General features: G+C 59.9%; 35 protein-coding genes. 14 read left to right on the top strand and 21 right to left on the bottom strand.

Going from position 1 to position 46870, the window contains the following annotated elements; all coding sequences use genetic code 11:
* Positions 1-227: 227 nt before the first annotated feature.
* Both Q1W15_RS09890 and cra read right to left on the bottom strand, forming a co-directional pair.
* Complete coding sequence (locus Q1W15_RS09890; RefSeq protein WP_300727122.1) at positions 228-1010, bottom strand: TatD family hydrolase; 783 nt, start codon at positions 1008-1010, stop codon at positions 228-230.
* Between the two features lie 2 nt (positions 1011-1012).
* The gene (cra, locus tag Q1W15_RS09885; RefSeq protein WP_300727112.1) at positions 1013-2008 is read right to left on the bottom strand and encodes a catabolite repressor/activator; all 996 of its coding nucleotides are present in this window, start codon (positions 2006-2008) and stop codon (positions 1013-1015) included.
* A gap of 341 nt (positions 2009-2349) precedes the next feature.
* Between cra and ptsP the strand changes: the two genes are divergently transcribed.
* Genes ptsP through Q1W15_RS09870 form a run of 3 tightly spaced genes read left to right on the top strand, consistent with a single transcriptional unit; the run spans position 2350 to position 7900 of the window.
* Complete coding sequence (ptsP, locus tag Q1W15_RS09880) at positions 2350-5211, top strand: phosphoenolpyruvate--protein phosphotransferase (protein WP_300727103.1); 2862 nt, start codon at positions 2350-2352, stop codon at positions 5209-5211.
* Positions 5211-6152 carry a 1-phosphofructokinase gene (gene pfkB, locus Q1W15_RS09875; protein WP_300727094.1) on the top strand — a complete coding sequence of 314 codons (942 nt, stop codon included), beginning with the start codon at positions 5211-5213 and terminating at the stop codon, positions 6150-6152. Before ptsP ends, pfkB begins: the two co-directional genes overlap by 1 nt.
* Before the next feature lie 11 nt (positions 6153-6163).
* Complete coding sequence (locus tag Q1W15_RS09870; protein ID WP_300727087.1) at positions 6164-7900, top strand: PTS fructose-like transporter subunit IIB; 1737 nt, start codon at positions 6164-6166, stop codon at positions 7898-7900.
* 53 nt (positions 7901-7953) lie between these two features.
* On the opposite strand, the gene Q1W15_RS09865 is transcribed toward Q1W15_RS09870, so the two are convergent.
* Positions 7954-10488 carry a sulfite reductase flavoprotein subunit alpha gene (locus Q1W15_RS09865; RefSeq protein WP_300727082.1) on the bottom strand — a complete coding sequence of 845 codons (2535 nt, stop codon included), beginning with the start codon at positions 10486-10488 and terminating at the stop codon, positions 7954-7956.
* Positions 10489-10601: 113 nt separating this feature from the next.
* Entirely contained in the window at positions 10602-12899 is a 2298-nt protein-coding gene (locus tag Q1W15_RS09860; RefSeq protein ID WP_300727078.1) for a TonB-dependent siderophore receptor, read from the bottom strand.
* 217 nt (positions 12900-13116) lie between these two features.
* Between Q1W15_RS09860 and Q1W15_RS09855 the strand changes: the two genes are divergently transcribed.
* Both Q1W15_RS09855 and Q1W15_RS09850 read left to right on the top strand, forming a co-directional pair.
* Positions 13117-13797: a Fe2+-dependent dioxygenase gene (locus tag Q1W15_RS09855; protein ID WP_300727075.1), complete on the top strand. Its 681-nt coding sequence runs from the start codon at positions 13117-13119 to the stop codon at positions 13795-13797.
* A 3-nt stretch (positions 13798-13800) separates the two neighbouring features.
* Positions 13801-14559, top strand: a complete 759-nt coding sequence (locus Q1W15_RS09850; protein ID WP_300727072.1) for a tetratricopeptide repeat protein — start codon at positions 13801-13803, stop codon at positions 14557-14559.
* Positions 14560-14592: 33 nt separating this feature from the next.
* Here Q1W15_RS09850 and Q1W15_RS09845 read toward each other — a convergent pair whose 3' ends face one another.
* Positions 14593-15756 carry a type III PLP-dependent enzyme gene (locus Q1W15_RS09845; RefSeq protein WP_300727069.1) on the bottom strand — a complete coding sequence of 388 codons (1164 nt, stop codon included), beginning with the start codon at positions 15754-15756 and terminating at the stop codon, positions 14593-14595.
* A gap of 397 nt (positions 15757-16153) precedes the next feature.
* On the bottom strand, positions 16154-18388 hold the full coding sequence (locus tag Q1W15_RS09840) for a TonB-dependent siderophore receptor (RefSeq protein WP_300727130.1): 2235 nt from the start codon (positions 18386-18388) through the stop codon (positions 16154-16156).
* 232 nt (positions 18389-18620) lie between these two features.
* On the opposite strand from Q1W15_RS09840, the gene Q1W15_RS09835 reads away from it, so the two are divergent.
* Complete coding sequence (locus Q1W15_RS09835; protein WP_300727066.1) at positions 18621-19331, top strand: response regulator; 711 nt, start codon at positions 18621-18623, stop codon at positions 19329-19331.
* A 19-nt stretch (positions 19332-19350) separates the two neighbouring features.
* The gene (locus Q1W15_RS09830) at positions 19351-20766 is read left to right on the top strand and encodes an ATP-binding protein (RefSeq protein WP_300727128.1); all 1416 of its coding nucleotides are present in this window, start codon (positions 19351-19353) and stop codon (positions 20764-20766) included.
* A gap of 16 nt (positions 20767-20782) precedes the next feature.
* Here Q1W15_RS09830 and Q1W15_RS09825 read toward each other — a convergent pair whose 3' ends face one another.
* From Q1W15_RS09825 to Q1W15_RS09810, 4 genes are all read right to left on the bottom strand, one after another.
* Complete coding sequence (locus tag Q1W15_RS09825) at positions 20783-21940, bottom strand: betaine/proline/choline family ABC transporter ATP-binding protein (protein ID WP_300727064.1); 1158 nt, start codon at positions 21938-21940, stop codon at positions 20783-20785.
* A 222-nt stretch (positions 21941-22162) separates the two neighbouring features.
* On the bottom strand, positions 22163-22855 hold the full coding sequence (locus tag Q1W15_RS09820) for an ABC transporter permease (RefSeq protein WP_300727061.1): 693 nt from the start codon (positions 22853-22855) through the stop codon (positions 22163-22165).
* 13 nt (positions 22856-22868) lie between these two features.
* Entirely contained in the window at positions 22869-23762 is an 894-nt protein-coding gene (locus Q1W15_RS09815) for a glycine betaine ABC transporter substrate-binding protein (RefSeq protein WP_300727058.1), read from the bottom strand.
* A gap of 25 nt (positions 23763-23787) precedes the next feature.
* Positions 23788-24465 (bottom strand): ABC transporter permease, encoded by a 678-nt coding sequence (locus Q1W15_RS09810; RefSeq protein WP_300727055.1) that lies wholly within the window; start codon positions 24463-24465, stop codon positions 23788-23790.
* Between the two features lie 377 nt (positions 24466-24842).
* Here Q1W15_RS09810 and Q1W15_RS09805 point away from each other — a divergent pair, with 377 nt between their 5' ends.
* Positions 24843-26426 (top strand): peptide chain release factor 3, encoded by a 1584-nt coding sequence (locus Q1W15_RS09805; protein WP_300727052.1) that lies wholly within the window; start codon positions 24843-24845, stop codon positions 26424-26426.
* A gap of 469 nt (positions 26427-26895) precedes the next feature.
* Here the strand turns inward: Q1W15_RS09805 and Q1W15_RS09800 are convergent, their stop codons facing one another.
* From Q1W15_RS09800 to Q1W15_RS09760, 9 genes are all read right to left on the bottom strand, one after another.
* Positions 26896-27870 (bottom strand): peptide ABC transporter ATP-binding protein, encoded by a 975-nt coding sequence (locus Q1W15_RS09800; RefSeq protein ID WP_300727049.1) that lies wholly within the window; start codon positions 27868-27870, stop codon positions 26896-26898.
* Complete coding sequence (locus Q1W15_RS09795; protein WP_300727046.1) at positions 27870-28838, bottom strand: ABC transporter ATP-binding protein; 969 nt, start codon at positions 28836-28838, stop codon at positions 27870-27872. Before Q1W15_RS09795 ends, Q1W15_RS09800 begins: the two co-directional genes overlap by 1 nt.
* A 10-nt stretch (positions 28839-28848) precedes the next feature.
* The gene (locus Q1W15_RS09790; RefSeq protein ID WP_300727043.1) at positions 28849-29760 is read right to left on the bottom strand and encodes an ABC transporter permease subunit; all 912 of its coding nucleotides are present in this window, start codon (positions 29758-29760) and stop codon (positions 28849-28851) included.
* A 10-nt stretch (positions 29761-29770) separates the two neighbouring features.
* On the bottom strand, positions 29771-30781 hold the full coding sequence (locus Q1W15_RS09785; RefSeq protein ID WP_300727040.1) for an ABC transporter permease subunit: 1011 nt from the start codon (positions 30779-30781) through the stop codon (positions 29771-29773).
* 74 nt (positions 30782-30855) lie between these two features.
* A complete protein-coding gene (locus Q1W15_RS09780; RefSeq protein WP_300727037.1) occupies positions 30856-32451 on the bottom strand; it encodes an ABC transporter substrate-binding protein in 1596 nt (531 codons plus the stop codon).
* 89 nt (positions 32452-32540) lie between these two features.
* Entirely contained in the window at positions 32541-33908 is a 1368-nt protein-coding gene (locus Q1W15_RS09775; protein WP_300727034.1) for an OprD family outer membrane porin, read from the bottom strand.
* Between the two features lie 136 nt (positions 33909-34044).
* The gene (locus tag Q1W15_RS09770) at positions 34045-35643 is read right to left on the bottom strand and encodes an ABC transporter substrate-binding protein (protein WP_300727031.1); all 1599 of its coding nucleotides are present in this window, start codon (positions 35641-35643) and stop codon (positions 34045-34047) included.
* A 287-nt stretch (positions 35644-35930) separates the two neighbouring features.
* Positions 35931-37556 (bottom strand): ABC transporter substrate-binding protein, encoded by a 1626-nt coding sequence (locus Q1W15_RS09765; protein WP_300727029.1) that lies wholly within the window; start codon positions 37554-37556, stop codon positions 35931-35933.
* Positions 37557-37969: 413 nt separating this feature from the next.
* A complete protein-coding gene (locus Q1W15_RS09760) occupies positions 37970-38686 on the bottom strand; it encodes an SIMPL domain-containing protein (protein ID WP_300727025.1) in 717 nt (238 codons plus the stop codon).
* Between the two features lie 294 nt (positions 38687-38980).
* Between Q1W15_RS09760 and Q1W15_RS09755 the strand changes: the two genes are divergently transcribed.
* The 6 genes from Q1W15_RS09755 to Q1W15_RS09730 all read left to right on the top strand — a co-directional run bounded on the left by Q1W15_RS09755 (position 38981) and on the right by Q1W15_RS09730 (position 44335).
* The gene (locus tag Q1W15_RS09755; protein WP_300727022.1) at positions 38981-40243 is read left to right on the top strand and encodes an ATP-binding protein; all 1263 of its coding nucleotides are present in this window, start codon (positions 38981-38983) and stop codon (positions 40241-40243) included.
* Complete coding sequence (locus Q1W15_RS09750) at positions 40236-40802, top strand: response regulator transcription factor (protein WP_300727019.1); 567 nt, start codon at positions 40236-40238, stop codon at positions 40800-40802. The genes Q1W15_RS09755 and Q1W15_RS09750 overlap by 8 nt, the downstream gene beginning before the upstream one ends.
* A gap of 140 nt (positions 40803-40942) precedes the next feature.
* Positions 40943-42688, top strand: a complete 1746-nt coding sequence (locus Q1W15_RS09745; RefSeq protein ID WP_300727017.1) for an ABC transporter ATP-binding protein/permease — start codon at positions 40943-40945, stop codon at positions 42686-42688.
* A 30-nt stretch (positions 42689-42718) separates the two neighbouring features.
* Positions 42719-43213, top strand: coding sequence for a hypothetical protein (locus tag Q1W15_RS09740; protein ID WP_300727014.1), 495 nt, complete (start codon positions 42719-42721; stop codon positions 43211-43213).
* Positions 43214-43264: 51 nt separating this feature from the next.
* Positions 43265-43552: a PA4642 family protein gene (locus Q1W15_RS09735; RefSeq protein WP_300727011.1), complete on the top strand. Its 288-nt coding sequence runs from the start codon at positions 43265-43267 to the stop codon at positions 43550-43552.
* Between the two features lie 339 nt (positions 43553-43891).
* Positions 43892-44335, top strand: a complete 444-nt coding sequence (locus Q1W15_RS09730; RefSeq protein ID WP_300727008.1) for a hypothetical protein — start codon at positions 43892-43894, stop codon at positions 44333-44335.
* Positions 44336-44417: 82 nt separating this feature from the next.
* Here Q1W15_RS09730 and mqo read toward each other — a convergent pair whose 3' ends face one another.
* Complete coding sequence (gene mqo, locus Q1W15_RS09725; protein ID WP_300727005.1) at positions 44418-45917, bottom strand: malate dehydrogenase (quinone); 1500 nt, start codon at positions 45915-45917, stop codon at positions 44418-44420.
* A 696-nt stretch (positions 45918-46613) separates the two neighbouring features.
* Entirely contained in the window at positions 46614-46847 is a 234-nt protein-coding gene (locus Q1W15_RS09720; RefSeq protein ID WP_086795870.1) for a hypothetical protein, read from the bottom strand.
* Positions 46848-46870 lie beyond the last annotated feature (23 nt).

The raw sequence follows: 46870 nt of genomic DNA, 5'->3' as shown, positions 1-46870 counted from the left end.
CCCTACCACTCGGTGCCTCGCTGTGGCTCGGCATGCCCTCACCACAGGCCTTGCTCCGTGGGCACGCCGCGATCGGCCATCCTTGGCCGTGTCGCGGCTAACCCGGCGTCCTGCCGGGTTACCCACTGCGCAAAACCTGCGATCGGCCAGCATGGTTTAAGGGGGCCCTTGGATCAAAAGCCAGATCAAAAGCATGCCTTGTAGGAGCGAGCTTGCTCGCGATCTTTTCAGGCAGACCAGCCAAACACGTCGCAGGTATTGGCGGTTGTGATCTCGGCCAATTGCTCCGGGCTGCAGCTCAGCACTTGGGCCAGCGCCCGGCAAATATCCGGCAGGTGTTCCGGGCTGTTGCGCTGGTGGGGGTACATGACGGGGGCCATGTCCGGCGAGTCGGTCTCCAGCACGATGGCGTCCAGCGGCAGGTCGGCAATCACTTTGCGCAACCGCAACGCTTGCGGCCAGGTCGCGGCACCCCCCAACCCCAGTTTGAACCCCAGCTTGATGTATTCACGCGCTTCTTCGCGGCTGCCCGCAAAGGCGTGGATGATCCCGCCGCGTCTTACACGCACTCTTTTTAAGGTGGCAATGACCTGAGCATGGCTGCGTCGCACATGCAGCAAGGCCGGCAACTGAGCGTCGGCGGCGAGTTGCAGTTGGGCTTCGAACAGGTGTTGTTGCGCCTGGCGGTCCAGTTCGGGCAAGAAGTAGTCGAGGCCGATTTCGCCTACGGCGCACAGTTGCGGGTGGCCCGCGAGGCGGTCAAGCCAGCCCTTGAGTTCTGTCAGGTGTTCAGCGCGATGTTGTGCAAGGAACACCGGGTGCAGGCCAAAGGCGGCGTACAGGTGAGGGTCGCTTTGCACCAGCGCCCACAGCTGCGGCCAATGCGGCTGGTCAACCCCCGGCAGCACCATCCGCGTCACGCCCCGTGCCCGGCTGCGTGCCAGTACTTGCGCGCGGTCGGGGTCGAAGTCCGGGAAGTCGAGGTGCGTATGGCTGTCGATCAGTAACATGCTCAGGCCTGGTGGATACGCTGCTTGAAGGTGCGGGCAATCGCCTGGACACCGGGCACGTAACGCTGCTCTTCAATGGCGGCCAACGCCATCTCCAGGGCTTTTTGGGCGATCAATGGGTGTTGCTGGCCCATCGCATTGACCGGCAGCGGCAAAAAGTCGAGTAACTGCGTATCGCCAAAGGTGGCCAGGCGCAGTGGCGGCTTTTGCTCCGGGTGATCGAGCAAGGCATCGAACATGCCTTGCAGCAGCACGTAAGAGGTGGTGACCAGGGCTTCGGGGAAGTGCCCCAGGCGCGCCAGCAGGTCATCAATGAGCTTGCGACCACAGTCGCGGCTAAAGGCGGCACCGTGTTCGATCAGAATGTCACCTTCAAACCCGTGCAGGGCCTGTTCGAAGCCGGCCGCCCGGGCCTGGCTGATGCTCAATTCAGGGCGTGCGCCGATCAAGGCGATTTGCCGCGGCATTGGCTGCAACAGGCTGCGGGTCAATTGCAGGCTGGCTTCGCAGTCATCGCTGATCACGGAGCAGAAGCGCTCGGGGTCCATCATCCGGTCAATGGCGATGATGGGCATGCCGAGGTCTTGCAACTGGCGATAGCTGTCATCGTCGGGGGGCAGGCAACTGGCCACAAACAACGCATCGCAGCGGCGGGCGCGAAACAGTTTCAGCAGTTGGCGTTCACTGTCCGGTGCGTCATCGGAGCTGGCGATCAGCAATTGATAGCCGCGTGCCCGTGCACCTTGCTCCAACTGTTTGGCCAAGCGCGCATAGCTGGGGTTTTCGAGGTCAGGAAGGATAAACCCCAAGGTGCGCGTGTGCCGGCTACGCAGCCCGGCAGCTTGCGGGTTGGGGGTGAACCCGTGTGCCTCGACGACCGCGCGAACACGTTCGACCGTACTGCTGCTGATGCGCTGCTGCTCAGCCTTGCCATTAATGACATAGCTAGCGGTGGTGACTGAAACGCCTGCCAGATGAGCGATATCACTGAGCTTCACGCCGATAATTCCTTATTTTTTGTAGTACATGTCGACATTTTGGCCAATCCTAACCGATAAAGGCAGCCGATCATCGTCTGCCTTGCTTGCACTGTATTTTTTTGCAACATCTGCCGGATGACGTCGATCAAAGCGACAGGTTGGGCTTCAAGCGGGAGCGATTATGCAGTAACGTGCCATGCTTTCTGGATTAAACGATTCAGCACGCCCTATTTAAAGACATTCCCTCTGATCGCAATCTGCTTTTCACCCACCTGCTGCCACGCTTTGGGGGGAGCGATCTAAGCTGACTTAATACAAAACAATACCGGGTGCCACCAAGCACCGGAAAAGGAGAACGCATGCTCGAGCTCACCATAGAGCAGATATCCATGGGCCAAACGGCTGTGGATAAGTCTGCGGCATTGCAATTACTCGCTGATCAACTAGTCGCCGATGGTTTGGTGGCCGAAGGTTATCTGAACGGCTTGCAAGCGCGTGAGGCTCAGGGTTCAACCTTTTTGGGTCAAGGTATTGCGATCCCGCATGGCACCCCGCAAACCCGGGACCTGGTGTTTACCACGGGTGTGCGTTTGTTGCAGTTTCCCGACGGGGTGGATTGGGGCAATGGTCAGATCGTGTACCTGGCGATCGGTATTGCCGCCAAGTCGGATGAGCACCTGCGGTTGTTGCAGTTGTTGACCCGTGCGCTGGGCGAAACCGACCTGGGCGAAGCCCTGCGGCGGGCCAGTACCGCCGAAGCTCTGCTCAAATTGTTGCAAGGCGCACCGCAAGAGCTGGCGCTGGATGCGCAGATGATTGGCCTTGGCGTGTCAGCCGATGATTTTGAAGAACTGGTATGGCGGGGGGCGCGTTTGTTGCGCCAGGCCGATTGCGTCAGCAATGGTTTTGCGGCCGTGCTGCAACAAGTGGAGGCGTTGCCGCTGGGTGATGGCCTGTGGTGGCTGCACAGCGAGCAAACGGTCAAGCGCCCGGGGCTGGCTTTTGTCACGCCGGACAAACCGATTCGCTACCTGGGCCAGCCGCTTAGCGGCCTGTTTTGCCTGGCCAGCCTGGGTGAAGCGCATCAGGCCTTGCTTGAGCGCCTGTGTGCCTTATTGATTGAGGGTCGTGGCCATGAACTGGGGCGGGCGACCAGCCGCCGGGCCGTGCTCGAAGTACTGGGCGGCGAACTGCCAGCGGATTGGCCGAGCGCTCGCATTACCTTGGCCAACGCCCACGGTTTGCATGCGCGCCCCGCGAAAATACTGGCGCAATTGGCGAAAAGCTTTGAGGGTGAAATTCGCGTCAGTATTGTCGGCGGGCATGAGTCCGCCGTGTCCGCCAAGAGCCTGAGCAAGTTGCTGAGCCTGGGGGCGCGCCGTGGGCAGGTCTTGGAGTTCGTGGCTGAACCGGGTATTGCCGCCGACGCGCTGCCCGCGATTCTGGCCGCCATTGAAGCGGGCTTGGGCGAAGAGGTCGAGCCGCTGCCGACGGTCAGTGAGCCCGCTAGCACAGTCGCGGATGTCGAGGCCGTGCTCACCGCCCCGGCGGCGGGGAGTGTGATCGCGGCCATTGCGGCGTCGCCTGGCATTGCCATCGGCCCGGCGCATATTCAAGTGCTGCAAAAACTGGACTACCCGTTGCGCGGCGAGTCTTCGGGGCTGGAGCGCCAACGCCTGCAAAAGGCGCTGGCCGACGTGCGTGAGGACATCGAAGGCCTGATTCAGCGCAGCCCGTCCAAGGCCATTCGCGACATTTTCATCACCCACCAGGAAATGCTCGACGACCCTGAGTTGACCGATGAGGTTGATACCCGCCTCAAGCAGGGCGAAAGCGCCGAAGCCGCCTGGATGGCGGTGATCGAGGCGGCGGCGCGGCAGCAGGAATCGTTGCAGGATGCGTTGCTGGCCGAGCGTGCGGCCGATTTGCGCGACATTGGCCGCCGGGTGCTGGCGCAATTGTGCGGGGTCGAGACCCCGGCCGAGCCGGACCAACCGTATGTGCTGGTGATGGACGAAGTCGGTCCCTCGGATGTGGCGCGTCTGGACCCGGCCCGCGTGGCAGGTATTTTGACTGCGCGTGGCGGTGCCACGGCCCACAGCGCTATCGTCGCCCGTGCCCTGGGCATTCCGGCGTTGGTGGGCGCAGGCGAGTCAGTGTTGCTACTGGCCTCAGGCACTCAACTCTTGATCGATGCACAGCGCGGTCGTCTGCATGTTTCGCCAAATGCCGAGGCCTTGCAGCGCGCCACCCAGGAGCGTGACAGCCGTGAAGCGCGGCTGCAGGCAGCCTCGGCCCGGCGCCATGAGCCGGCGGTGACGCGTGATGGCCATGCCGTTGAAGTGTTCGCCAACATTGGCGAGAGCAAAGGCGTTGCCAGCGCGGTGGAGCAGGGGGCCGAAGGCATCGGCTTGCTGCGCACAGAGCTGATTTTCATGGCCCACTCGCAGGTGCCGGACGAAGCCACCCAAGAGGCCGAGTACCGCCGTGTACTGGAGGGCCTGAACGGACGGCCGCTGGTGGTGCGTACCCTGGACGTGGGGGGCGACAAACCGCTGCCGTATTGGCCCATCGAGAAAGAAGAAAACCCGTTCCTGGGCGTGCGCGGAATTCGCCTGACATTGCAACGCCCGCAGATCATGGAAAGCCAGTTGCGTGCGTTGTTGCGTGCGGCCGATGACCGCCCGCTACGCATCATGTTTCCGATGGTCGGGAGCGTGGCCGAATGGCGTGCGGCCCGTGACATGACTGAGCGCCTGCGTCTGGAGATTCCGGTGGCCGACTTGCAACTGGGGATCATGATTGAAGTGCCGTCGGCAGCGCTGCTGGCCCCGGTGCTGGCCAAGGAAGTCGATTTTTTCAGCGTGGGCACCAACGACCTGACCCAATACACCTTGGCCATTGACCGTGGCCATCCCACGTTGTCGGCCCAGGCCGATGGCTTGCACCCGGCGGTGTTGCAACTGATCGACATCACCGTGCGGGCTGCCCACGCCCATGGCAAGTGGGTGGGCGTTTGCGGTGAGCTGGCGGCGGACCCGCTGGCGGTGCCGGTGCTGGTCGGGCTGGGTGTGGATGAGCTGAGCGTTTCGGCGCGCAGCATTCCCGAGGTCAAGGCACGGGTTCGCGAGTTGAGCCTGGAACGCCTTAAAACCCTGGCCGCCGACGCCTTGAGCGTGGGCAGCCCGGATGAAGTTCGTGCCCTGGTGGAAGCGCTCTAATGGCCAAAATTCTGACCCTCACCCTGAACCCGGCGCTGGACTTGACCGTGCGTGTGGCGCACCTCAATCCGGGCGAGGTTCACCGCAGCCAGACCCTGCTGACCCATGCGGCCGGTAAAGGCGTCAATGTTGCCCAAGTATTGGCTGATTTAGGTCATAGCCTGACCGTCAGCGGTTTTCTGGGCGAAGACAACGCGCAGGCGTTCGACGCCCTGTTTGAGCGTCGGGGGTTTGCCGACGCGTTTATTCGCGTGCCTGGCGAAACCCGCAGCAATATCAAACTGGCCGAAGACAACGGTCGGGTCACCGACTTGAATGGTCCGGGCCCTGTGGTCAGCGAGCAGGCCCAGCAGGCGCTGCTGGACATGCTCGACCGGATTGCCGGCCAGCATGAGGCGGTCATCGTGGCCGGGAGCCTGCCCCAAGGCGTCAGCCCGCACTGGTTGCGCGCGTTGGTGCTGCGGTTGAAGGCGCTGGGCCTCAAGGTCGTTCTGGACACCAGCGGTGAAGCCCTGAAGCAGGGCCTGAGCGCGGGGCCGTGGCTGATCAAGCCCAACACCGATGAGTTGCGCGAGGTGCTCGGCCGCGATGTCAGCCACCCAAGCGACCAAATCGCTGCGGCGGCGCAGTTGCACGCGCAAGGGGTTGAGCATGTGGTGATTTCCCAAGGCGCTGACGGCGTGAACTGGTTTAGCGGGGCGTTTGCCCTGCACGCGCAGCCGCCCAAGGTCAGTGTGGCCAGCACCGTGGGCGCGGGTGACTCGCTGCTGGCGGGCATGGTGCATGGCGTGCTCAGTGGCCATGGCCCGGAGCACACCTTGCGCACGGCGACCGCCATCGCGGCAATGGCGGTTACCCAGATTGGATTTGGCATCAGCGATACCGCGCACCTGACGACGCTTGAAAGCGGCGTCAACGTCCGCGCTCTGACAGAAGAATAAGAGGGATACACATGAAATTAGCCATTGTGACGGGCTGCCCTAACGGCATGGTGACCAGTGTGCTGTGCGCCCGCTTGCTCGATGCCGCCGCGCAGCGTCAGGGCTGGAGCACCAGCGTTGAAGTGCACGACCCCAAGCACCCCGAGCGCCAACTGTCGAGGGCGACACTGGATGAGGCTGAATGGGTGCTGGTGGTCAGCAGCACGCCCTTGGACATGCAACGCTTTATGGGCAAGCGGGTGTTTCAAAGCACCCCGGCCCAGGCCTTGCAGGATGTTGAAGCGGTGCTGCTGCGCGGGGTCAAGGAAGCTGAGGTCTACACGGCACCTGCACCGGCGGCTGACGCACAAAAGCCTGCGCACGCGCCTAAAATCGTCGCCATCACCGCGTGCCCTACCGGCGTGGCTCACACCTTTATGGCGGCTGAGGCGTTGCAACAGGCGGCCAAGCGTTTGGGTTATGACGTTCAGATCGAAACCCAAGGTTCTGTGGGGGCTCGCAACCCGCTCAGTGCCGAGGCTATCGCTGAGGCGGACGTGGTGTTGCTGGCGGCTGATATTGAAGTGCCGACGGAGCGCTTTGCGGGCAAAAAGATTTACCGTTGCGGCACCGGAGTTGCCCTAAAGCAAGCCGAAGCCACGCTCAACAAAGCGCTGAGCGAAGGCCGTCAGGAAGCCGCCGCTGCGAACGGCAGTGCCCCGGCCAAGCAGGAAAAAACCGGCGTTTACAAACACCTGCTGACGGGGGTGTCGTTCATGCTGCCGATGGTGGTGGCGGGCGGTTTGCTGATCGCGCTGTCGTTTGTCTTCGGCATCGAAGCCTATAAAGAGCCGGGCACACTGGCGGCGGCCTTGATGCAAATTGGCGGCGATGCAGCGTTCAAATTGATGGTGCCGCTGTTGGCCGGTTATATCGCCTATTCGATTGCCGACCGTCCGGGCCTGGCCCCGGGGATGATCGGGGGGTTGTTGGCGAGCACGCTGGGCGCAGGGTTTATCGGCGGGATCATTGCCGGTTTTATCGCCGGTTACTGCGCCAAGGCCATCAACCGCTACGCGCGCTTGCCGCAGAGCCTTGAGGCGCTGAAGCCGATTCTGATCATCCCGTTATTCGCCAGCTTGTTTACCGGCCTGGTGATGATCTACGTGGTCGGCAAGCCGGTGGCGGGCCTGCTCGAAGGCCTCACTCACTTCCTCGACAGCATGGGCACCACCAACGCCATTTTGTTGGGAGTGTTGCTGGGCGCCATGATGTGCGTGGATTTGGGTGGGCCGATCAACAAAGCCGCGTATGCGTTCTCGGTGGGGCTGTTGGCGTCGCAGAGTTATGCGCCGATGGCGGCGACCATGGCGGCGGGCATGGTGCCGCCGATTGGCCTGGGTATCGCGACCTTTATCGCGCGTCGCAAATTTGCTCAGACCGAGCGCGAAGCGGGTAAAGCGGCGCTGGTGCTGGGGCTGTGCTTTATCTCGGAAGGGGCGATCCCGTTTGCGGCCAAAGACCCGCTGCGGGTGATTCCGGCGAGCATCCTGGGCGGCGCATTGACGGGCGCGTTGTCGATGTACTTCGGCTGCAAGCTGATGGCCCCGCACGGTGGCCTGTTCGTGATGTTGATCCCGAATGCCATCAACCATGCGCTGCTGTATTTGCTGGCAATTGTGGCGGGTAGCCTGTTGACGGCGGTGGTGTATGCGGTGGTCAAACGGCCTGAGCCGGTGGACATGGCGCTGGAAACCGCCAAGGCATAACCCAACCCCTCAAGCCCGGCCCTCTCCCTGAGGGCTGGGTTGAGGGTTAGCCCTTAATACACATCCCGCCGATAACGCCCTTGCTCAATGAGCGAGGCCACGGCTTCGGCCCCCAGCAGGTCGTTGAGCGCTTGGTCCACACCTGCGGCCATGCCTTTTAAACTGCCGCAGATATAAATAGCCGCGCCGTCATCCAGCCAGCGTTTCACCTCGACAGCGGCCTCGCGCAAGCGGTCTTGCACATAGATTTTGTGCGCCTGGTCCCGCGAGAAGGCCAGGTCCAGCCGTTGTAGATCACCGCTGGCCAGCCACCCCTGCAATTCGTCGCGGCAATGGAAGTCGTGCTCGGCATTGCGCTCGCCAAAGAACAACCAGTTGCGGCACTCGCCTGTGGCGATACGGGCCTTGAGCAAGCTGCGCAGCCCTGCCAGCCCCGTGCCGTTGCCGAGCATGATCAAGGGGCGCGGTTCGGCCGGCAGATGGAAGCCGCTGTTGCGGCGCAGGCGCAGGCTGATGGCGGAACCGATGGCCGCATGCTCCGTCAACCAGCCCGAGCCCAGCCCCAGGCTGCCATCGGCATGGCGTTCCTGGCGCACGATCAGCTCCAGCAGGCCGTCTTCAGGGATAGAGGCGATGGAGTACTCACGCATATTCAGCGGGATCAAGGCATCGACCAACGCTTGAGCGTGCAGGCCAACCAAGTGTTCGCGGCTGTGCGGAAACTGGCGGCTGGCCAGCGCTTGTGCGAGGGTTTCTTGCAGACCGTCGAGTTGTACGCGGGTTTCGGGCTGCAAACCCAGGCCGTCAAGCAAATGCCCAACCGCAGCGGCCGATTGACGAGGCATCACCTCCACCAGGTCGCCTGCCTGCCAGGTCGCGTGAGCATCAGGCGCTCGCAACCCCAGCCGGTAAACCTCGGAGCCGCAGCTGTTGGGGTTGAGCAACACGCGCTGCTTCAGGGTCCAGTTGGCATAACTCGGCGCTTGCCAGTTGGCCGTTGGGGCTCCGCCGGTCAGGTGGCTGAGGTGCTGTTGCCACTGATGCAGGGCCTGGGCGTCAGCGCTGTCGACCTGCACCGGCGCGAATAACGACTGCGCGCCGCGCTCGCTCAGCCACTGTTGAACCCGGGTAGCGAAGCCGCAGAAGTGCGGGTATTGGCGGTCACCCAGCGCCAGCACCGAATACTTGAGCCCGCTGAGGCTCAACGGCTGGCCGAGAATCTTGCGTTCAAACCCGCGTGCGCTGTCGGGGGCTTCGCCATCGCCAAAGGTGCTGACCACAAACAGGGCATTGTCGGCTTTTTGCAAGTCGTCTGTGCTGACCGAGGCCAGCGGTTGGACCCGTACCGGCAAGCCGGCCGCCTGCAATTGCCCGGCGGTTTGCCAGGCCAGTTGCTCGGCAAAACCACTCTGGCTGGCAAAACCAATCAGCCAGGAAGAGCCACTGCGGTCGACGCTGGCAAGGCCTTGGCGCGCCTGTTTGATCTGGCGCTTTTTACGCCGGCGATCCAGGTACAGCAGCCAGCCCGTAATAAAGAACAGCGGCATGGTCAGGCTGGCGAGCATGACCAGAATGCGCCCTGGCAAGCCCCAATAGCTGCCGGTGTGCAGCGCGTAAATACTGGTCAGCAACTGCGCCTTGTAGGTCTTGTCGTCATAGCGCTCGACTTTCTTTACCGCGCCGGTCACCGGGTCGAGCACGATCTGGTTAAACGCGCGTTCGTGGGGCGAGGTTTTCAACAGGTAAAAAACGTTGGCAGGTTGGCCCGCGACGGGCGGCATGCGTACGTTGTACAGGCTCAGGTCAGGCCCGGCCGTTTTCTGGATGCTGGCCCAGATGGCCTCGTAATCAGCGACCGGTGCTGCTCCTGCCGGGCCTGGCTGGCCGCGACCGCCTTTGCGTTGCTCACCGCTGGGTGCATCCGAAAACAGTTTTTGCAGGCCTTTGTTGTACCACTCGTAAGACCATGACAGCCCGGTGAGCGCGGCCAACAGGTAAAAAATCAGGCACCAGGTACCGGCCACGGCGTGCAGGTCCCAGTTAAAGCTGCGACCTTTTTTGGCCCAGTCCAGGGTTAACCAGGCGCGCCAGTTCAGCGCCTTGCGCGGCCAGCGCAAATACAGGCCCGAGAGGCAGAAGAACACCAGCATCAGTGTGCAGGCCCCGGTGATTTGGCGGCCGCTCTGGCCCATGGCCAGAAAACGGTGCAATTGCAGCATCAGGTCAAAGAAGCCTTGCCCGCTGGCATCGCCTTGGTACGTGCCGGTGTACGGGTCAACCAAGCGCAATTGGCCACGGCGTTCACCGGGAGGCGGGGTAAAGAAAACCCGCGCCGCGCTGTCGCTGTCGACACCGACCCACAGCATGGCAACCTGTTTGCCCTCGGTGGCCTCGACCTTGCGCACCAACTCGGCCGGGGGCAACACACCGCCGTCGAGTTTCTCGACCTTGAGCACTGACGGGTTGAGCAGGTTCATCAGCTCGTCCTGAAAGGACACCGTCGCGCCAGTAATCCCCATGAGGGCCAGGATCAACCCTGCGGTTATCCCGAAAAACCAGTGCAGTTGAAACAGGGTTTTCTTAAACACGACGACCGCCTGGCTCGCTCAATTAAACACTTCACGGCGCAGTATGCCGTGTTTGATTACACACAAAAGCCCCGACCATGGGAGGGCCGGGGCTGGGGGCCACGCGCTGCGACTTAGAAGTGGAAGCTGGTGGTCAACAAGGCGGTACGGCCCGCTGCCTGGCTGGCGAAGTGCGAAGCGTAGGCTTTGTCGTAGTAGGTCTTGTCGGTCAGGTTTTGCACGTTCAGTTGCAGGTCGATGTTCTTGGTCAGCTTGTAGTTGGCCATGGCATCGAAGCGCGTGTAGGACGGCACGTAAACGGTGTTGGCGGTATCGCCGTACACTTCGTCAACGTAGAAGGCACCGCCACCGATGGTCAGCTTCGGCATGACTTCATAGGTTGTCCACAGGCTGAAGCTGTTTTTCGGCGTGTTTGGCATTTCGTTGCCTTTGTCCGATACGGCCCCCGTGTTCACCGCACCGGTACGGGTAGCTTTCAGGCCCGGGTCAACCAGCTCGCTTTTCAGGTAGCTGTAGCCGGCAAACACTTGCCATTTGTCCGTGATCTTGCCGCTTGCTGACAGCTCGATACCGTCAACACGGGACTTGCCGGCGTTCTCGTAAGTGAACGAATCGGTCAGAACACGGGTGTTCTTCTTCTCGGTACGGAACACGGCAGCGGTCAAGGACAGGCGGTCATGGAAGACGTCCCACTTGGTGCCCAACTCATAGTTGACGGTTTCTTCAGGTTTCAGGTCGCTGGTGATGTTGCTGCCGGGTGTGACCAGCGAGTTGCCTTCGGCACCTTCGCCTACCACGCCGCCCGGCGGGCTCGCGGAGGTGGCGTAAGACACATACACGCTGCCGTTATCCAGCGGCTTCCAGACCAGGCCTGTTTGCCAGTTGAAGAAGTTGCTGTTGTTCTCGGCTTTGGTACGCCCGGTCGTCGCGTTGGTGTTGGCGGTTGTATCGAATTGGTCGTAACGCAGGCCAGCATTGAGCAACCACTGCGGGTCCAGCTCAATGGTGTCAAACACGTAAGCCGCTTTGGTCACGCCAACGGTGTTGGTGCCGTTGTAGTTGCGGGTTTTGGTGCCGGTCCAGTCGTCATTCGGGTTCGGGTTGGACAGGGAGGTGCACTGGCCACCGCTGTTGCCAATTTTATCCACGGTGCAGTTGGGGTTGGCGTTGGGCGAAATAGTGTAACCACTGACACGGGTTTCTTCGCGGGTGAACTCAATACCGGTGGAGTAGGTGTTCTTGAAGCCCGCCAGGTCGAAACTGCCAAACAGATCGGTCTGGTTGGTGGTGGTTTCGGTTGTTGAAACGCGGGTGTTGGCCCGACGCCAGACGGTGCCGTATTTATTGACGTTGAACTTGCTGTCGTCCGGCTGAGTCAGGACGTAGTCCTGGCCCGTGTTGCCGTGGCGGAAGGTGTTCTTCACGGTCATCGAATCGTTCAGGTCGTGTTCGAACGAAATCGTGCTGATGTCCACACGGGTTTTGCGGAAGTCGCGGTCTTTCAGGCCGTAGAAGTTTTTGCTGTTGCCGCCGTCATCCGGTTTGTCATGCACGTGAGCGGTGGCTGTTGGGGAGCTATAGCCGTAAGGAATGCCCGAGTCCGGCAGGTCGTTGCTTTCCAGGTGGTAGTAGCTCACGTTCAGGCGAGTATCCGTGCCCAGCCCGAAGGTCAGCGACGGTGCCACGCCCCAGCGGTCGTAGTTAATCGACTCGCGGCCGGCCACGTTCTGTTCGTGGCTCATCAGGTTCAAACGGAACGCTGCGGTCTCCAGAAACTGACGGTTGACGTCCAGGGTGTAGCGGCGAGTCTGGTCGGAACCGTAGGTGAAGCCGCCGTTGAGGAAGTCGGCTTGCTTGGGCGTCTTGCTCACCAGGTTCAAGCTGCCACCCGCCGAACCACGGCCACCAAAGGAAGAGTTCGGCCCTTTGCTGACTTCAATGGATTCGATATCGAAAATTTCTCGGGTCTGGCCGCCTGCGTCGCGCACGCCATCGAGGTAAGTGTCGCCTTGAGCGTCAAAGCCGCGAATGAACGGACGGTCGCCCTGCGGGTTGCCGCCTTCGCCAGCGCCAAAGGTCACGCCTGGAACGGTACGCAGCGCGTCTTGCAATGAAAGGGCTGCGGTGTCTTGCAGCACTTGTTGAGGGATGACGGTGACGGAACGCGGGGTGTCGACCAGCGGTGCGGTGTATTTCTGCGAGCTGGCTTTTTCGACCTGGTATGACTGTTGGTTCTGCTCACCGGTCACCGTTGTCGCGCCCAGCGAAATACTCTTGCCTTGGGCTTTGCTGTCAGTGTTTTCAGCGGCCTGGGCCATATGGGCGGCGGAGGTGGCTGTGATCGCAACACCAATGGCTGAAGCCAGTAAACGCGGTGAGCTGACAGGTATTTTTAGTGGCTGGCGCGACATGAATTGATCCCTTCCCCGAGAATTTGAGCCGCGAAATATAGTGCAAACAATTATGGCTATCAATTGAGAGGCATTACTATTAGCGCTAAATTTACATTCTTTACACTCTGCCTTTACGGTTTTTTCACAGGTGTTCGTCTCTCGTTCGCAGAACGGTTTTACACAATCAATAAGAATCAATACCATTGCCATCCCCTTGCTATCAGGTACTGCCCCCATGCTCTTGCATATTCCCGGCTTGTTTTCCCGTGAAGAGGTGCAGCGCATCCGCGAAGCGCTTGAGCAAACCGAATGGGCAGACGGCAAAATCACGGCGGGGTTTCAGTCGGCCAAGGCCAAACACAACCTGCAATTGCCCGAAGGTCATCCGCTGGCCAAGGAAATTGGCGCAGCCATGATCGACCGGCTGTGGCAAACCCCGTCGTTCATGTCCGCCGCATTGCCGCACAAAGTCTTCCCGCCGCTGGTGAATTGCTACACCGCAGGGGGCAGTTTCGACTTTCATATCGACAACGCAGTGCGCCAGCCCAAAGGCAGTGCCGAACGGGTGCGCACGGATTTGTCGGCCACGCTGTTTTTCAGCGACCCCGAGGACTATGACGGCGGTGAGCTGGTGATTCAGGACACCTACGGCGTGCAGCAGGTCAAACTCCCGGCGGGCGACATGGTGTTGTACCCCGGCACCAGCTTGCACAAGGTCAATGCGGTCACGCGCGGCACACGGTTTGCGTCGTTCTTCTGGACCCAAAGCCTGGTGCGCGAAGACAGCCAGCGCACCTTATTGTTTGAAATGGACAACGCCATTCAGCAACTGACCCGTGACGTGCCGGATCACCCTTCGCTGATTCAGCTCACGGGCACTTATCACAACCTGTTACGTCGCTGGGTCGAGGTGTAGGCCATGAGTTTCCAGCTACGCCGTGAAGAACGGCTCGACGGTGCGCAATTGACGGCGATGTTGAGCGAAAACCCGGCGAAGGCCGCGCAAGCCATTTTGCTGGCGGCGTCACAAGGCATGGTCGATGCCCAAGCCCTGTTGGGCCAGATTCTGCTCGACGGCAAGGGCATTGAGCGCGACCCGGTACTGGCCAAGCGCTGGTTTCAGATTGCGGCAAATGCCGGTCACTTGATGGCCCGCAATATGCTGGGCCGTTGCTGGGAACAGGGATGGGGCGGGGCGGCGGATGCGACCCTGGCCAGCCTGGAATACCGCCAAGCGGCCGAAGCGGGGCTGGACTGGGCGATGTACAACTATGCCAACCTGTTGGCAACTGGCCGAGGCGTGACCGAGAACCCGAACACCGCGCTGTTGTTATACCGCCAGGCGGCCGAACTGGGGCATGCCAAGTCGATGAACTTGTTGGGGCGTTACCTGGAAGAGGGCCGTCATTGCCCACAGGACCTGAAGGCGGCCTACGCCTGGTACGAGCGTTCGGCTGAGGGTGGCGATTTTCGGGGGCAATTCAGCCATGCGGCGATACTGGCCGGAAACGGCCGTGTCGATGAAGCCCTGGTATGGCTGGAGCGTGCGCTGGAAGGCGGTAATCTGAATTTTTTGCGGGTCGCTCACGTGGCGCTGGAGCAATCCAGTGTGCCCGAGATCCGGCAGATGAGTGCGGCGTATCGGCGCCGAATGGAAGCCTTATCGGCACCTGAGTGACAACCGGCGACCGGTTGCCACTCGCGAGGGTGCTTACAGGTAGAACGATTTCAGCGGCGGGAAGCCGTTGAACTCAACAGCGCTGTAGCTGGTGGTGTAAGCACCGGTGGACAACCAGTACAGACGGTCACCGATGGCCAGGTTCAGTGGCAGGCCGTACTTGTAGTTTTCATACATGATGTCGGCGCTGTCGCAGGTCGGGCCGGCGATGACCACTTCTTCCATTTCGCCTTTCTTTTCTGTCCAGATCGGGAACTTGATGGCTTCGTCCATGGTTTCGATCAGGCCCGAGAACTTGCCCACGTCCGTGTACACCCAACGCTCCACCGCGGTACGCGACTTGCGGGCGACCAGAACCACTTCACTGACCAGCACCCCGGCGTTGGCAATCAACGAACGGCCCGGTTCCAGAATGATTTCTGGCAGGTCGTCACCGAAGTCTTCCTTAAGGAAGCGGATGATTTCTTGCGCGTAGGTTTCCAGGCTGTTGGTGCGGGTGATGTAGTTGGCCGGGAAGCCACCGCCCATGTTGATCAACTTGAGCACGATGCCGTCTTCTTCTTTCAGGCGCTCGAAGATCACTTTGACCTTGGCAATCGCCGCGTCCCACACGCTGATGTCGCGCTGCTGGGAACCCACGTGGAACGAAATGCCGTAAGGCACCAGGCCCAGGTCACGGGCCAGGATCAGCAGGTCCATGGCCATGTCGGTCTGGCAGCCGAACTTGCGCGACAACGGCCAGTCAGCGGTGGTCGAGCCTTCGGTCAGGATGCGCACGTACACTTTTGAGCCCGGGGCGGCCTTGGCGATGTTGCGCAGGTCGGCTTCGGAGTCGGTAGAGAACAGGCGCACGCCTTTCTCGTAGAAGTAACGGATGTCCTTGGACTTCTTGATGGTGTTGCCGTAGCTGATGCGGTCAGGGCCAACGCCTTGAGCCATCACTTTGTCCAGCTCGTAGATCGACGCGATGTCGAAGTTCGACCCTTTGTCGCGCAACAGGTCGATGATTTCGACGGCCGGGTTGGCTTTGACGGCGTAGTACACCTTGGCGAATTCGAAACCGGCGCGCAGGTCGTCGTAGGCCTGGCTGATCATGGCGGTGTCGATCACCACGAACGGGGTTTCCTGGGTGTCCGCGAACGCCTTGATTTTTTGAAAGGTTTCGCGCGCGTAATAGTCTTCGACCTTAATCGACATGCGTAGGGAACTCCTGATGGCAAACGTCATGAATAAATGGGTGCAGCTGAACATCCTCCGTATCCCCACTTTGGTTCGCCTACTTCCCAAGGCATGTCCGCCGAAAGCTTGCTCTCTCGTCGTCAGTACTTGAGCCGGATGGATCGTTTCCAGCATGGATGTTCGGCGCGAACTTTAGGGCGTGAGTGCGTTGAGATCAACAAAAAATGTCGCGTTTTTGCACGAGTTCGTCGGCGCGGCCGGCCCCGCTATTTAAGTAACCGACCTTGATGACAGGGTGATGTTCCCGTCATGGCGTTTTTGGCCGTTTGCAAATGGACGAAGCCCGCCATAAGGCGGGCTTCGGTAGTTGCACATTGACGCATGGCTTACCTTGGGGAAGGGATTGGCTCAGGCCTCAAAATGCAGTACTCAGGGTCAACGACAGGCTACGCGGATCACCGTAAATGGCCCCGGCATAGAAGCCGTAGCGGGTGTAGTAAGTCTTGTCGAATAGGTTGTTGGCATTCAGGGTGACGGTGGTGTCCTCGGTAAGGTCGTATTTGGCCATGGCATTCCACACGGCATAGCCTGCCCAGGTTACGTCGGTCGGGCCGCGGCTCACGCCGTTGGTGGGAATGCCCGCCGGGGTCGAGGTGGCGCGAATGCTGGTTTGCGCGGTGACACCAGTGCCAATCGTCAGGCGATCAAGAGGGCCGGACAGGCGATAGGTGGTCGAGGCCTTGAACAGGTGCGACGGGTCACTCTGGCCGTCGGCGTTCAGGCGCATGAAGTGCAAGTAGGTGTAGCCACCATAGACATTCCAGTTGGGGGTCAGTGCGCCGGACACTTCCAGGTCGATCCCTTCGGTTTCTACGCCAGTGCCTGCCTTATAGGCCTGGGCACCGGTAGGCGTCAGGTTGTCGCCATCCGTGACGGCCTTGTTTTCCTGACGGGTCTGAAAGTAAGCGATTTGCGCATTGGCCCGGCCTTCAAACCATTCACCTTTAATCCCGGTCTCATAGCTCTGACCGCGAATGGGTTCGACCTTGTTGCCGCTGGCGCTTTCCTGGCTCTGCGGGCTGAAGATGTCGGTGTAGCTGGCGTACAGCGAGTAGGTGTCATTGAGGTCATACACCGCGCCCAAGTAAGGCGTGACGATGCCGTTTTGTTGTTGACTGCCGCGCACACCGGTGTTCGACACCGTTGTGCTGCTGTAGTCGCTGACACGGGCGCCCAGGATGACCGACAACGGGTCGGTAATGCTCAGGCGGGTAGCGGCATACAGGCCTTTGAGGCGAGTGACGGTTTTGCTGTGCAGGCCGGTTTTGTAAGCGTCCATGCGGTAGTCACCATCGACCCCGTCTTGCCAGTTGGTAATCGGGAGCCCGTTGTTGGCCCGGTACTGGCAACCCAGCGAGCTGACGGTAGGGCGATGGGTGCCGAACATGTCGCAGGTGTACTGAGGCGACCAGGCGACGGTGCGGCTGTCGTTGTAGCCGAACATGGCCTGATGGGTGCGGCCGAACAGGCTGAACGGCCCGGTCACGTCGACTTGCGCCGATTGCTGAGTAGTGTCGGTCGAACTGTGCAAACCGTTGAGCACGGCACCGGTGCCATCCTGGTTCCAGTAGCCGCCGAATGCGCCCTTGCCCAGCGAGTTGACCTTGGCCAGACCGCGGTGATTCAGCGCGTCGGTGGTGCTTTGCGCCGCTTTCACGTTAAGGGTCCAGTCGTTATCGAAACGATGCTCCAGCGAGCCGAAAGCGGTGTGGGTGGTGTATTCGCCGAAACTCCAGCTCGGCACCACGTTGGTGCTGCGCGGCAGGCTGGTGGTGCTGCCGTCGCCGTACCAGATCGGGATGTTGGCCCCCCAGCCGCCACCCACGATTTTGTAGTACTCGTATTGATAGCCCGCACCGAGAGTGGTGGCGTCCGTCAGGTCGAACTCCAGGTTGGCCATCGCGGCCCGCGAGCGGTCAGACTGTTGATCGCGGAAGGAGTTGGCGTCTTCTTGGGTCATGACCAGGCGCGAGCGTAGGCGGCCATCTTCCGACAGCGGCAGATTCAGATCAGCGCCCAAGCGCCGCTTGTCCCAACTGCCATAGGTGACATAAGCACTGCCGCCAAACTCATAACCCGGGCGTTTGCGGATCAGGTTGACGGTAGCGGATGGATCGCCGGTGCCGCCCAACAGGCCGTTGGCACCGCGCACGATGTCGATGCGCTCATACAGGTCCATGTTCAGCGAACTGCCGCCGCCGCTGAAGTCCGAACCGCCTTGAAACTGCAGGCCGTCCATTTTCCAGTTGGTAATCGGATAGCCGCGCGCCCGGTACTCGGTGCGCCCGCCGACTTCCGACTTGCTCATGGTGACGCCGGGTGCGCTGTCCAGCGCTTGCTCGATGTTGGTGATCTGGCGGTCAGCCATTTGTGCCTGGGTGATGGTGGTGACCGATTGCGGCGTTTGGCGCGGGGTCAGCTTCATGCCTGTAGAACTGGTGGTGCTCTTGACGGTGTACCCCAGCTGGCCGGTGCTCTCATCGGCTGACGGCAGGGTGCCCTCTACATTCAAGGTGTCCAGTTCAAGCGCAGCGGCCGCCGCCTGCTGGCTGGCCATGCCCACCATGGCGCTAAGGCTGATGGCCACCATGAGTGCGGCCTGGCGGCGAGGGGCTCTTGGGTGGCCCAGAGGGTTCAACAGCAAACGTCGCGGTGATAAATCCGTCATCATGCCCTGCGTAGTCATTGGTAATAGTTCGTATTTGCAGATAATGTTTGGTAGCATTTTAGGTATCGCGCCGTTGCGCACTATTGTCGGTTTGTGTGGATCTGTAATGGAATGTAAGGAACGGCATGCGACACCCGCCCCAAAGCCTTTGCCAGTGACCAAAACGCTCTTGGTGGTGGATGACGACGATGAAATTCGCGAGCTGTTGTGCGATTACCTGAGCGAGAACGGGGACCACGTGCTGGCGGCTGCCGATGGCCTGGAGATGTGGGCGCTGCTGGAGCGTCACCCTGTCGACCTGGTGGTGCTGGACGTCATGCTGCCGGGTGAGGACGGCCTGAGCCTGTGCCGCCAGCTCCAGTCGCGGCCCGGCTTGAGCGTCATCATGTTGTCTGCCAAAGGGTCTGCCTTCGATCGCATCATCGGGCTTGAGGTGGGTGCCGACGATTACCTGACCAAGCCCTTCGAGCCGCGTGAACTGGTGGCCCGGATCAAGGCGGTGCTGCGTCGCCAGCAACGCCTCGAAGCCGTCGCACTGCCAGCCGCGGCCCCGCAGCAAGGGTTCTCGGGTTACCGGCTCGACTACACCAAGCGCCTGCTTCACACCCCCCAGGGGCAGGCGCTGACATTGCCGCGTTCCGACTTCAGGGTATTGCGTGACCTGCTGGAAGCGCGCGAGTGTGTGTTATCCCGCGATCAATTAACGCTCAGTGCCATGGGCCGCGAGTACGCGCCGGACGACCGTTCAATCGACATGTGCATCAGCCGTTTGCGCCAGCACTTTAAAGACGGCCCGGTTCAGATCGTGACGGTGCGCAACGAAGGCTACTTGCTGAGTGTGTCCAGCCCGGATGCTACGGTTTAACCCCGTGCGCGACAGGTTCGTGCGGGGCGTGAAGCGCCTGTGGCCCAAAACCCTGTTTGGCCAACTGACGCTGATTCTGGTCAGCGGTACATTGGCCATTCAGCTGTCATCGAGCAGCATCTGGTTCGATGTGCGCTATGCCCAAGTGCTGGAAGCCCCGGTGCGGCTGATGGCCAGTCGCACCGCGCAATTGATTGGTCAAGACCGTTGCACGCCGGGGCAGGCCATGGTGGCTCCCACCAACTACACGGTCACTTGCCTGGCCGTCAAACCGGACAACCACCCCGCCAACCGCCGCGCCGCACGCCGCACGACCTTGCTGTTGAATCAGGCGCTGGCGTATGAACTGGGGCAGAACGCCTTGGTCGATGTGTTAAAGGTTGAGTTGACCGACGCCCAGGGTCAACCGCTGGTCTGGCGCAGCCTGTTTGGCCTGCAAACGGCCACGGCTCACGTGGATTTCGTGGTACCTCTGGCAGATGGCCATTGGCTGAGCATCGAAGGGCACGAGTTGCAGGGCTGGAGCGGAGAGTCGGCTTGGGCGGTGATTGCCGATTATATTTTGCGGGTGTATGTGGTGCGGATTGTGGGCGTGTTCGGGATTTGCTGGTTGGCGGTACGGCTGTGCTTGCGCCCTTTGAAACGCCTGAGTGATGCCGCGCACGCGTTGGGCGATAACCTTGACCAGGCACCACTGGCCATTGAAGGCCCGCTGGAAGTGCGCCAGGCCGCGCGCACCTTTAATGCCATGCAGCAACAGATTGTCGCAATGCTCAACGACCAGAGTTTTTTCCTGGCGGCCGTGTCCCATGACCTGCGTACTCCGTTGACCCGCATGCGCCTGCGCATTGAGCGCCTGAGCGATGAGACCCAGCGTGAGCGCCTGAAACAGAACATTTACCAAATGGACAAGATGATTGCTCAGGTACTCGACTACCTGCAGAGCGCCCAGCAGCACACCTGCCAATTGGTCGACATCGACAGCCTGTTACGCACCCTGTGTGCCGAACTGGCGACGGCCGACGAGCGCCTTCCCATTAGCGGCCGCGGTGGTGTGATCTATGCCAACGGCGTGCTGCTGCACCGTTGCCTGCAAAACTTGCTGGAAAATGCGCTGCGCTATGCCCGGCAGATACAGATTGACGTTGAACGCACCGACTTGGGTGTACGCCTGTGTATCAGTGATCGCGGGCCCGGTATCGCGCCGCCCATTCTGCAATCGGTCACCGCCCCGTTCGTGCGCGCTGACACGTCGCGCAACGATCAGTCCGGCGGCTATGGGTTGGGGCTGAGTATCGCCAAGCGCATTGCTGTCAGCCACAAAGGCTGCCTGGAACTGACCCCCCGGGAAGGGGGCGGTTTGACCGCCTGTGTGTTTATTCCCCACAGCAGCGCCGAGGATATGCAGGCGCGCACCCGTCAGGCACCGGCCTGAAGGGTGCGCTGCGGTGTCAGGCGATGGCGATATCCGCTGGCGACACAATGCTGGTTTTAGCCCCGCGTGAGCGCCCCGAACTCAGATAGGCCGCAATCGACTCTTGGGTGACTTCGCCCAGGAACACGCGTTCGGCGTCCATCACTGGCAACCAGGAACGGTTGAACTCGTACATGCGCGACAGCAGGATGCGCAGGTTTTCGTCATAGGCTGCCGTGGCGTTGAATTCGCGCAGGAATTGGCCACACGTGCCCGTCTGGCGGTGCAGGTCACGACGGCGCACATAGCCCAGCGCTTTATTGTCGGCGCAGGTGACGGCGACATAACGGCGGTCCAGTTCGTCCATCAACTCCAGCGCTTCGCCCACCGGCGTCTGCGGGCTTACAGACGGCGCGTTGTCGGCCGCGTCTTCGGCCTTGACCAGTAGCAGGCGCTTGAGCGTGCTGTCCTGGCCTACAAAGTTGCTGACAAAGTCGTCGGTCGGGTGGGCAAGCAACGTGTCGGGGTGGTCCATTTGCAGCAACTTGCCGCCGCGGAAAATCGCAATTTTATCACCCAGCTTCAAGGCTTCATCGATGTCGTGGCTGACCATGATCACCGTCTTGTTCAACGCCCGCTGCATCTCGAAGAATTCGTTCTGGATCATCTCGCGGTTGATCGGGTCGACCGCACCGAACGGCTCATCCATTAATAGCAGCGGCGCATCAGCGGCCAGGGCGCGGATCACGCCGATACGCTGTTGCTGCCCCCCCGACAGTTCACGGGGGTAGCGGTGCAAGTATTGCTTGGGTTCAAGCTTGATCATGCTCATCAGTTCGCGGGCGCGGTCATGGCATTTTTGCTTGTCCCAGCCGAGCAGCTTCGGCACCACCACGATGTTTTCTTCGATGGTCATGTTGGGGAACAGGCCAATCTGCTGAATCACGTAGCCGATGTTGCGACGCAGGGTCACCGGGTCGAGGTCGGTGGTGTCTTCGCCGTTGATCAAAATCTTGCCGGAGGTCGGCTTGATCAGGCGGTTGATCATTTTCAGCGTGGTGCTTTTGCCGCAACCCGAAGGCCCGAGGAAGACGCAGATTTCACCTTCGTTGACGGTCAGGCTTACCGAGTCCACGGCTTTGACGTCTTTGCCGTTGCTTTGGAAAGTTTTGCTGAGGTTTTGAAGTTCGATCATTTGAGCAGTCCAGGTAGGGGGTGTTCGCCGCAAATGGCGGAGCGCGTTGGTGTTGTGATCGCCCCGGGCAAGGCGTGGGGCGCAGGGAATGTAATTCCCTTGCCAAGCCCCATAACGCAGCCCGGGGCGATCACAACGCCAACCCGTAGGGCCGTGCCCCACAAAGCGCAATACGTCGTTGCTCGTCGTTCATTTGAAAAAACCAAACATCTCTCCTCGCGCCTAGTCTTGCGCTTTGTGGGGCGACGGCGCGCCCGTCATTTGCGGCGAACACCCCCTACTCGTCAGCGAGCGTTGCAGCCATTGCAGAAGCAGGTCGGCGATGATGGCCAGCACACTGACCAATACCGCGCCGACGATCAGCATCGACATGTCGCTACGGCTGATTGCAGCCAGAATAAGTACACCCAGACCGCCGGCACCGATGGTGGCGGCGATGGTCATTACACCAATGTTCATCACGACGGCGGTGCGCACACCGGCCAGAATCACCGGCACGGCGATCGGCAGTTCAACCATGCGCAAACGCTGGCCGAAGGTCATGCCAATGCCGCGTGCGGCCTCGCGAATGCCTGGATCCACGCCGGTGAGGGCGAGGAAGGTGTTGCGCATGATGGGCAGCAGGGAATACAGAAACACTGCCGTAATGGCCGGCATTGGGCCCAGGCCCTGGCCGAATTTGGAATAAAACGGCAGCAGCAGGCCAAACAGGGCAATGCTTGGAATGGTCAGCAGCACGGTGGCGCTGGCTTGCAACGGCCCGGCAAACGTCGGAAATCGCGTCATCAGGACGCCCAGCGGCACACCGACAAAAATCGCCAGGGTGACGGCAATGCCGACCAGGCTGATGTGTTGCAAGGTCAGGTGCAGTACCAGCGACCAATCCATATGGGAAAAGGCGTTTAAAAAGTCCATGTCTTCTCCTCGGTCAGTTCAGGGGATGCTGGCGCAAAAAGTCAGCGGCCACGTTGGCGGGGCTTTCGTGGTCCACGTCGACCCGGGCGTTGAGCTGGCGCATGGTTTCGTCGTCGAACAGGTCCGCCAGCGGTTTGAGCAGCGCTTCGAGGTCAGGGTGCTTGTCCAGGTAAGCCTTGCTCACCACCGGCGCGGCCGTGTAGTCCGGGAAGTAGTGCAGGTCGTCGTCGAGCATCTTGAGATTAAAGGCGCTCAGGCGTCCGTCGGTGGTGTAGACCAACCCGGCAAAGACCTGGCCGTTTTTCAGCGCGGTATAGACCAGCCCCCCGTCCATCTGGCGGGTATTGCGGCGCGTCAGGTCCATGTCATACAGCTCGACCATGCCCTGCATACCGTCGGAGCGGTTAGCGAACTCGGTGTCCAGGGCCACCAGTGCACCGTTGTTTTGCGGGTCGGCCAGCGCGCGGTTCAGGTCGCTGATGGTGTTGATGTCAGGGAACGCTTGCGCCACCTTTTGCGGCAACGCCAGGGCGTAAGTGTTGCTGAACTTCGAGGGGTGCAGCCAGATCAACCCCTTTTTGGCGTCGAGCGCTTTGACGCGGTCGTAAGATTGCTGGCTGTCGAGTTTGTCGGTGACGTGGTTATAGGCCACCAGCGATACGCCGGTGTATTCCCAGACCATGTCCAGTTGCCCCGACTCATGGGCCGCACGCGCCAGGCTGCTGCCCAGCCCACCCGTAACACGCGCGTTGTAGCCCTTGCTGTTGAGGTACTGGGCGGTGATTTCGGCGAGCAGGGTTTGCTCGGTGAACACCCGCGCCCCAATGCGAATCAAGGGTTTTTCAGCGGCGTGGACAATTCCTGCGCACAGCAGGACGCAGCCTAATAAAAAGCTAATTTTTTTCATGACTATTCCTTTGCTCAGCCGGACCTTAAGCAGGCCGTAGACCGCGTTCCAGCCAGCGGCGGCTGATGAGTATCACCAGGCCATCAAGCAGCAAGGCCAGCAGCGCCGTACAGGCAGCGCCGAGGATCAGTTGCGGCTGATTATTAAGGGCAATGCCGGGGAAAATCAGGCTGCCCAGGCTGTTGGCTCCAATCAGGAACGCGAGGGGCGCGGTGCCGACGTTGATCGCCAGCGCTACCCGCACACCGCCCATGATGATGGGCACCGCGTTGGGCAACTCGACCTGCCAGAGCACCTGGCGCGGGGTCATGCCGATGCCGACAGCGGCCTCTTTGAGCGAGCCCTGTACGTTTTTCAGGCCTTCATAGGTGTTGCGCACAATGGGCAGCAACGAGGCCAGAAACAGGGCGAAGATGGCAGGGCCACTGCCGATACCGAGAAAGCCAAGCGCAATGGCCAGTACGGCGAGCGGTGGCACGGTGTTGCCAATGTTGAAGACTTGCATGAAGCGTTCCGCACGCCCGGCCATGCTTGGCCGGCTGAGGAAGATGCCCGCGGGAATCCCTACAAGGAGGGCGACGAGCATTGAAACGAGTACGAGGTACAGGTGGGCTTGCAGGTAGAACAACAAATCATCGTGATAGTGTTCGATAGTGCTGATGCCGATCCATTGGACCAACAGGGCCAGGAGCGCGATAACCATCACGCCTCCGATAAGCCCTTTTCCATAGCGATTAGCCACAGGCGGACTCCTTTTTTCAGTCGGCGGACACATTCTCGTGTGGCAAGGCCATTCCTGGCTGCCGACAATGTGTTCGCGAAGAGCAACAGGGAGTGGCGAAAAAAACGCCCTCATCACCTGTCATTAGCGCAGCCTCGTCAGGCTAACTTGCTGATATTTCAGCCCCTGACGCTTTGTCGAATCAGGAGAGTGGACGCCTCCACTGTTTAAAAGGTTCACATTTTTTACGGCATAATGCCACCCTTGTCCGACGAGCAAGGGTTCCAACGGTGGCTGTTTAGCCCTGATTTGAGCTATAATCCGCGCCCTTTTTTGAATCAACCGTCAGGCGATTTCCCATGACCCATCAGGCCGCCGAAGTCGCGAAACGCCGCACTTTCGCCATTATTTCCCACCCCGATGCGGGTAAAACCACCATCACCGAGAAGCTGTTGCTGATGGGTAAGGCGATTGCTGTCGCCGGTACGGTGAAATCGCGAAAGTCCGACCGCCATGCCACCTCCGACTGGATGGAAATGGAAAAGCAACGGGGTATCTCGATTACCACGTCGGTCATGCAGTTCCCGTATCGCGACCACATGATCAACCTGCTCGACACCCCGGGCCACGAAGACTTCTCGGAAGACACTTACCGCACACTGACGGCGGTCGACTCGGCGCTGATGGTCCTGGACGGTGGTAAAGGTGTTGAGCCGCGTACCATCGCCCTGATGGACGTGTGCCGTCTGCGTGACACACCAATCGTCAGCTTTATCAACAAACTCGACCGTGATATTCGCGACCCTATCGAGTTGCTGGACGAGATCGAAGCCGTCCTGAAAATCAAGGCCGCGCCGATCACCTGGCCGATTGGTTGCTACCGCGACTTCAAGGGCGTGTACCACCTGGCGGACGACTACATCATCGTGTACACCGCCGGTCACGGCCACGAACGCACCGATGTCAAAATCATCGAGAAGCTCGACTCCGATGAAGCCCGTGCCCACCTGGGCGACGAGTACGACCGCTTTGTCGACCAACTGGAACTGGTTCAAGGCGCGTGCCATGAATTCAACCAGCAGGAATTCCTGGATGGCCAACTGACGCCGGTGTTCTTCGGTACGGCGTTGGGCAACTTCGGTGTCGATCACGTACTCGATGCCGTGGTGAACTGGGCCCCGATGCCGCTGGCCCGTGTGGCCAACGAGCGCACCGTGGAGCCGGTTGAAGAGAAATTCACCGGTTTTGTGTTCAAGATCCAGGCGAACATGGACCCCAAGCACCGCGACCGTATTGCCTTCATGCGTATTTGCTCGGGCAAGTACGAGAAAGGCATGAAAATGCGCCACGTGCGTACTGGCAAGGACTTGCGCATTGGCGACGCCCTGACGTTCTTCTCCTCGGAGCGTGAGCAACTCGAAGAGGCCTACGCGGGCGACATTATCGGCTTGCACAACCACGGTACCATCCAGATCGGCGACACCTTCACCGAAGGCGAGAGCCTGAGCTTCACGGGCATCCCGCACTTCGCCCCGGAACTGTTCCGCCGCGTGCGCCTGCGCGACCCGCTCAAGTCCAAGCAATTGCGCCAGGGCCTGCAGCAACTGGCCGAAGAGGGGGCCACTCAGGTGTTCTTCCCGGAGCGCAGCAACGACATCATTCTGGGTGCCGTCGGTGTGCTGCAATTCGACGTGGTGGCCAGCCGCTTGAAAGAAGAATACAAAGTGGAATGCTCGTACGAGCCAATCACCGTGTACTCGGCGCGCTGGATTAACTGCGACGATAAGAAGAAGTTTGAAGAGTTCCAGATCAAGGCCGTGGAAAACCTGGCCGTGGACGGTGGTGGTCACCTGACCTACCTCGCGCCGACCCGCGTCAACCTGGCCCTGATGGAAGAGCGCTGGCCCGACGTGACCTTCCGCGCTACGCGTGAGCACCACTAAGCGTTTCAGCGTTGCGTGGCGAAAAAAGCGAAGCCTTCGGGCTTCGCTTTTTTTATGCGGCGCGAAAGAGCCAGAAATGCGGTGCCGCCCTGTCTACGACGCCGCGCTGTCGTGCAGCAATCCTATCCATTACGGCGGTCACGGCCACTTGAGGTTGCGGCTTTACGCCGTGTTAGTTTGATCAAAAGCCAGATCAAAAGATCACGAGCAAGCTCGTTCCTACAGGTCTTGCTTCGTGGTCCCGCTGCGTAAAACCTGCGCGAGATTCGCGTGGTTTAAGGGGGTAGGAGCGAGCTTGCTCGCGATCTTTTGATCTTTAAAAGCGGTACCGCCCCGTCTTCGGCTTATCCATTGCTGCGGTCACGGCCACTTGAGGTTCCGGTTTTACGCCGTTTTACCTTGATCAAAAGCTAGATCAAAAGATCACGAGCAAGCTCGTTCCTACGGGCCTGTTTGGTGGTCAGGTCCATCAAGCCTGTAAAAACAACTCCGCGTGATGGCAAGCCACTTGGCGGTTGTCGAGCAGGCGCAGTGACGGTTCGTCTGTGCTGCATACCTCGGTCGCGTAGGGGCAGCGTTTGTGGAAGGCGCAGCCCGAAGGCGGGTTCAGCGGGTTGGGCAGTTCGCCAACGATTTTGATTTTCGGTTTGAGCGGGTCCGGGTGGATAGTCGGGGTCGCTGACAGCAGCGCTTGGGTGTAGGGGTGCAGCGGGCGGGTGTAGATCGCTTCTTTGGGGCCCATTTCGACCGGGCGGCCGAGGTACATCACTAACACGGTGTCGGCCACATGCCGCACGACGGCGAGGTTGTGGGAGATAAACACGTAGGCCGTGTTGAACTCCTGTTGCAGGTCCATAAACAGGTTGAGCACTTGCGCCTGAATTGACACGTCGAGCGCTGAGGTCGGCTCATCCGCCACCAGCACTTTGGGTTGCAGCATCATGGCCCGGGCCAGGGCTATGCGCTGGCGCTGACCACCGGAAAACATGTGCGGGTAGCGCTGGTAATGCTCGGGGCGCAACCCGACCTGTTTCATCATGGCCTGGACTTTTTCACGACGCTCGCTGGCGCTCAGGGCGGTGTTGATGAGCAGCGGTTCGGCCAGTTGATCGCCGATCTTCTGCCGTGGGTTGAGTGACGCGTAAGGGCTTTGAAAGACCATTTGCACGTCTTTGCGCAGTTGCTTGCGCTCAGCCTTGTTGGCTCCGGCGACTTCCTGGCCGGCGATTTTCAGTGAACCCGAGGTGGGTTCTTCGATCAGCGTCAGGGCGCGGGCCAGGGTGGATTTGCCACAGCCCGATTCGCCCACCACGGCCAAGGTTTTGCCAGCCTCCAGTTCGAATGAGACCCCGTTGAGGGCGCGCACCCGTGCATGGCCTTTGAACAGGCCTCGGGACACTTCGTAGTGACGGGTAAGGTCACGGGCGGTCAGAACAACAGTCATTACGCCACCTCCTGATTCAAGGGGAAGAAGCAGCGCACCTGGCTGTAGGCCTTGGGCTCCAGCGCCGGGCGCTGTTGGCGGCAGGTGTCTTGTACGTAGGGGCAGCGCGGGGAAAGCAGGCAACCCTGCGGGCGGTCGAAGCGGCCAGGCACGATGCCGGGCAGTGTCGACAGGCGAGCGGCACCCAGGCTGTGTTCCGGGATTGCGGCGAGCAGGGCTTCGCTGTAAGGGTGGGCGGGGCGGTCAAACAGCCCCGGCACTTGACCGACTTCCACGGCCTGGCCTGCATACATCACGCAAACGCGCTGGGCGGTTTCAGCGACCACGGCCAGGTCGTGGGTGATTAACACCAGCCCCATGTTTTGTTCGCGCTGCAGCTTGAGCAGCAGGTCCATGATCTGGGCCTGAATGGTCACGTCCAGTGCGGTGGTCGGTTCGTCGGCAATCAGCAGTTTGGGCTCGCCGGCGATGGCCATGGCAATGGCCACGCGCTGGCTCATGCCGCCCGAGAGTTGGTGCGGGTAGGCGTTCATGCGGCTGGCGGCAGCGGGGATTTCGACGGTTTCCAGCAGTTCTATAGCGCGCTGACGCGCCTGTTTTTTGGACATGTTCAGGTGCAGGCGCAGCACTTCTTCTATCTGGAAACCCACGGTATAGCTGGGGTTCAGGGCGGTCATGGGGTCTTGAAACACCATCGCCATGTCTTTGCCGACAATTTGCCGCCGCTGGCGGGCGCTGAGGGTGAGCATGTTGTGGCCGTCGAAGGTCAGCGCGTCGGCGTTAACGCGGCCGGGGGCGTCGATCAGCCCCATCAGCGCCATCATGGTCACGGATTTGCCGGAGCCGGATTCACCGACGATGGCCAAAACTTGGCCTTTATCCACCGACAGGTTGAGGCCGTCGACCACGGGCACAGCGCTTGCGTCGCCGAAACGGACGTTGAGGTTCTTGATTTCGAGCAGTGACATGGGCGTCTCCTCAGGCGGCGTTCTTGAGTTTCGGGTCCAGCGCGTCGCGCAGTCCGTCGCCCATCAGGTTGATTGCCAGCACGCTGAGCAAAATGGTCAGGCCGGGCAGGGTCACGACCCACCACGCCCGTTCGATGTAGTCGCGGGCCGAGGCCAGCATGGTGCCCCACTCGGGCGTGGGCGGTTGCACGCCCAGGCCGAGGAAGCCCAGGGCGGCGGCATCAAGGATCGCCGAAGAGAAACTCAGGGTGGCCTGCACGATCAGCGGTGCCATGCAGTTGGGCAGCACGGTGATGAACATCAGGCGCGGCAGGCCCGCTCCAGCCAGACGGGCGGCCGTTACGTAATCGCGGCTCAGTTCACCCATGACCGCCGCGCGGGTCAGGCGTACGTAGGAAGGCAGGGACACCACGGCAATGGCAATCACGGTATTGATCAGGCCCGGGCCGAGGATGGCGACAATCGCCACTGCCAGCAGCAGCGACGGCAGCGCCAGCATGATGTCCATCAGGCGCATGATGCCGGGGCCCAGCAGGCGCGGGAAGAACCCGGCAAACAGCCCCAGAATCACACCCGGTATCAGCGAAATCACCACCGACGACAAGCCGATCAGCAGCGACAGGCGTGAGCCTTCGATCAGGCGTGACAGCAGGTCTCGGCCCAGTTCATCGGTGCCGAGCAAAAACTGCCAGTTGCCGCCTTCCAGCCAGACCGGCGGGGTCAGCAGGAAGTCGCGGTATTGCTCGCTCGGGTTGTGCGGGGCGACCCACGGCGCGAAAATCGCGCAGAACACGATAAGGCTCATGAAAATCAGCCCCGCCACCGCGCCTTTGTTTTGCGCGAAGGCGTGCCAGAACTCTTTGTAGGGCGAGGGGTACAGCAGGCTTTGATCCACTTCAGTGGCCGTGTTGGAGGTGTTCATGGTCGGGTTCTCAGCGCTGGTGGCGAATGCGTGGGTTGGCGAAGCCGTAGAGGATGTCCACCACGAAATTGACCATGATCACCAGGCAGGCGATTAACAGGATGCCGTTTTGCACCACGGGGTAGTCCCGGGCACCAATGGCTTCGATCAGCCATTTGCCAATGCCGGGCCACGAGAAAATGGTTTCGGTCAGCACCGCGCCGGCGAGCAATGTCCCGACTTGCAGGCCAACCACGGTCAGCACCGGGATCAGCGCGTTGCGCAGGCCGTGGACAAACACCACGCGTGCCGGCGACAGGCCTTTGGCGCGGGCGGTGCGGATGTAGTCTTCGCGCAGCACTTCGAGCATCGAAGAGCGGGTCATGCGCGCGATCACTGCCAAGGGGATGGTGCCCAGCACAATGGCGGGCAAAATCAGGTGGTGCAGGGCATCGAGAAAGGCACCGTCTTCATCGCTGAACAGGGTGTCGATCAGCATGAAGCCGGTTTTGGGCTCAATGTCGAACAGCAGGTCGATGCGCCCGGAGACCGGGGTCCAACCCAGCCCCACCGAGAAGAACATGATCAGGATCAGGCCCCACCAGAAGATCGGCATGGAATAGCCTGCCAGCGAAATGCCCATCACCCCGTGATCAAACCACGAGCCCCGCTTGAGGGCCGCGATTACCCCCGCCAGTAGCCCGAGCACGCCTGCAAACATGAGGGCGGCGATGGACAGTTCGAGGGTAGCCGGGAACAGCGCCGAAAATTCGCCCCACACGCTTTCACGCGAGCGCAACGATTCGCCCAGGTCGCCGTGGGCGAGCTTGCCGATATAGTCAAAATACTGCTCATAGAGTGGCTTGTTCAGGCCCAGGCGCTCCATGGCCTGGGCGTGCATTTCGGGGTCGAGCCGGCGCTCACCCATCATGACCTCGACCGGGTCGCCGGGGATCATGCGAATCAGGGCGAACGTCAGCAAGGTGACGCCGAAAAAAGTTGGAATCAACAGCCCGACGCGGCGGGCAATAAAACTAAACATCGTGCGGTGTTCCTCATCAGCCGGTTAGGCAGGCCGCCAGCGCTTAAAGGGCCGCTGGCGGGGAGTTCGTTGTTCTACTTCACCTGGGTGGTGGCGAAGTTGTTATTGGTCAGCGGGCTTAAGGTGTAGCCCTCGACGTTTTTGCGCATCGCAGTGAAGAGCTTAGGGTGTACCACGTTAATCCAGGGTGAGTCCTGATGAAAAATGACCTGCGCTTGCTCATAGAGTGCCGCCCTTTCGGCGGGTTCAGTGAGGGTACGGGCCTTGGTGATCAGGGCGTCGAAGTCTTTGTTGCACCAGCGGGCGTAGTTCTCGCCATTCTGCGCGGCCGGGCAGCCGAGCAGCGGGGTCATGAAGTTGTCGGGGTCGCCGTTGTCGCCCGCCCAGCCCACGGACACCATGTCGTGTTCGCCCTTTTTGGTGCGTTTAAGCATTTCACCCCATTCCATGACGCGTATATCCAGGGTGAGGCCGATCTTGGCCAGGTCAGCCTGAAGCAGTTGTGCGGCCAGCAGCGGGTTGGGATTTGAGGCCCCGCCGCCATTACGGGTGAACAGGGTGAACACGTGGCCTTCGGGCACACCGGCCTCCTTGAGCAGCGCGCGCGCCTTGGCCAGGTCACGGGGCGGGTTTTCAAGGCGGGTATTAAACCCCAGCAGCGTGGGAGGGTACGGGTTGACGGCCTCCACCGCATTGCCTTCGCCGTGCACGCTGTTGAGGTAGGTGCGCCGGTCGAAGGCCAGGTTGAGGGCTTTGCGTACCCGCACATCGTCCAGATACGGGTGCAGGGTATTAATGGCGATGTAACTGGTGATCAGGGCGGCGCGTTCATCCACCTTAAGGTTGGGGTCGGTGCGCAGGTGTTTGACGTCATCGGGTTTGGGGGCCACCGCGATCTGGCATTCGTTGGCCTTGAGTTTTTGCAGGCGCACGTTGCTGTCAGTGGTGATGGCAAAAATCAGTGAGTCGCTGGGTGGCTCGCCGCGAAAGTAGTCGGGGTTGGCCTTGAAGCGTACCTGTGCATCCTTGCTGTAACGCATGAAGCTAAACGGGCCGGTGCCGATCGGTTTGCTGTTCAGGTCTTCGGTTTTGCCGGCCTTGAGCAACTGGTCGGCATATTCCGCCGAGTAGATGGAGGTAAACGCCATGGCCACGTCACGTAAAAAGGGGGCCTCGGCGTTATTGAGGGTGATTTTTACCGTGAGGTCGTCCACTTTTTCAATGCGCTTGAGCAGTGTTTTAAACCCCATGCTTTCAAAGTACGGGTACCCGATCAGTGAGGAACTATGCCACGGATGGTTGGGGTCCAGTTGGCGTTGAAAGCTCCAGACTACATCGTCTGCATTCAGGGTACGGGTCGGCTTGAAGTAGCGGGTGGTATGAAACTTCACACCGGGGCGCAGGTAGAAGGTGTACTCCAGGCCGTCCGGGCTGATGTCCCAGCGTTCGGCCAATGCCGGCACGACATCGGTTGTGCCGGGGGCGAAGTCGGCCAGGCGGTTGAACAACGTCTCGGCTGCCGCATCGGCCGTGACGGCGGTGGTGTATCGGGCGATATCGAACCCGTCAGGGCTGGCCTCGGTACAGACCACCAGGTTTTTGGCCGAAACGCCGGCCGCTGTGCCGAACAGCGTGATGACGAGCGCGACGTGCAGTGGAAGCCTTTTCATGGCAATCCCCTTCAATGAGTTAAGTCTGCGAAATGACGACGGCTGAGCCGTTGACTCAGCCATCGCCTTATCGTGTGTGCAAGGCCGGTTTACAGCAGGTTGAACGGAATGGTCGTCACCACGCGGAACTCATTGAGGTTGCCGTCGGACTGATTTTTGCTGGCGCGGTGCGTGGAATACGTGACGCGAATAGCGGTGTCTTTCAAGGGCCCACTCTGAACAGCGTAGGAGGTGCCAATGCTGTACTCGGAGTGCTTTTCACCGTGCATGTTGCGTACATCATAGGCCGTGCCTTTGTAGCCGGTGCCGTCAATGTCCCAGCCCCGGGCGTGGTAGGCGTTGAACTTCAGGCCCGGTAGGCCGTACGGCGCCATGTCGATGATGTAGGCCAGTTGCAGCGATTTCTCGTTCGGGCCGTTGAAGTCCGAAAGCAAGGAGTTGGCCAGGTAGATACCGCCACTTTCATGCAGGTAGTCGAAGTACTCATCGCCGCTGACCTGCTGGTACGACAAGGCCACGGTATGGGCCTGGTGGGTCAGGGCGAAGGCCAGGCTGAAGGTGTTGTTATCGATGTCCCCCATCGCTTTGCGGCCGGTATCGAGGGTTTTGTAGTAATTGAAACTGGTGTTCAAGCCCAGCGTGGCCTTGTCCCCCATGTCGTGTACGGCACCGACGTAATACTGGTTCCAGAAGTCCTCGACATGGCTGGCGTAGAGCGTGGTCTTGAGGCTTTTAAAAGGTTGGTAGTTGAGCCCGGCGACCGTGGCTCGGTCGGTTTCGACACCGGTGGCCCCGTATTCGCTGCGAAACTTGCTCAAGCTTTGCTCGGTACGCGGGGATACGCGGTCGAAGGTGCCCGCGTCGAAAGACAGGTTGTTGAACGCTTCGCTGTGCAACGCAAACCCTTCAAAGCTTGAGGGCAGTGCACGATTGCCGACCACATCAATGATGGGGCTGCTGAAGTTCTGTCGGCCGACGGTCAGTGTGGTGTTGGCCAGGCGCGCGCTGACGTTGGCCAGGCCCAGTTTGCTCCATTGGCCGACGGCATCGCCGTTGCGGCGGCTCAGGGTACGGTTGTTATTGCCGGCAATATGATTGATGTCGCGGTCCAGGGCGATGGCGTTGTACGCCGCCACTTGGGTGCTGAAGCCCAAGGTCCCTTGGGTGAAGCCCGAGGTGTAATCCAGGATCGTGCCCTGTACCCAGTTGATTCGGCGCGGCGAGGACTTAGGCTTGCCATGGTCGTTGTAGTTGAAACGATCGTCACGGCGCTTGAGTTCATTGGCGTACCAGTTGCGGGTACTGCCGCCCAACGTTTGTTCTTCCACGAAGCCTCGGGCCTGGCTCTGAGCGCTGGGCCCCGTTTTCAACTCGGTCGGTATGAAGGCGTCGGCACTGGCCAGGGCCGTGAAGCTGCTGATGGACAAGGCCAACAACGTGCTGTGGGTCGTTTTCATGGTTGAGGCTCCTCTTCTTTCTTTTTGTTGTTGTTGAACGCTTTAGCGCTGGGCAAACCGTGGGCAGGCCTGCAATCGGCAACACGGGGCCGGACCACCTCAACGGTGGCCTGGCGTGGCGAGGTGAATCAGGGGGTTAGTCGTTGAGGCTGACGCCTGAAAAAATGCTGCGCCCGAAAGGGCTGACCTTAAAACCGTCAACCTTGGCACTGAGCGGCTGGTTGACGGTGGAGTGCGCAATGGGGGTCATCGGCACTTGCTGTTTGATGAGTTGTTGGGCTTGCTTGTAGAGCACGGTGCGCTGCGCGCGGTCGGTGATGGTTTTGGCCTTTTTGACCAATGTGTCGTAAGCCTTGTCGCACCACATGGAGTAGTTGTTGCTACCCACGGCGTCGCAGCTGTAGAGCGTGCCGAGCCAGTTATCCGGGTCGCCGTTGTCGCCGGTCCAGCCAATCAGCGTGATGTCGTGCTCACCATTTTTGGTGCGCTTGATGAACTCGCCCCATTCATAACTGACAATCTTGACCTTGAGCCCGACCTTGCCCCAGTCCGATTGCAGCATTTCGGCCATCAGCCTGGCGTTGGGGTTGTAGGGGCGTTGCACGGGCATGGCCCACAGCGTGATTTCTGTGCCTTCCTTAACCCCTGCGGCGGCGAGTAATGCCTTGGCTTTTTCAGGGTTGTACGGGGCATCGACGAGGGTGTCGTCGTAGGACCACTGAGTGGGTGGCATGGCATTGACGGCTTTCTGGCCCTGGCCCTGATACACGGCCTTGAGGATTTCATCCTTGTTGATGGCCATGTCCAACGCCTGGCGCACGGGCAATTGGTCGAAAGGAGGGTGCTGCACGTTGTAGGCGATGTAGCCGAGGTTGAAGCCGGGTTTCTCAATGACCTGCAGGCTGGCGTCTGCCTTCAGCCCCTCGATATCGGCCGGGCGCGGGCTGAGTGAAACCTGGCACTCGTTTTTGCGCAGCTTTTGCATGCGGGCCGATGCGTCTACGTTGATGGAGAAAATCAGGTTGTCGAGTTTGACCTGGCTGGGGTCCCAGTAGGTTTTGTTGGCGGCATAGCGGATGTTCGAGTCTTTTTGATAACGCTGGAAGACAAACGGCCCGGTGCCCACAGGCTTTTGATTGATCTCGCCGGGCTTGCCGGCCTTGAGCAACTGCCCGGCATATTCCGCTGACAGGATTGAGGCAAAGCTCATGGCCAGGTTTTGGGTAAAGGCAGCATCCACCGCGTTGAGCTGCATGACCACCGTCATCGGTCCGGTTTTTTCAACACGGGCGATGTTCGTGTCCAGGCTCATGGCGGTGAAGTACGGGAACTCGGTGGGGTAGGCCTTACGAAACGGATGTTGGGGATCGAGCATGCGATTGAAGGTGAAGAGCACGTCGTCCGCGTTGAAGTCGCGGGTAGGGGTGAACCATTGTGTGGTGTGAAACTTGACCCCCTCGCGCAGGTGAAAAGTCCAGGTCAACCCGTCTTCGGAAACCTCCCAGCGCGTTGCCAGCGCCGGGATGGCCGCGGTGCCGCCTCTTTCAAACTCGGCGAGGCGGTTGTAGATCGGTTCGGCGGCATCGTTGTCGATGGACGTGGTGTATTGCGCGGTATCAAAACCGGCAGGGCTGCCTTCGGAGCAGAACACCAGGCTGTTGGCAGCATAGGCAAGAGGGCTGCCGGCGAGGAGGCCGGCGCTGAGCAGTGCAGTTAACAGCAGAGAGTGGCGCATGGCATCCCGGTCCTTTTCTTGTTGTTGTGGTGTGAGCCTTGGGCCCGCGACGTTTTTCAGACGAGGTGTGGCGACCCTCAGCGGGCGTTTGGGCCTCAAGGCTGATGAGCGTCGAAGTTAGGGAGTCGGCGGGTTGCCGTAAATGCGTCATTGCTGACAGTTCTGTAGGAAACGTCTCTTAGTCCTATCAGTACTGGTGTAGTCCGCAGTGGCTTTGGGATGAGGGTTTTTTCTGAATCTTTGGAAGGCCAATGAATGCGGCGCTGTCGCCGCATTCACCCGGCAGCTTAGTCAGCGAGACCAACCCCGTGGAAGGAGGTCAGCCCCAGCGGGCTGATCTTGAAGTCCTCGACATTTTTACGCATTGGCAGATACACCGTTGAGTGGGCAATCGGCGTCATGGGCAACTGGCTCTTGAGGCGCTGTTGCGCCAGTTTGTACAGGCGGGTGCGCTCGGCCACGTCAGTGGTGGCTTTGGCGGCTTTTACCAGGTCGTCAAAGGGCTTGTCGCACCACTTGGCGAAGTTGTTGCCATTGATCGAGTCGCAACCGAAGAGCGTGCCGAGCCAGTTGTCCGGGTCGCCGTTGTCACCGCTCCAGCCGATGATCATGGCACCGTTTTCACCGCCCCTGGAGCGCTTGATGTACTCGCCCCATTCGTAGGTCACGATCTTGGCCTTGATGCCGATGTTGGCCCAATCTGACTGCAGCATTTCAGCCATCAGCTTGGCATTGGGGTTGTACGGGCGTTGGACCGGCATGGCCCACAGGGTGATCTCGGTGCCTTCCGGGATGCCCGCCTCTTTGAGTAGCTCCCTGGCCTTCTCGGGGTTGTAGGGGGCGTCCTGAAGGGTGTCGTCGTAGGACCACTGCGTTGGCGGCATGACATTGACGGCCAACTGGCCAGCACCCTGGTACACCGAGGCAATGATTTGCGGCTTGTTCACCGCCATGTCCAGGGCCTGGCGCACCTTGAGTTGGGCCATCGGGTTCGGCTCGTCACTGCCCTTGATTTTGTCCATGACGTTGTAGGCCACGTAGCCGACGTTAAAGCCCGCCTGATCTGGCATCTTCAGGTTCGGGTCTTCTTTGAGGGCTTTCAGGTCGGCCGGGCGCGGGTAGATCGTGACCTGGCATTCGTTCTTTTTGAGTTTTTGCACGCGAACGGACGCGTCGGTGGTGATGGCAAATATCAGGTTGTCGAGCCTGACGTCTTCAGGTTTCCAGTACGCTTTGTTGCCGGTGTAGCGAATGTTCGAGTCTTTCTGGTAGCTCTTGAACACAAACGGCCCCGTACCAATGGGCTTTTGGTTGATTTGCGAAGGCTTGCCGGCCTTGAGCAGGGTATCGGCGTATTCGGCCGACAGGATGGAGGCAAAGTGCATCGCCATGTTTTGAATAAACGCGTCATCCACGGTGTTCAGCGTGAACTTGACCGTCTTGTCATCGATTCTTTCGACGGACTTGATGTTGTTGTCCATACCCATGTCGACGAAGTAAGGAAATTCGGAGGGGTAGGCCTTACGGAAGGCCATGTCCTTGTCGAGCATGCGGTTGAAGGTGAACAGTACATCGTCGGCGTTGAAGTCGCGGGTGGGCTTGAAGTACGGCGTGGCGTGGAACTTGACCCCTTCGCGCAGATGAAAGGTGTAGGTCAGGTTGTCCGGGGCAATGTCCCAGTGCGTCGCGAGGCCTGGAATCACCGTGGTGCTGCCGCGCTCAAACTCGCTGAGCCGGTTGTAGAGTGTCTCGGCGGAGGCGTCGAAATCGGTGCCCGTGGTGTATTGGCCCGGGTCAAAGCCGGCCGGGCTGCCTTCAGAGCAATACACCAGGCTGGTGGCGGCGTGTGCGCCCGGTGCGCTGGCCAGCAGGCTGGCACTGACTAGAAACGGAAGGACCGCGTGTTTGAACATGGAGACCTCATGATTATTGTCATTATGGGTGTGAGGGCGACCTTGTGAGCCAACCCAGCGCTACGTCTGCCCCCTGCCTTGTGCAAGCCGTGCCGGATGCCGATTCAGTCACTCAGGTGTGGCGAGCGGAAACGAATGCCTCCTGTGTGAAATGGATCGAAAATTGAGTTGTTTGCGTCGGCAGCGTCGGTGCCGCGGCGAACATTCGCGCATGCTTTGACGACGTGTGCGTATTGCTATCGGGGGAGCGGCTACTTAACTCGACTTTTGATTGGTATAGATGTCAGGCAGATTCGCTTTAAGTTGTAGTCTTCTTCTCTTATTTAGCTGTTTTCGCTGCGTTCTGCGTTTGATGTCCACAAAAAAGCCCTTGAAGCGGTGGCGCGACAAGGGCTTTTGGACAAGGCTTGAGCTTATGGCATGAGGACTTCAATCACGCCGTCAGCGCTCATGCTGACTTCGCTGGTGCCGGCCTCGACTTCCGGGGTGGGCGCGGCGTCCATTTCGGCGGATGCGGCTTTCATCATCATGACATTGCGCATGTACGGTTGCGGGTAACCGTTGCTGTTGAGGTTCAGGTTGACGATCTTGTAGCCCTTGCCGCCCAGGGCGTCGGTCGCCAGTTGGGCGCGTGCCTTGAATGCGGCCACGGCGTCTTTGAGCAGGGCGTCTTCGCTGGTCTTGCGAGCCTCGTTACCGACGGTAAATTGCATGTTGCCCATTTTCAGGGTTTGCATCAGGTCGCCCGTGAGCTTGGACAGCGCGGCAAAGTCGGCGCTTTCCAGGCGCAGTTCGGCGCGCTCACGCCAGCCGGTGATTTTTTGGGTTTTGTTGTCGTAGATCGGGTAGCTGTTACGGTTGCCCTGGCGCAAGGTCACGTCCTTGACTTGCTTGGCCTGGCCAATCGCCTTGTTCATGGCGTTGGTGACTTCAGCGGCCAGTTTGGCGGCATCGGTATTTTGCGCCTCGGTGTAGAGCGTCACGATCATCAGGTCACGCGGGACTTCCTGGCTGGCTTCGGCGCGCAAGGAGATCTGGTTGTAGTGAATGCCATCGGCCAGTGCGGGCAGGCTGGCAAGTGCACCGATGCTCAAGGTCAGAAGGGCGGCGGTGCGCTGGAAAGTTGACATAAAAGCTCCTTGGGATGAGGTCAGCAAGACGTGTAAGACTGCATAAAGTGGCCATCAGTTCGCCCAGTTACATTTTTCATACAACTGGCCTTCACCGGGTGCGTCGGCGCGAGCGTCCAATTGTTTCAAAGCGCGCGCGCAATCGAGCGTCGACCGGCTGTGCCGGCACAGGCAAGGGGCAGCCGCCTGAATCGCGTAAAAAACACTGTGGCTCATTGCCGCAGTTTAGCCTGTGAGGCTATTCGGGTGGTTATACTCCCTGCGATTCACCTGGAGCGCTCATCAGGAGGGCTCATGCTCGCCCCCGCACCTTTAATGTCTGCTACTCGCCAAAACCTTTGGCGGCTTACGTTTATTCGCACCTTGGTACTGGCCGCGCAGGCGGGCTCGGTGGGCATTGCCTACCTGTTCGATCTGTTGCCCCTGCCCTGGTTTCAGTTGTGTGCGACCCTGGGTTTCTCCATGTTGTTGTGCGCCTTTACGGCCATCCGGTTGCGCACCACCTGGCCGGTGACCGAACTGGAATACGCATTGCAACTGGCTTGCGACATTTTTATCCACAGTGCATTGCTGTATTTCTCGGGGGGCTCGACCAACCCGTTTGTGTCGTATTACCTGGTACCGCTGACGATAGCTGCCGTGACGTTGCCGTGGCGTTTTTCCGTGGTGCTGTCGGGCATCGCATTAACGCTGTACACCTTGCTGCTGGTGCAATCCTACCCCTTGGATACGGCGGCGTTTTTCCGCGAAAAGCTGCAGATCTACGGCATGTGGCTGAGCTTTGCGCTGTCGGCGGCGGTTATTACCTTTTTCGCCGCCAAAATGGCCCATGAGTTGCGTCGCCAGGAAGAATTACGCGCCTTGCGCCGTGAAGAAGGCCTGCGCGACCAGCAGCTCTTGGCCGTCGCCACGCAAGCAGCGGGCGCGGCCCATGAACTGGGCACGCCTTTGTCGACCATGAGTGTGTTACTTAAAGAGATGCGTCGCGACCATCCCAACCCCGAACTGCAGGACGACCTGAGCGTGCTGCAGGACCAGGTCAAGCTGTGCAAGGAGACGTTGCAGCAACTGGTGCGCGCGGCGGAGGCCAACCGTCGTTTGGCCATTGAGGAGCAGGACGTCACCGAGTGGCTGAATGAAGCGTTGAACCGTTGGCACTTGATGCGCCCTGAAGCCACTTACCGTTTTCAATGCCTGGGCCACACCCCTGTGCCCCGTCTGGCCCCCCCGCCCGATTTGACGCAGGCGCTGCTCAATCTGCTGAACAATGCAGCCGATGCCTGCCCGGAAGGGCTGGAAGTCAATGTCGACTGGGATGCCGTAGACTTGACCATCAGCATTCGCGACCACGGCCCGGGTGTGCCGCTGGTGATCGCCGAACAAATCGGTAAACCCTTTTTTACCACCAAGGGCAAAGGTTTCGGCCTGGGCCTGTTTTTGAGCAAAGCCAGCGTGACACGCGCCGGCGGCTCGGTAAAACTCTACAGTCACGAGGATGGCGGCACGCTGACCGAGCTGCGCCTGCCGCGTGTCGCCCGAGGAAACGAAAATGAGTGAAGAAATTCAAGTCGAAGGCGAAGGCGAAGAGCTGCCGCATTTGTTGCTGGTCGACGATGACGCGACGTTTACCCGCGTGATGGCCCGTGCAATGGCGCGCAGAGGGTTTCGCGTCAGCACCGCGGGCTCAGCTGAAGAAGGCCTGGAGCTGGCCCGAAAGGACTTGCCCGAATTTGCCGTGCTGGACCTGAAAATGGACGGCGACTCGGGCCTGGTTTTGTTGCCCAAGTTGCTGGAACTCGACGCCGACATGCGTGTGGTGATTCTCACCGGTTATTCGAGCATCGCTACCGCTGTTGAGGCAATCAAGCGCGGGGCCTGCAACTACCTGTGCAAACCGGCCGATGCAGACGATGTGCTGGCGGCGTTGCTGACCCAACACACGGACCTCGATGCGCTGGTGCCCGAGAACCCCATGTCGGTCGACCGCTTGCAGTGGGAGCACATTCAGCGCGTGCTGACCGAGCATGAAGGTAATATCTCCGCGACAGCCCGCGCCCTGGGCATGCACCGCCGCACTTTGCAGCGCAAATTGCAGAAGCGCCCCGTGCGACGCTGAATGGGAGCTGTAGCAATCGCGTTGCGGCTTGCAACGCGATAGAGACACCCCCTAATCTGTATCAAGACGTTTCCAAGCGTTGATGGCCGGTCGCCCTGACCGGCCAGCGGGTTGTTCTTTTTTCCACTTGAGCCTGAACGATGAATCAGAACGCTGAGTCTTCTGTCGTGAACGATGCTGTGCGTGGCGATTTTATACCGAAGGTTTGGGGGCTCATCACGCCCTACTGGCGCAGTGAAGAACGGGGCCGGGCATGGATACTGCTTATTGCAGTGATCGCGTTGTCGCTGGTCAGCGTCGGTATATCGGTGTGGATCAACCATTGGTACAAAGACTTCTACAACGCACTGGAACAGAAGGACGGCGCGGCATTCTGGTGCCTGATCGGTTACTTCGGGCTGATTGCGGCAGCGGGTATTGTCGGCGCGGTGTACCGGCTCTACCTGACTCAGATGCTGACGATTCGCTGGCGCCGGTGGCTGACCGAACAGCACTTTGCGCGCTGGCTGGCGCATAAAAACTATTACCACCTGGAGCAGGGCGGTTACACCGACAACCCCGACCAGCGCATCAGCGAAGACCTCAATTCGTTTACCGATAACACGCTCACCCTGGGCCTGGGTTTGATCCGCAACGTGGTCAGCCTGGTGTCTTTTTCGATTATTTTGTGGGGCGTGTCGGGCAGCATTGAAGTCTTTGGCTTCACCATTCCCGGCTACATGTTCTGGTGCGCGTTGGTGTATGCCGCTGTTGGCAGTTGGTTGGCGCACCTGATCGGTCGCCGCTTGATCGGCCTGAGCAATCAGCAACAACGTTACGAAGCGGACATGCGTTTCGCGATGGTTCGCGTGCGCGAAAACGCCGAGAGCATTGCGTTGTACAGCGGCGAAGCCAACGAACACGAGCGCCTGAGCACGCGCTTCAACAAGGTCTGGAACAACTTCTGGACACAAATGAACGTGACGAAACGCCTGACGTTCTTTACGGCCGGGTACTCACAGATCGCCATTATTTTCCCGTTTATCGTCGCCGCACCGCGTTACTTCGCGGGCAAGATCGAGTTGGGTGAGCTGATGCAAATCAACTCGGCATTCGGCAACGTGCAAGAGAACTTCAGCTGGTTTATCGACGCCTACGTGACGCTGGCCGCATGGCGCGCCACCTGTGATCGGTTGCTGAGTTTTCGTCAGGCCATGACTGACAACGAGCAGCGCCCGCCTGCGATCGACGTGCAGACCCAAGGTGATGCTGTGCAGGTTGAGAACCTGGACCTGAACCTGGCGGACGGCCGCGCGTTGCTGCAGCACGCCAACCTGCACGTGGTCGCGGGGGAGCGCCTGATGCTCAGCGGCCGTTCCGGCAGCGGTAAAAGCACGCTGTTACGTGCGATGGGCGGGCTTTGGCCGCAAGGTGGCGGGTCGATTCGCGTGCCGGCTGAACGCGGGTTGTTCTTGCCGCAAAAGCCGTACGTGCCGATAGGGGCGCTGCGTGACGCGTTGAGTTATCCACAGGGCGGTGAGGCTTACGACACCGGGCGCTATGAAGCGGTGTTGCGTGCCTGTCGGCTGGAGCACCTGATCCCCAGGCTTGATGAGGTCAATCACTGGCAACGCCAGTTGTCGGGAGGTGAACAGCAACGCCTGAGTGTTGCCCGTGCGTTGTTGTATCGCCCGCAGTGGCTGTATATGGATGAGTCCACCTCGGCGATGGATGAAGAGGACGAGGCCCTGTTGTACCAGGCGTTGATCGATCAATTGCCAGGCGTGAGCCTCATCAGCGTGGGGCACCGCAGCAGCCTGGCGCGGTTCCACCCCAGGCATGTGCGCATTGAACACCGGCAGATGGTTGAGCAGCCGATTAACGAACCGTCGGTGCGCCCATGCTAGAGTGCTGCTCCCCGCGTTCTGGACCCTGACATGAGCCTTTTACTTCGCAGTGCTGCACTGAGCATGATGCTCGCCAGCCTGCCCTTGGCCGCCGCGCCAGGGGCAACCGCGCCTTTGCATGCGCAGTTTTTACCGGCGGATGACTTGCAACTGCGTGCCGAAAAACCCGAGCAGCAACAGTTGATGCACATCACGTCGTACTCGGTGGTGGTCGGCAGCCAGCGCCCGTCCAATCAGCAACCGATCCCGGTAACGTCCCCCGTGTTTATCCGGCTCAAGGGTAACCCGCTGAGCCAGGGGGCTACGGTTCGTGAGGTGCTGATTGCATTTGATGGCGAAAGCAAGAGCTTGAAAAAGCCCGCGTTCGACAGCAAGACCCGCACGCTGAGCTTGTCTTACCCGCTGTCCCAATACCCGCTGGTGATGGACCTGTTGCGCAACGACACGGTGTACTGCCAGTTTTTGACCTATGCCAATGGCCATATCTGGGCCGACTTGCACACCGGCAGCGTGCGCGCGCGTTGAGCCTTGGGTAAACTGCGGGCCCCGTGAAGTATCAGCAGGCTGGAGCCGGATATGCGTAAAGACAAGAAGCAGTTGATTGGTGATGAAATCGGCGACGAGCAGGTCAAGTTGTTCCTGGACTTCGAACCCGTGGATGCCACGTCGCCGTCGCTGCACAAACTGATCAAAGCCTACCGTGGCCTGCGTATCGACGATTTCGAGCGCTTTTTGGGCTTCTTCAAAGAGGCCGGCTATGACGTTGATGGCAAGGACGAACACGGTCAGACCTTTGTCGACATCATCAAAGATCAGCGCAACGCCGACGAGTACATTGAACTCATCGTTAAAGCCCGCGGTTGATCATGAGTATTGCCATGCAGTTTCAGACCTTTCCCTGACTTCACTGGGATCAGGCTTGCGAGTGCATGTAGACAATTCGTAGGAGCGAGCTTGCTCGCGATCTTTTAACCTTCAAAGGTAAAGATCGCGAGCCATCGCGCGTCGACCGGCGGCTCCTGCACAGTACCGTGGCGGTTCCTGCAAGCGTATAAATCCCCCTTGATTAAAGAATGATCCCACACCCCGCATCTGCTTGGCGGTGGTGGGCTTTTGCGTGGGCCCACAATACTCAACAGGGTGTCACGCAGGCCGGGCGTTACAGCGCTGCCGGGCGGGGTTCAACTTAAAGGGAGTGGGGCAATGAACAAAACAGGACGTTTTGCGGTGTGCTTGCTGGTGGGTCTGGGCGTTAGCGCGACCGCCATGGCGATGGATGAGGTGCTGGAGGTCGAAGTGTTCAATGCTTCGGCTTATGCGATTACTCCGGGGGATGATTTCTCATTGCTGGAAGACCCTGATAATGCGGGCCATGACTATATTGTCGAGCCGCACGCGAGTCAGGAACTGGTGTTTTACTTGCCTGAGTCCCGAGGTACTCAAACGTTTACCTATCACCAGGGTGAGCAGGCGTGCCTGTTTGGCTTTGGTCACACAAACACCGCCCCCGATCGCCTGCAGCGTTGGGTCGATGCGACATCCACTGGGGCGGTTGATATTGCGTGTGCTAGCGAATTGATTGTCGTGCCGGACGATGATGAGTTTGTGCGCAATGGCGGCACGCGGGTGCTGTTTACCATGGGGTAGCGGGCGGCGTGCAGACGAAAAAAAGCCCCTGGCCCGGAAGGGGCAGGGGCTTTTCATCTCGCGTCAGTACGCGAGCGCGTGACTACGCGATAGCCGTTTTGGGCTCAACCAGCTCCAGCAACTCGGCATTGCGGGTGCTGATTTCACGGTACAGCTGCGCGTCGGTCTCAAGCACTTTCTCCCGGGCCGGGAAAATTTCCTTGAGTTTGGCTGCCCACTCGCCTGTAGCTTTTTGCGCGAAGCAGCGCTCAATCAGGTCCAGCATGATCGAAACCGTTACCGAAGCACCTGGCGAGGCACCCAGCAGCGCGGCCAGGGAACCGTCCTTCGCTGCGACCAGCTCCGTGCCGAACTGCAGCACGCCGCCTTTTTTCGGGTCCTTCTTGATGATCTGAACCCGTTGCCCGGCAATTTCCAGGCGCCAGTCTTGCGCTTTCGCCTGCGGGTAGAAGCGACGCAGGGAGTCCAGGCGCTGTTCCATCGACTGACGCACTTCGCTGACCAGGTACTTGGTCAGGTCCATGTTGTCACGGGCCACGGCGAGCATCGGGCCAATGTTGCCCAAGCGAATCGACATTGGCAGGTCCAGGAACGAGCCGTGCTTGAGGAACTTGGTGGTGAAGCCGGCATAAGGCCCGAACAGCAGCGATTTTTTGCCGTCAACCACACGGGTGTCCAAGTGCGGAACCGACATCGGCGGCGAGCCCACGGCGGCCTGGCTGTAAACCTTGGCCTGGTGTTGCTTGACCACTTCCGGGTTGTCGCAGCGCAGCCATTGGCCGCTTACCGGGAAACCGCCGTAGCCTTTGCTTTCTTCAATGCCCGAGGCTTGCAGCAGTGGCAGAGCCGCACCACCAGCACCCAGGAACACAAATTTGGCATCCACATGGCGAGTATTGCCGCTGTTGATGTCCTTGATGCTCACCGTCCAGCCACTGCCGTTACGCTTGAGGCCGGTGACTTTTTTGCTGTACTTGATTTGCGTGTCCGGGGCGCTGGCCAGGTGCTTGAGCAACTGCTGGGTCAGGGCACCGAAGTTGACGTCTGTACCGTGTTCAACGCGGGTTGCCGAGATCACCTGGTCCGCAGGGCGGCCCGGCATCATCAGGGGCATCCACTCGGCCATCTTGGCTTTGTCTTCGGTGTATTCCATGTCGGCAAACGCATGGTGCTGGCTCAGCACGTCAAAACGTTTCTTCAGGAAGGACACGCCTTTTTCACCTTCTACATAGCTCAGGTGGGGGATCGGGCTAATGAAGGACTTGCAGGAACCGAAGGTGCCTTGTTGCGCCAGGTAGGCCCAAAACTGTTTGGACACCTCGAACTGGGCATTGATATGCACAGCCTTTTTGATGTCGATCGAACCGTCAGCCGCTTGCGGCGTGTAGTTCAACTCGCACAACCCGGCGTGGCCTGTGCCTGCGTTGTTCCACGGGTTGGAACTTTCCGCGGCACCGGAATCCATTTGCTCTACTACTTCCAGCGAAATGCCGGGGTCGAGCTCTTTGAGCAGCACGGCCAGGGTGGCACTCATGATGCCTGCTCCTACCAGTACTACGTCGACTGCTTCGTTATGCGCCATTAACGCGTCTCCAAAATCTACGGCACCAAATTGACGGCATAGCTGCCAGGCGGTCCGCGGCATGCATCAGGTAAGCCTGCGGTCTCACGTGGCCTGTATCGCCATGTCCGATTCTTCGCAATTTCTTGCAACTTCAGCGGGCGCCACCAACCGGGCCTTCAAGGTTCATATGAACGCATTTCAGTCCCCGGGAGGCAATTCGACTTAAGGTCAAGAGCGTCCGTTCGTGCAACCAAATCCGTAAGCGGACAGGCTTTCAGTCTTGTGCTGTGGAGCCGACTTGTATCCTGCTTGGTGGGGCTGTTTCAGACGCTAATGGTGCATGTTCAGACGCAAAACTTTTCATTTGCTCGCCACACTCTTGTGAAGTTGTGAAACCCGTTTTTTTTTCACGCTCTTTTGGATACGTGAACCTCAAAAAAGGGCTGTCGCAAGCCAGGCACCGAACCAGGGGCCGAGCGTGATGACAGCTCTGGCAGATCATGCAAAAAGTGGGGGTTACGCCATGAAATTCAAGCGCACCAGCTTCACATGATCTGTGTGGGCGGCTCTCTGTGGGCGGTTTTGGGGTGCCAATACAAGCGCATTAGCGATGCTGCGGGGCCCGATCAGGAGACGTCCTTATAATCGGGGGGAGATTGTAGCGAAGAAACGTGGGCAATTGATCCTGTTAAATGAGTTTTATTGGTGCGTCGGTCAGAGGCCCAGCAGCGGTTGCACCGCCGAACGCCGTGCGGGCGAGGCAATACGGGCGTTGGCGGGTAGCACCTGGTGCAACCAGATAAGGCGGATTTCTTCGATTTCGACCCAGCTGTCGCCGACCGGCGGCTGTTTGCATTGCTTGAAGGCCTGGCAGCGGCCTGCCGGATCAAGGCGGGCGAAGCAGCGGTTGGGGCGGTTGAGGCCGAGCAGAGTCAAGAGCATGTTCATGGCGGCACCTGTTGAGTCAGTCG

This window comes from Pseudomonas sp. (assembly GCF_030150285.1).
Taxonomy (GTDB): Bacteria; Pseudomonadota; Gammaproteobacteria; order Pseudomonadales; family Pseudomonadaceae; genus Aquipseudomonas.
Note: the sequence above shows the minus strand (reverse complement) of the source record. Positions and strands in the feature narration are given on the sequence as shown.

Bases quoted from the DNA above. Each gene is read 5' to 3' on its own strand.
- Q1W15_RS09890 (WP_300727122.1), bottom strand. From the start codon at position 1,010: ATGTTACTGATCGACAGCCATACGCACCTCGACTTCCCGGACTTCGAC.
- ptsP (WP_300727103.1), top strand. From the start codon at position 2,350: ATGCTCGAGCTCACCATAGAGCAGATATCCATGGGCCAAACGGCTGTG.
- pfkB (WP_300727094.1), top strand. From the start codon at position 5,211: ATGGCCAAAATTCTGACCCTCACCCTGAACCCGGCGCTGGACTTGACC.
- Q1W15_RS09870 (WP_300727087.1), top strand. From the start codon at position 6,164: ATGAAATTAGCCATTGTGACGGGCTGCCCTAACGGCATGGTGACCAGT.
- Q1W15_RS09860 (WP_300727078.1), bottom strand. From the start codon at position 12,899: ATGTCGCGCCAGCCACTAAAAATACCTGTCAGCTCACCGCGTTTACTG.
- Q1W15_RS09855 (WP_300727075.1), top strand. From the start codon at position 13,117: ATGCTCTTGCATATTCCCGGCTTGTTTTCCCGTGAAGAGGTGCAGCGC.
- Q1W15_RS09850 (WP_300727072.1), top strand. From the start codon at position 13,801: ATGAGTTTCCAGCTACGCCGTGAAGAACGGCTCGACGGTGCGCAATTG.
- Q1W15_RS09845 (WP_300727069.1), bottom strand. From the start codon at position 15,756: ATGTCGATTAAGGTCGAAGACTATTACGCGCGCGAAACCTTTCAAAAA.
- Q1W15_RS09840 (WP_300727130.1), bottom strand. From the start codon at position 18,388: ATGGTGGCCATCAGCCTTAGCGCCATGGTGGGCATGGCCAGCCAGCAG.
- Q1W15_RS09825 (WP_300727064.1), bottom strand. From the start codon at position 21,940: ATGATCGAACTTCAAAACCTCAGCAAAACTTTCCAAAGCAACGGCAAA.
- Q1W15_RS09820 (WP_300727061.1), bottom strand. From the start codon at position 22,855: ATGGACTTTTTAAACGCCTTTTCCCATATGGATTGGTCGCTGGTACTG.
- Q1W15_RS09815 (WP_300727058.1), bottom strand. From the start codon at position 23,762: ATGAAAAAAATTAGCTTTTTATTAGGCTGCGTCCTGCTGTGCGCAGGA.
- Q1W15_RS09810 (WP_300727055.1), bottom strand. From the start codon at position 24,465: ATGGTTATCGCGCTCCTGGCCCTGTTGGTCCAATGGATCGGCATCAGC.
- Q1W15_RS09805 (WP_300727052.1), top strand. From the start codon at position 24,843: ATGACCCATCAGGCCGCCGAAGTCGCGAAACGCCGCACTTTCGCCATT.
- Q1W15_RS09800 (WP_300727049.1), bottom strand. From the start codon at position 27,870: ATGACTGTTGTTCTGACCGCCCGTGACCTTACCCGTCACTACGAAGTG.
- Q1W15_RS09795 (WP_300727046.1), bottom strand. From the start codon at position 28,838: ATGTCACTGCTCGAAATCAAGAACCTCAACGTCCGTTTCGGCGACGCA.
- Q1W15_RS09790 (WP_300727043.1), bottom strand. From the start codon at position 29,760: ATGAACACCTCCAACACGGCCACTGAAGTGGATCAAAGCCTGCTGTAC.
- Q1W15_RS09785 (WP_300727040.1), bottom strand. From the start codon at position 30,781: ATGTTTAGTTTTATTGCCCGCCGCGTCGGGCTGTTGATTCCAACTTTT.
- Q1W15_RS09780 (WP_300727037.1), bottom strand. From the start codon at position 32,451: ATGAAAAGGCTTCCACTGCACGTCGCGCTCGTCATCACGCTGTTCGGC.
- Q1W15_RS09775 (WP_300727034.1), bottom strand. From the start codon at position 33,908: ATGAAAACGACCCACAGCACGTTGTTGGCCTTGTCCATCAGCAGCTTC.
- Q1W15_RS09770 (WP_300727031.1), bottom strand. From the start codon at position 35,643: ATGCGCCACTCTCTGCTGTTAACTGCACTGCTCAGCGCCGGCCTCCTC.
- Q1W15_RS09765 (WP_300727029.1), bottom strand. From the start codon at position 37,556: ATGTTCAAACACGCGGTCCTTCCGTTTCTAGTCAGTGCCAGCCTGCTG.
- Q1W15_RS09760 (WP_300727025.1), bottom strand. From the start codon at position 38,686: ATGTCAACTTTCCAGCGCACCGCCGCCCTTCTGACCTTGAGCATCGGT.
- Q1W15_RS09755 (WP_300727022.1), top strand. From the start codon at position 38,981: ATGCTCGCCCCCGCACCTTTAATGTCTGCTACTCGCCAAAACCTTTGG.
- Q1W15_RS09750 (WP_300727019.1), top strand. From the start codon at position 40,236: ATGAGTGAAGAAATTCAAGTCGAAGGCGAAGGCGAAGAGCTGCCGCAT.
- Q1W15_RS09745 (WP_300727017.1), top strand. From the start codon at position 40,943: ATGAATCAGAACGCTGAGTCTTCTGTCGTGAACGATGCTGTGCGTGGC.
- Q1W15_RS09740 (WP_300727014.1), top strand. From the start codon at position 42,719: ATGAGCCTTTTACTTCGCAGTGCTGCACTGAGCATGATGCTCGCCAGC.
- Q1W15_RS09735 (WP_300727011.1), top strand. From the start codon at position 43,265: ATGCGTAAAGACAAGAAGCAGTTGATTGGTGATGAAATCGGCGACGAG.
- Q1W15_RS09730 (WP_300727008.1), top strand. From the start codon at position 43,892: ATGAACAAAACAGGACGTTTTGCGGTGTGCTTGCTGGTGGGTCTGGGC.
- mqo (WP_300727005.1), bottom strand. From the start codon at position 45,917: ATGGCGCATAACGAAGCAGTCGACGTAGTACTGGTAGGAGCAGGCATC.
- Q1W15_RS09720 (WP_086795870.1), bottom strand. From the start codon at position 46,847: ATGAACATGCTCTTGACTCTGCTCGGCCTCAACCGCCCCAACCGCTGC.